Consider the following 51,339-nt stretch of genomic DNA (forward strand, 5'->3'; position numbering starts at 1 on the left):
CAGCCGTCAGCGACGTCTTGCCGTGGTCAACGTGACCAATCGTGCCGATGTTCACATGCGGCTTCGTGCGCTCAAACTTACCCTTCGCCATATACCTTTTCCTGTCTGTTTGGGTGGCCGAACATGGGACCCCATGTTTGGCCGGGGGACATAAGGCTTTAAACCATCATTCGCAAGGCAAAATTGCCACCGCGCCGTTGCCCGTCCGATGCGCCGAACATGCGGTGGAGCGGGTGAAGGGAATCGAACCCTCGTCGTAAGCTTGGGAAGCTTCTGCTCTGCCATTGAGCTACACCCGCCTGTGCCGCGTTGATATCCGTCCCGCCGCCATGTTGACAACAACAATTTTCGGCCGCGCCATGTCCGCCGCTCAAATTCAAGCATTGAAATATGTAAATTCTTCGGGAAGGATACCTCCCTGCGCAGCCGGTCGGGCTTTCAGCGCCCGATTCCGGCTCGCATCTGGGAGGAGTGGCGATGATTGAACAATGGCGGGAGGTCGTGGTCGAATCCGCGGCGTTCTATGTTGGCTGGGGCGGACTGCTGATCGGCGTCCTGTTCGGCTACCTGGTCTACAAAACCAATTTCTGCACCATGGGGTCCATCTCGGACATCATGTCTTTTGGCAGCTACAACCGGTTCCGGGCATGGCTGCTCGCTTGCGCCGTCGCGATACTCGGCGTGGCGGGCATCGAGGCGCTCGGCGTCGCCGACATGGCGGATTCGATGTATCTGACGCCGAACCTGACTTGGCTCGCCAACATCGTCGGCGGGCTCATTTTCGGTTTCGGCATGGTATTCGCGGGCGGATGCATCAGCCGCAATCTCGTGCGCGCCGGCGGCGGCGACCTGCGGTCCGTAGTGGTGCTGCTGATTACCGGCATTTTCGCCTTCATGACGATCGGTGGCCTGATCGGCCCGTTGCGTGTCGCCCTTTTCGATCCCGCTTCGGTGGATCTGAGCGCAAGCGGCATGGAAACGCAGCGCATCGGCGACCTGGTTTCGACGCTCACCGGAATGTCCGGCGATATTGCGAAGCTCCTGACCGTGTTCGTCATTGCCGGCGCGCTTTTGATCTATTGCTTCAAGGACCGCGGCTTCCGCGCCTCGCGGCGCGATATGGTCGCCGGCTTCGGGATCGGCCTGTGCATCGTGGCCGGATGGTTCCTGACCGGGCTTGCAGCCGATGATTTCGCCGATGTGCCGGTGCAGCTGATCTCGCTGTCCTATGTCCGCCCGACGGGTGACACGCTCGACTACCTGATGCGCTACACCGCGCTCGGCCCGCCGGGCTTCGCCGTGACGACGACGGCGGGAGCGCTGCTCGGCGGCTTCCTCGGCGCGACGGTCTCGGGCCGGCTTGCACTGACAAGCTTCGCCGATGCAAAGGATTCGGTGCGCAACATGTTCGGCGCCGCCCTGATGGGCATCGGCGGCGTGCTTGCGCTCGGATGCACCGTCGGCCAGGCGCTGACCGGTTTTTCGACGCTGGCGATCGGGTCGGCCATCACCTTCGTGTCGATCGTCATCGGCGGAATGGTCGGCGTGAAGACGATCGAGCGATTCGCCTGACAAACGGAAATTCGGGACCGGCCGCGGATCCGGTCCCGCCGCAAGGTGCATTCCAGCCGTAAAATAGTTCGCGGCATCAAAGAAAGTGGGCGCTGAAATCTGGAGCGGGTAGCGGGAATCGAACCCGCATATTCAGCTTGGAAGGCTGCTGCTCTACCATTGAGCTATACCCGCCCGCGGATTCGTCTTCCGGCCCAGTGGTGGAGGAGGTTGGATTCGAACCAACGTAGCCATAGGCAACGGATTTACAGTCCGTCCGTTTTAACCACTCACGCACTCCTCCAGAACTGGCGCCGGAGCACAACGGCCTTGTGACCGCGGTGCGCCTTATGGAGGGACGGGTATTACCTGTCAACACGCATATCCGGTTTTTCGCGTCATGCCCGCCAACATCGACATAAGATGATCGCTAAAGCGGTTCAAATCCGCTAAGGGGCGCTGATGAGCGACAACAATCCCAAAAGCAGCGGCAAGGACAGCCACTATGCGCGCCTTCGCCGAGCGCACCGCGCAGCCAACCCGCCTTCGCCCGCCGACGACCATGTCGTCATCTACGGCCTGCACTCGGTCAAGGCGGCTGTGGAAAATCCGGACCGCCGGCCGATACGCCTGCTGGCGACACGCAATGCGTTCGCCCGGCTCGATCTTGCCGATGAAATCGCGGCGCGTTGCCCGGTCGAGATCGTCGAACCGAAGGCCATCGACCGCCTGACCGGCGATGGCGCCGTGCACCAGGGCGCGGCGCTGGAGACCAGACCGCTGAAACCGAAGCGGATCGAAGCGCTCGGCGACACCAGCCTCGTCCTTGTGCTCGATCAGGTTACCGATCCGCACAATGTCGGCGCGATTCTGCGTTCCGCCGTTGCCTTCAATGCCGGTGCGCTCGTCACCACGGCGCGCCACAGCCCCGTCGAATCGGGCGTGCTCGCCAAGGCCGCCTCGGGCGCGCTGGAACACATCGACCATATCGAGGTTCGCAATCTCGCGGATGCCATCGAGACGCTTTCAAAAATCGGTTTCCAGACTATCGGGCTCGATTCCGAGGGGCCCGGAATTCTCGAAAAGACGGTCTCCGGCTCGAAAGTCGCCCTCGTTCTGGGCGCCGAGGGCAAGGGCTTGCGCCAGAAGACGCGCGAAACAGTGGACAATCTGGCCCGTCTCGACATGCCCGGAGCGATCAAGTCGCTCAACGTGTCGAACGCCGCCGCGCTGTCGCTATACGTGGCCTGCAATGCGATGGCGAAATCGGGGGATTCCTGACCCAATTTGGCCTGAATTGTGACTTTAGGGTCGCGCGAATGGCTCACTGGGCCAATATTGATTTATCTGTTCCGAGGGAAAGGACCTTTTCATGAAGAAGACAACAATCGCGGCAATGGCGGGGCTTCTCGTCTTCACGGCGGCATGCACGACCACCAATCCGTATACCGGCCAGCAGCAGATTTCCAAAACGGCGGGCGGAGCGGCGATCGGCGCCGGTGTCGGCGCACTTGCCGGCCTCGCAGCTGGCGGCGACGACCGCCGCAACGCCTTGATCGGGGCAGGCATCGGCGCTCTTGCCGGCGGCGCGATCGGCAACTTCATGGACCGCCAGGAAGCGGATCTGCGCGCCCAGCTCGCCTCCACCGGCGTCAGCGTCACCCGTGTCGGCAACAATATCATTCTCAACATGCCGTCGAACATCACCTTCGCGACCGACCAGGACCAGGTGATCCCGGCTTTCTACTCGACGCTCGATTCGGTTGCTATTGTGCTGCGTAAATACAACCAGACGCTGATCGACATCTACGGCCACACCGATTCGACGGGGTCGGACAGCTACAACCAAGCGCTCTCACAGCGCCGCGCCAATGCCGTTCTGAGCTATCTCACGACGCAGGGCGTCAACCAACAGCGCATGGTTGCGACCGGTTTCGGCGAAAGCCGCCCGATCGCCGACAATTCGACGGAGGCCGGCCGCGCCCAGAACCGTCGCGTGGAAATCCAGATCGTTCCGCTGAGCTGATCGGGGCGGGACGGGAAGACTGAAAGGGCGGCCACAAGGCCGCCCTTCTTATTTGGCGTCTTCGTCGTCCAGTTCGCCCGCTTCGCGCGCCCGCATTTCCTCGATGTCGTCCGCGATCAGGGCCAGATGCTGTTCGATCAGCGAAAGATTGGCGATCAACCCGCAGACCAGCGCCGCCACGATCAGCCCGGCGACCACGCCGAGGCCGGCGCCAAACGTCAGGTTCTCGTTTATGCCGTCGGCCCAGCGATAGCCGAGATAACCGCCGGCGGCGACGATGACCGCGGCCAGCCCCGGATTGACGGCTTCAAGAAGCTCGGCGAGGAAACGGGAAAACCACATCGGGAAACCTCTCGTGTCGGATCAGTTTTGCGTCGGCAGGAAAAGCAGTTTTACGTAGGAGCGGAACAACAGGATCTGCCGCGATAGCACCTTGGGATCGTTCACCGCCTTCGACATCACGATTCCGCCTTCCACCGTATTGGATACCATGTCCGCCAGATCCTCCATATCCACCTCTTCGCGCGGCGGATAGATCGCGACGATTTCCTCGAAAATTTGCAGGAACCTCTGACGCCATTGCAGCACCGCCTGCCGGTTGATCTCCCGGACATCCCGGTCGAACAGCCTCTCATTGTAGCAATAGGTGGCGACAAGGCATCCGGGATGCCCGCTCGGCAAATCCGCCATCATCTCCGAGAACAGCTTCAGTCCGATCAGAAAAGCATGCAATGGATCGTCATGCAGTTCGCGCGTGCGGCCGAACAGGCCGTCGAGGATTTGCTCCTCGCTCGCGAGATAGCGCAGCAAAAGCGCGCGCGCCAACTCGTTCTTGTCCTTGAAGTGATAGAAAAAGCCGCTCTTGGTGATCTCGGCTTCCGCGATGATCTCCTCGATCGAGGTCGCGCCGAATCCCTTCGACAGGATCGCCGCTTCCGCGATGTCCATCAGCTTTTCACGTGTGGCACGTCCCTTGCGCATCCTCACCTCCGCAGACTGTACCCACGGTACAGTTTTTTCGGGCCTTCTCCGTTCCGACCGAACTGCTTTTCGTTAGAGCACTGAAAAGACAGAGACAATCCGATCCGCTTTTCCGCACCACGTTCTTTCTATCCCTGCGCGACAGGAAAATCCAAGTTCCAGGCCACCGGGGACAGGCCTTTTTGACCGGCAAATCGCGTTGTGCGAGGGCAGACACTCGTCGCGCCGTCCGGTTACCGCGCGCCCCGTCCAATCTGGATTTACGAGGAAACAGGCAAATGACGAATGCATCATACCGAACCGCGCTACCGCAAATGAACGGCCGGACATTGCTCACCGATGGCGGCCTCGAGACCACGCTGGTCTTCCACGAGGGTATCGACCTGCCGTTTTTCGCCGCCTATGTACTGCTGGACAGCGACGAGGGGCGCAATAACCTGCGTGAATACTATGCACGCTATATCGACATCGCCAGGGACACCGGCTCGGGCTTCATGCTCGAAAGCCCGACCTGGCGCTGCTCGCGCGGCTGGGGCGAACAACTTGGCCACGACGCCAACGCCATCGCCCGCTACAACCGCGACGCCATCGCGCTGATGGACGAATTGCGGCAAGGCGCCGGCATCGACGAACCGATCGTCATTTCGGGCTGCATTGGTCCGCGCGGAGACGGCTATTCGCCGGAATCGCAGATGAGCGGCGACGAGGCCGAGGCCTATCACCGCCATCAGGTCGAAACCTTCGCCGGCACGAAAGCCGACATGATCACCGCGGTCACGATGACCCATGCCGGAGAAGCGATCGGCATCGCCCGCGCCGCAAGGTCTGCCGGCATGCCGGTCGCGATCTCGTTCACCGTCGAGACTGACGGCCGCCTGCCCTCCGGCCAGTCGCTCGGCGAGGCGATCCGCGAGACGGATTCCACGACCGGCAATGCGCCCGCCTACTACATGATCAATTGCGCCCATCCCGACCATTTCGCCGATGCGCTGGTCGATGACGGAACCGGCTGGACGTCGCGAATCCAGGGCCTGCGCGGCAATGCCTCGCGCAAGAGCCACGCGGAACTCGACGCGTCTGAAACGCTCGATGATGGCAATCCCGACGAACTTGGCCGGGACTACGCCAACCTCTCGTCGGCGCTTCCGAACCTGCGCGTCTATGGCGGCTGCTGCGGTACCGACCATCGCCACGTCCGCGCCATCGCCTCCTGGTGCTGCAACTGACGATCCGCGCCTGGGCCGCCGAGAGCCGGGGCGCCCTCGCCCGAAAGCTCTTCCGATGACACCCGAATCCGAGTCCACCCGCGAGGTCCTGAACCGCTATGGCGGCATCGCAACGGCCTATGACCGGCTCCACGCCCGCTGGTTGCGCCATGCGGGCGGCGAAGCACAAAGCGCCTTCGAGGGCGCGGTGATCGCTTTGGTTCGTCCCAGCGTGCGTATCCTAGACGCCGATCGGGTCCGCCGGCTGCCTTGTCGTGGCCCGGCCGCCGTGATGATGATCGACAAGCCGGGCGACGTGCCCTCGGAAATCGTCCTCAGGTAAAGACCACGCCGTCCATCAGCTTGCGGGCCGTGCGCAGCACCCCCGCGGAAACCACTTCGCCAGTATCGTCCAGCGTGGCGACCACGGAAAATTCGCCGGTCGGGTGTTCGACCGACAGCGTCTTCGGATTGCCGTCCGGAATCATGGCGATACGGGCAGCCGGACCCGCCTTGAGCAGACACGCCGTGCCGACGCTGACCGCGCCAAGCACGCCGATCGCCTTGTGGCAGCGATGCGGAATGAAGGTCCGCGTCGAGATGCAACCGCCTTGCATGGCCGGGCTGACCATCGTCATCTTCGGCACGGACTTCTCGGACACGTCGCCGAGGTTCATCATCGGACCCGCCTTCAGCCGGATGCTTTCGAGCTTGGCGCGCAAATCCGAATTGGCTTCCAGCTCTTCCGGTTTTTCCCGGCCGGTAATACCCATGTCCTCCGCCAACAGGACGACGCAGGGCATGCCGTTGTCGATCAGCGTCACCTCGACGCCGTCGATCGTGTCGGTCTCGTTGCCCGTTGGCAAAAGCGCACCGCAAGACGATCCGGCGGTATCCTCGAAAATAATGGGCTGCGCCGCCGAGGTGCCCGGCACTCCGTCGATGCGCGCGTCGCCCGCGTAATCCACCTTGCAGTCAGGCGTATTGACAGTCGCAATGGCGAGTTGGCCCGTATTCTCCATGAAGATGCGCACATCGGTCGTGCCATCCTGCGCCGGCACAAGACCGCGCTCGATGGCGAACGGGCCGACGCCCGCAAGGATGTTGCCGCAGTTCTGCGAATCCGTGACGATCGGCTGGTCGACGAACACCTGCAGGAACAGGTAGTCGACATCGGCGCCCTCGCGCTCCGACTTCTTCACGACGGCAATCTTGGACGTCAGCGGATCGGAACCGCCCATGCCGTCGATCTGGCGCGGATCGGGCGACCCCATGACCCGCAGCAGGAAGACGTCGCGTTCTGCGGTGTCGGCGGGCAGGTCGGAAGCGAGGAAGTAGCCGCCCTTCGACGTCCCTCCCCGCATCCACATGCAGCGCACGCCCTCAGACATATTTGAGGCCTTTTTCGGCGAGCCGTTCGCGCATCTTGTATATGTCTAGACCCAGCTCTCCCGCCTCGAAACGGGCCCGCTTCTCGGCCTCGTTTGCCTCGCGCGCCCGCGCCCTTTCCAGCACCGAGGCCGCCTCTTCGCGGCGCACCACGCAGACGCCGTCATCGTCGGCGACGATCACGTCGCCCGGATTGACCAGTTCGCCGGCGCAGACAACCGGCACGTTGACAGAGCCCAGCGTCTCCTTGACTGTGCCCTGCGCGAAGACCGCCTTGGACCAGACGGGAAATTCCATCTCGGTCAGGTCGCGCGTGTCGCGCACGCCGGCATCGATCACCAGGCCCTTGCAGCCGCGCACCTTGGCCGATGTCGCCAGCAGGTCGCCGAAATATCCCGCGTCGGACGGCGAGGTCGGCGCGAGGACGAGGATATCGCCCGCCTTGATCTGCTCGATAGCCACATGGATCATCCAGTTGTCGCAGGGCGGCGCGGAGATGGTCACCGCGGAAGCCGCAAGGCGCGCGCCGGAATAGATCGGCCGCATATAGGCCGCGAGCAGGCCCTTGCGGCCCTGCGCCTCGTGGACGGTCGCCACGCCGCATTCGCCGAGACCGTCGATCACCGCCTGGTCGGCGCGCTCGATGTTCTGGACGACGACGCCCGCTTCTGTCGTCGATCCCGCCATCACAGTTCATCCACGGTGCGCGGGAAGACCGACTGGAAGCCTTCCGCATATTTGCAGTCTCGGCCGCCCGCCTGGCCGCCAGAGTTGCGCTTGAAGTGGTTGGCGCGGTTCTCGGCGACGTTTTCGTAAAAGTGCCAGAGATGCTCCTGGCCCTGCATGCACTGGATCGCCGCCCATTTCTTGTCCCAGACCTCGGTGATGTCGAGGAAGACGTCAGGCTTCCATTCCATCTGCTCGGTCTGGTGCGGCTCGAACAGGTAGAGCTGCGGCGCGCCGAGCACCTTCTGGCCGGGATTGTGCCCCCAGGCCTGGGCAATCATCCGGCAGGTCAGCGCGAAGTCGGTCGTATACATGTGATCCGTGTTGTACGGATCCCATTTCGAATGGCTCATCATGAAGGCCGGCTGCACGGCGCGAATCACATCGACCATGCGGTCCTGCGTCTCGCGGCCGAGATTGAGCGGATAGTCGCCGACATCGAAGAACTGGATGTCGTGGACGTCAAGCGCCTTGGCCGCGTTCTCGGCTTCCTTGCGGCGCTCGGTCTTCACCGTTTCGAGCGTCATGCCTTCCTTCTTCCAGAGCTTGGCGCTTTCACCGCGCTCGCCATAGGACAGGCAGACGACCGTGACGTCGTAGCCGCGTTTCTGATGCAGTGCGATCGCGCCGCCGCAGCGCCAGACGAAGTCGGCTGAGTGCGCGCTGATTACCAATGCGGTCTTGTTTGCCATTCTTTTTGGCTCCTATGAGTTCGGTTTGCCGGGAACCGGCGGGGTACCGTGGGTATGGAAACTTTCGATCGTCTTGAGGCCCCAGGCCTGGCCCTTTTTACGTTCCGCCTCGGTCCAGACGACCGTCTCCCAGTCCGGCGCCAGGATCAGCCGTGCGCCGGCATTGGCCAGTTCGACGCGGTTGCCGGCTGGCTCCCACACGTAGAGAAAGAACGTGCCCTGGATCGCGTGCTTGTGCGGTCCGGTCTCGATATGCACACCGTTCTCCAGGAAGATGTCGGCGGCGCGCAGGATGTCCTCGCGCTGGTCGGTGGCATAGGTGACATGGTGAAACCGGCCCTGCCCGCCGCCATGTTCTTCCGTGCAGGCGAGATCGTAGGTCTTGTTGTTGACAGTGAACCAGCAACCGCCGATCCGGCCGTTATCCAATTGGATCATCTCGGTCACGCGGCTGCCGAGGCAGGTCACCATGAACTCGCGGAAGACGGACACGTCCTCGGCGAGAAGGTTGAGGTGATCGAGCCGCCGCGGGCAGGCGCCCTGCGCATGGAATTTGCTCGCCAGGTTCTTCAGCGCCGGCGTGTCCTCCGGACCGGGTTCGTAACGTCTGGTGTCCCAGTAGATCTCGAAGACATGCTCGAACGGATCCTCGAAGCGATAGGCCTTGCCGTGACCAAGATCGCCGTCCACCCATCCGATGGATTTGAACCGACTTGCCTCGATCGCGTCGACCCGGCGCATCAGAGCCGCTTCCGACGAGGCGCGATAGGCGATATGGCCAACGCCCGTCGTCTCCGAGCGCGTCAGCTTCAGTGTGTGGAACTCGTAATCATCCCAAGCGCGCAGATAAACGGAATCGTCGTCGCGACCGCTTTCCTTCAGGCCGTAGACCCGGGTGAAGAAATCGAGGCTTTCCTCGAACTTGTTCGTCAGCACTTCCACATGCCCGAGATGGGCGATGTCAAAACAGGGTTCGGTCATATCCCGCCGTTCATGTTGGTTTCACAGCTGCAATTTTCCGTGCGGCCCGAATGCGCCCGCGCGACCTCCTCCGTTGCTTTCGCGAACAGAATACAATGTTTAGCGCAGCGACATTGCGCCAGCCAATTCGAGCGTGGCTCCTTCTATAAGATTTCTCTATAGGCCGCCGCCGCGACAGAGATTTCACTGCCTTCAGTCAGCACGTATCGACCTCGAAAGTCGTTGTGGCTCAGCGGCTTGCCTTGCGCGCAGCCAAGACGGTGTCGGCGATGGCTCCGAGATCGTCATTCTCGCTGACCGCGCATCCGAGGTTTCCGACCTCGTCGTGCAAGCTCGCGATCGCGTCGGCCAATTCGCCACCATTGGCAAAACCCAGTTCACGCATGGAGTTGGCGGATTCGCGCATCTCGGCCGCGCGGCGCACGCCGTGCCGCATCATGCGCTCGAACTGGTATTCGGCAAAATCCGGCCAGCCAAGCACCTTGTAGGAACCCGAGAGCGATGTGTAGACCTCGTCGAAACAGCCGGCCTGCCGCGCCGCCGCGATTGCCTGCACGGTGATTGCTTCAAGTCCCTTCACAAACAGGCTGCGGATCATCTTGATCGACGTCGCCGCGCCGACCTCGTCACCCACGACCGTGAAATCGAACTCCAGACGCTGAAGCGCCTCGGCGATCTCGCCGCCATGATCGCCGGCGATCAACACCGGCGTCCTGTGCCCGCGCGGATGCACCGGCGCCATTACCGCCATGTCGACGTAACGGGCGCCCCTGCCGCGCACCAGCGCCGCCGTCTCCTGTTTGCGTTTCGCGGAGACTGAGTTGATGTCGACATAGACCTGACCCTCCGTGAGCCCGTTTTCGATGGATCGCGCCGCCTCGAGACTGCTTGCTGCTGTCACGGCCGAGATGATCCAGTTCGCACCCTCGATAGCCGCGACCGGGCCGTCTCCCAACGCAACGCCGAGATCGGCGGACGCCTTCTCGATCTCGCTCGAACGGTCCGTGCCCTGCAGGATGTCGAAGGCGGTGAAGCGTCCGGTGCCGAGGGGTTTCAGGCTACTGACAAAAGCCCGCGCGGCTTCGCCAAATCCGATGAATCCGATGTGCATGATGGTCTGTCCCTAGAGATCGATCGTGACGATACCGCCGTCTTCGGCCGCCCGCGACTGGCAGAGGATGATCGCATTCTCGCGCTGTTTTTTCGACAGTACGAAATCGCGATGCTCCACCGAGCCGGAAACCAGACCGCATTTGCAGACACCGCATATACCGTCGGAGCATTTGACGTCGATATGGATCCCGTTTTCCGCGAGCACGTCGGTTGCGGTCTTGTCGGCCGGTATCAGGAATTCCTTGCCAGACTTCGCCAGCCGCAAAGTGAACGGATGGTTCTCCCATTCCGGCAAGTCCGGCACCGAGAAATATTCCAGATGCCGCGCCTCCTCCGGAAAGCCCTGCCGCTCTGCCGCCTCGATCACGCCCTGCATGTAGCGGTCCGGTCCGCAGGTATAGACGTGCCAGCCTTGCTCGTAACCCGACAGCACCTTGTCGAGATCGGCCCGCGTCCCCTCCGCAGTTACGTGAACATAGACATGATCATGCCACGGCACATCGGCGAGATCGTCCAGATAGCCTGCCATGTCACGGGACCTGACCGAATAGTGCATCGCGAAATCCGCGCCGATGGCATGCAGCCGGTGCGCCATCGCGATCATCGGCGTGATCCCGATCCCTCCACCCATCAAAAAGATTTTCGTCGCCGTCTCGTCGAGCGGAAAATGGTTGATCGGCTTTGATATGAAAACCCTGCGGCCTTCGGCGAAGATGCGGTGCATCAGTTTCGAGCCGCCCCTGCCCTCGTCCTCGCGCAGCACGCCGATCTGGTATTTCGACCGATCGGCAGGATCGCCCGACATCGAGTATTGCCTGAGATATTCCGGTGCGACGACGATATCGAGATGCGCGCCGGCCTCCCATTCCGGCAGGTCCGAGCCGTCGAGCGCGCGGAACTCGTACTTGGTGACGTCGTCCGTCATCTTCTCGGCCTTGGAAACGACGGCGCGCAGCACCGGGCTTTCCCCGGCAGCGGTGTAACGGTGGACGTGGCTTTCGTCGCCCTCGTCCAGTCGCGCCCTGTATTCGTCCGCCGTGATCAGCGCCTGATAGGCCTCGATGCCCTTCTCCCGGTCCATCGGGAACGGATAGGGCCACGGATGGGGCGCGAGATCGGCCGGATAGACGGCTAGCGTCTGGTCCTCGTATTTGAGGTCGAGATCGATCTGCAGGTCGCGCCGGTTGACCGGATGCCTGGTCGGCCGGTAACCGCCGTCCTCCTCGATCTCGAGATCCCACCACCATTTCTTGATGTCGTTCAGGCCGCCATTGCCGACCGCGTCGTCCAGCTTCGCGAGCCAGGGCGCCGCGGACGGAATGTTGGACGCCATCCAGCGGAACGGCGCCTCCGCGAACAGGCCTTCCAGGTTCCACGGGCAGGTCTTCATGCAACGCCCGCACATCGCCCCGCCTTCCGTGGTGATACGGTAGGTCGCGCATTTCTGGCTGTCGGATTTCCAGATCTCGTAACCGTTGAACATCAGCTTCGGTCCGGCCGTGATCGCCCCCGACGGGCATTCGCGCGCGCATTTATTGCAATTCTCGCAAAAGTTCTGCAGTCCGAAATCGATCGGCTTGTCATGCGCCAACGGCATGTCCGTCGTCACGACGCCGGATTTCAGCCGCGGGCCGAGATAGGGATTGAGGATCACCTCGCCGATGCGGCTGACCTCGCCGAGGCCCGACAACAAAAGCAGCGGCGGCTGCAGCACCTCGCCGTCCAGAACGGTATGCGCCTTGGCCTTGTAGCCGAGATTGCGGATCTGCCTGGCGATGACGCCGCCGAGCAGCGAAAAGCGCAGATAGGCGCGCATCGACTGGGCGACCGAGATCCAGTCATCGCCCGACGCGCCTTCCATGGTCTCGTAGCCCTGGTCGACGATCATCGAAATTGCCTGGTCGTGCGGCGGATCGATCGGCTCACCGGTCGCGTCGTGCGAATACCAGGCCCAGTCCGGGCAACGCGACAGGCCCACCGCATCGACTCCGAGAAAGTAACTGGCCGCCTTGATGTTTTCGGCGTTGCGTCGTGCGTCCTTCGCCGTGGCCGGAATGTCCGCCGCCGGCTCGCCGTCCTGCAGCAGAACAAAGGCGCCGAGCACGCGGCGCTGTCCCATCGACGGCGCGGCCTTGCGCGCGTAATGCCCGCCCTTCGCGCCGTCCTGGCAGGCCCTGCCCATGTCGCCGAATTGCGCGCGGGCGAACATATCGGTGCGTTTCGGCACCCGGGCTACCCGCTCTTCATCGATGAAGGTCGTCGGCTCGTCGATCCGCTTCAGCTTTTCGAACGGATGCGCCCCGTCGACGAAACGCCGGTTGGCGTATGGCTCGCGGTTGAAGGCGTTCTTCGCAATGCCTGCGCCGACCCACCAGGCCGGGCCCCTGGTCCGCCAGAACGGTTGCTCGGACAGTGCCGCCAGCGGGAGATCCGTTTCCATGGCGAAGGTCGTCGTCACCGCTGCGACGCCGAACCGGTCGCCGGCATAGGGATTGACCAGCCTGCCGCCCTCGGCGCGCGCCAGCCCCGCCGCGACCGTCAGCCGGTTGAGATCGACATCCGAAGACGTGCCGGTGTGCGCCTTAGCATCGAAGCCGAGGAGCCGGATATAGTTGGCGATGACGACGGCGGTCTCGGAAGCCCGCAAACAGGCGCGTTCGGCCTGCGCGTCGATTATCCATTCCGCGCCCGGCTCGTCCGGCCTCGGATCGCGCGGATATTCGTAGAGAAACACGATCGCGTGGCTGTGCCCGTCGATGGTCGACGGCGGTGCCTCCATCGATTCCTTGAGATCGGCCATGATCATGTCGATGCCCGACGCCAGCGTCTTGGTCTGACGGGTCTTGAGATCATGCGCCAGCCGGTCGATGGCCGGATTGCGGATCGGTTCATCGAGCAACGCGGTTCCCGGCAGTGCGCAAATCCCGATCATGCTGGCGTCGGAAAAATAGCCGAAACCCTTGATGTGGTTGGCGCGCTCGACCGGGTCATCCGGGCAGCCGGCTTTCGCCTTGTTGACGAGGCCGTCGCGGATCGCGTCCAGCATCGCCTGGTATTCGCCCATGGCGTTGACCAGGCTTTCAGGCTTATCCGGCCGCTCGAATGTGAGCCCCGCCATCGCCGGCACATCGGCGAAATCGGGCATGGCCGCCGCCCGGTCCAGCCGCTCCAGAGGATACGGTCCCATATGCACCGGCCGGTGCCGATCGGAAAAGAAACGAATGCCCATGCCTCCACCCGTGAACATCCGCGCCGAAAACGGCGCATGATCGTTCACGTGTTAAGCTAATCGGGCGCAATGCGCTACCGGCGGACGCATATCCGATTGGCGCGGGATGACTGTTGGAGAATACGCGCGCGGCCAGCCCGCCCATGGCAGGCGGCGCTCCACGGGTTACAGATATGGTTGGTGTTTGAGGCGATGCCCTGCCGCGCGCCGTATTTTCGTGTCGGGGAGCGACAGGGCGTATCGCGCCAGGGAATGACATTCCCGCAGCACTTCGTCGACCTCGTAGCGAAACCGTTTCCGGCGTCCCGGCGGATAACCGGGCCGCAGGACCGACAGACGGCGTGGGCGGTCGTCGGTTCTGGCCTCGGACCGAGCGCGCCAGCGAGCGAGGCGACGGGCCTGTCCGGGGAGATCGTCCAGCGCGCGCTTCAGCGCGTGCAGGCGGCAGCAGAGACGTTCCGCATTGACGGGATCGTCGGGCGACGGGAACCAGTCTTCCGGGATCGGGGCTGGTTCGGAAAGCCCAATGAAAGTGATGCGCGGAAACGACTTGGGACGACGTCGGGGCGGGACGAACGAAAAACGCTTGAGCGGATCGAGCAGCGGGAGGGCCGGTGTCGCGCCGACGGTATCGACCTTCGCGGATCGAGGCTTGGGGCCGGGCCCGGGAGTAACTCCGGGAATATTCCGCACCTCGACGACCACCCCGCGGGCCGCGATGACGATCAGACGACGGACAGCAGATTCAGCGGGGCGCAGGATGCGCAGCACGAGCGAACGCAGATGGCGCGGCAGCGTGGCTACGCTCCCGCCCTCACCCAGACCGACCAGGGCGAACAGCGCCATGACGATGCGCTCGAGTGCCTCGCGGTTGCGTTCTATCGCCAAGTCCCAGTTCATTCGGTTTCATCACTCTCCGTTTCGCGCCCCGGCACCCGCCCTCCTTGTCGGACAGAATGCATCCGGGGAGAGGGCATCAAGAGAATAGGAGAAGCTGGAGAGCGGTGGACAAGTTTTGTCCGGCGACCTCGTGTCGAGCCTTCCGTCTCACCTGTCGCGCACGAACCGCCCCGCTTCCGCCTTCACGATCTCGTTGAGAAACCCGGTCGCCGCCCTGATGCGCGCAAGCCCGCGCAGGCTCTCGTGATGAACGATCCAGTAGGCGCGTTGCGCCGAAAGTTCCGGCAGGACCGGCACCAGCTCCGGATGGCCGGCGGCGAGATAATCGTGCAGAACGCCGATACCCGCGCCTGCACGCACGGCCTCAAGCTGACCGGTCGCGCTCGAAATCTCGATCCGCGACCGCCACCCGGACCAGAAGGATGCCGCATAATTGAGCGACGCCGCATAGATCAGGTCTTCCACATAGCCGACGAGCCGGTGATCACGCAGGCCGTCGGTCGATAGCGGCAGGCCATGCGTTCCGGCGTATGCGCGCGAGGCGTAAAGGCCGAGCGTGTAATCCGTCAGCTTCTGTGCGATCAGGCGGCCCTGCTCCGGCCGGCCGACCATCACCGCGATATCAGCCTCGCGCTTCGACAGCGAGAAGGCTTGCGGCACGGGCACGAGCTGAACGGTAAGCTTTGGGTGACGGTTGGAGAATTCCGCCAGCCGCGGCGCCAAAAAGGAAACACCGAACCCGTCCGGCGCACCGATGCGCACCGTGCCGGACACCTGCAGTTCCGCTTCGCTCAGGACCGACTGCGCCTGCATGAATTCCGCCTCGATGCGCTCCAGCGATGCGGCAAGCGCCTCGCCGTCTTCCGTCAGTTCGCAGCCATTGGCACGCCGGATCAAGAGATTCGCTCCGACCGATTTCTCCAGCGCTGCCATCCGCCGGCTGAGCGTCGCCTGGTTGATTCCGAGCGCCTTTGCGGCGCCTAGCATCTGCCCGGCCCGCGCAACCGCGAGAAACAGCCGTCCGTCTTCCCAGTTCATTCACGAAACCTATGCAAATTTGCATAACGAATTTGAGAACTATCGCATTGTTATGACAGAATTGCCATGGGATACGCCATCCACACCCAGGAGGATTTCCCATGACCAAGCTTGCCCACTATATCGCCGGCGCCCGCACCGAAGGTTCGTCGGACCGCAGCCAACCCGTCTTCAATCCCGCCACCGGCGAGAGCGAGAAGACTGTCGTCCTCGCCTCCGTGCAGGACGTCAACGAAGCCGTCGCGGCCGCCAAGGCCGCATGGCCGGAATGGTCGAGGACTCCGGCGCTGCGCCGCGCCCGAATCCTCGACAAGTTCAAGACCATCCTGTGGGAGCGCGCCGACCAACTCGCCGAAGCGATCTCCGCCGAACACGGCAAGACCCATGACGACGCGCTCGGCGAAGTGACGCGCGGGCTGGAAGTGGTCGAATTCGCGACCGCCGCGCCGACCCTGCTCAAGGGCGAGTTCTCCGAAAGCGTCGGCACCGGCGTCGATACGCACTCGATCCGCCAGTCGCTCGGCGTTGTCGCCGGCATCACGCCGTTCAACTTCCCGGCCATGGTCCCGATGTGGATGTTCCCGGTGGCACTCGCCTGCGGCAACACCTTCATCCTGAAGCCGTCCGAGCGCGACCCGTCACCGTCTCTGCTGATCGCCGAATGGCTGACCGAGGCCGGCCTGCCCGAGGGCGTCTTCAACGTCGTCCAGGGCGACAAGGTCGCCGTCGACACGCTGCTGCACCATCCGGACGTCAAGGCGATTTCCTTCGTCGGCTCGACCCCGATCGCCAAATACATCCACGTTACCGGAGTTACCAACGGCAAGCGCGTCCAGGCGCTGGGCGGCGCCAAGAACCACATGATCGTCATGCCCGACGCCGATCTCGACATGGCCGCCAACGCACTGATGGGCGCGGCCTTCGGTTCGGCTGGCGAGCGCTGCATGGCGATCTCGGTCGCGGTTCCTGTCACCGATGCCGTTGCCGACGCGCTGATCGAGAAACTTGTGCCGAAGATCGAGGCGCTGAAGATCGGCCCGGCCGCCGACCGCGCCTCCGAGATGGGTCCGGTCGTCACCAAGCAGGCGCAGGAGAAGATCCTCGGCTATATCGACGCAGGCGAGAAGGAAGGCGCGAAGCTCGTCGTCGACGGCCGCAGCTTCAAGCAGCAGATGCAAGGCTACGAGAACGGCTATTATGTCGGCGGCACGCTGTTCGACCATGTCACACCGGACATGTCGATCTATCGCGACGAGATCTTCGGGCCGGTACTTTCGGTGGTGCGCCGTGACTCGTACCAGGACGCCGTCGACCTGATCCACGGTCACGAATACGCCAACGGCACTGCCGTCTTCACCCGCGACGGCGACACGGCGCGTGCCTTCTCGCAGGATATCGAGGTCGGCATGGTCGGCATCAACGTGCCGATCCCGGTACCGATGGCGTTCCACTCCTTCGGCGGCTGGAAGGCTTCGATCTTCGGCGACCACGCCATGCACGGTATGGAGGGCGTGCGGTTCTACACGCGCATCAAGACGACCACCACGCGGTGGCCGACGGGCCAGCGCAGCGATCCGCAGTTCACCATGCCGACGCTCGGCTGACCTTGAGCTTCAATAAAATACGGCCGCGCCGGGATGACCGGCGCGGCCGTTTTTGCGTTCAAGTCGGTGCAAGGCTTATTTCGGCGCCATGCGGATCGCACCATCGAGGCGGACGACCTCGCCGTTGAGATACGTGTTCTCGACCATGAAGCGGGCCATTTCGGCGAATTCGGCCGGCTTGCCGAGGCGAGACGGGTACGGAATGGCCGCCGCGAGGCTCGACTGCACCTCTTCGGGCATTCCCTGCAGCAGCGGCGTCAGGAAGATGCCCGGCGCGATCGTGTTGACGCGAATGCCGAAGCGGGCCAGTTCGCGCGCCGCCGGCAACGCCATCGACACGATCCCGCCCTTCGACGCCGAATAGGCCGCCTGGCCGATCTGGCCGTCGAAGGCCGCCACCGAGGCGGTGTTGATGATGACACCGCGCTCGTTGTCGTCCAGCGCATCCTGCGTGGACATCCGCGCCGCCGCGACGCGCAGCATGTTGAACGAGCCGATCAGATTGACCCGGATCACTTTCTCGAAATCGCCAAGCGGCATCGGCCCTTCCCGGCCAACGATACGCGACGCCGGGCCGATGCCGGCGCAATTGACGAGAATGCGCAGGTTTCCGAAGCTTTCCACCGCCGCGTCGACCGCGCGGTCGGCGTCGTCTTCCTTGGAGACGTCGCCGGCAACGGCGACGCCGCCGATTTCCTGCGCCGCCTTGGCGGCCGCTTCGGCGTTGAGGTCGAAGACCACCACATTCGCGCCCGCCTTGGCGAAGAGATCCGCCACCGCCCGTCCGAGACCGGACGCGCCGCCCGTGACGATTGTGCCTGCACCTTCAAGTTTCATGCTTTTCCCCTTGGTTTTCGCGCGAGAAATACGCGCCGGTCATGATTGTTGTAGAGCGATTCCGCGAGATCGTCGCGATTGCGCAGAACGGCGCGCTGATTGATCGATCCCTTGTCGGTAAGCTCGCCGGCGTCGAACGACAACTCGTCGCCCAGAAATATCGCCCGAACGACCCGGGTGGCCGATCCCGTCGACTGCCCCACATGCGCCTCCAGCAGTTCCGTTATCTTTTCGCGAACGGCGTCGTGCGCCAGCACGGACGCATCACTCAGGCCGTCCGCATCGCCGATCAGTTCGCGCAGTTTGGGATAGAACGGGATCAGGATCGCGCCGAGTTCGTCGCGGTTCTCTCCGACCAGAACGATATCGCGCACATACCCCTTGAACTGGTCGACAAGCCTGGCTCGCAACGCCCCGACCGCGACCCAGGTTCCGGTGCGCAGCTTGAAGTTTTCGGTGATGCGTCCGTCGAAAAAGAAGCCGCGCGCGGCGTCACCCGGCACCGCGAAGCGCAGCGCGTCGCCAAGCCTGTAAAAGCCTTCCTCGTCGAAGGCTTCGGCCGTCAGCCTCGGATTGCGCCAGTATCCCGGTGTAACCGATGGCCCCTTGATCCGCACTTCGAGCTTTTCGTCATGCGGAACCAGTTTCAGCGTCAGGCCCTGGGAGGGGACGCCGACATTGCCGGCAACGTCCTGTTCCTCCATGCACATCAGCGCGAACGGCGCGGTCTCCGTCGCGCCGAGCCCGGTGCCGAGGAAGATACGGTAACCGGTCGTCTGTACCGCCAGTTCGTTCAGCCGGTCCCAGGTATGCTGGCCCATCGACGCGGCCGCATACATCATCATCCGGAGCCGCCCGAAGAAGCTTTTCCTCAGGACATCGTCCTTCTCCATCGCGTCCACGAGCACCTCATAGCCGGCCGGCACGTTGAAATACCAGGTCGGCGATACCTCGCGCAGATTGCGAATGGTGATCTTCATGCCTTCCGGCGACGGCTTGCCGTGATCGATGTAGAACGTGCCACCGTTGAAGATGACCATGTTGAACACCTTGTTGCCGCTGGCCACATGGCTCCACGGCGCCCAGTCGACAACGACCGGCGGGTCCTCGCGCATGAAGGCGTAGCAGTCAGTCACCATTTCGATGTTCGAACACAGCATGCGGTGCGTCGTGATGACCGCCTTGGGCGAACCCGTCGTGCCGGAGGTGAACAGGAACTTGGCGACCGTGTCCGGTCCGACCTTTCGGTGCGCCGCATCGACCTCCGGTCCGGATTCGGTATCCAGAACATCCGCGAAGAGATGGCAATCGCGCCCGTCATGGATCGGCTCCCGCACCACGACCGCCGGAATGTCCGGGCCGAACACCATATCAATCGCCCGCTGGTAAGCCGAACCGTCTTGCGCAAACACCATGCCGGGCGTCAGTTGGCCCGCAATGTCGCGCAGCTTGGCGCAATCTTCGGAGATCAGCGAATAGGCGGTCGATACCGCGGCCGACGGAATGCCGACATGCTGTGCGCCAAGCGCCAGCAGCGCGTGTTCGATGGAATTGTGCGAAAGGATGAGGAGCGGGCGTTCCGGCGACAGGCGCTTTTCAAGCAGGAAGGCGGATATCGCGCGGACTTTGCCAAGCGCATCTCCGTAGGTGATCTCCCGCCACGCGCCCGAATCGTCGCGTTCGGCCATCCAAACCCGGTCCGGCGCGTTTTCTGCCCAATAGACCAGGCGGTCGGTGACCCTGTCCGGATAGGCACCGAGCGGGTCCTTCCTGGAGACGATCCAGGTTCCGTCCGGCCGTTTTTCGGTGACGATTTCGGGAGACCAGGTCTCGATCTCCCTTAATGGTGCGATGGACATCACTTCCTCCCGGATCCGTCCGTCTAGATGTTTGTGCCTTCCAACGTCTGTTGACGCAATGGCGCGAATTCGTATAATTCAGAAAAGTATCCTAGTAAACTATTTCGCCGGAATATATCTGGGCCGTAGCAGCGACAATCGAGCAGGGTGGAAACATGGACATGGCGGTGAACGAGAACTTCATCACCTACGAGCTGGACGGCGACGTCGCGCTCATCGGACTGAACAGGCCTGCCAAGCGCAACGCCATCAGCGACGCCTTCGTCGAAGCCATCGCCGCAGCCGTGCAACGCGCCGAAAGCGAAGCGAAAGCCGGCGTCATTTACGGCCATGGCGACCATTTCTGCGCCGGCCTTGACCTAGCGGAACATGTAAAGAAGTCGCCGGTCGAAGGAATTCGCGGATCGCGGCGCTGGCATGCGGTCTTCGCGATGATCGAGCATGGCACCATTCCGTGGATTGCGGCGCTGCACGGTGCCGTCGTCGGCGGCGGGCTGGAACTGGCCTCCTCGACGCATATCCGCGTCGCCGAAAGGAATGCCTTCTTCGCCCTTCCGGAAGGCCAGCGCGGAATATTCGTCGGTGGCGGCGGCTCTGTGCGCGCCGCCCGGCTGATGGGTGTCGCCCGGATGACCGACATGATGCTGACGGGACGCGTCGCCTCCGCCGAGGAAGCAGAGGCGTGGAACCTCGCGCAATATGTGGTCGAGCCGGGCGAAGCCAGGGCCAAGGCGATCGAGCTTGCGAAGAACGCGGCAAGCAACGCCGAACTCTCCAACTTCGCCGTCATCCACGCCTTGCCGCGTATCCAGGACATGGCGAAGGAAGACGGCCTCTTCGTCGAATCGATGATGGCATCGTTCACCGCGACCAGCCCCGAGGCCGAGGCGAGGCTGCAAGCCTTTCTGGACAAAAAGGCAAAGCGCCTGAACATACCGAAGAAGGACTGAGATGCAGGATCTCGACGTCAAGGACACCGTCGCCGACGAAGTCGACATGCGCGACCTCGTCGATTCGCTTGGCTTCCTCACCCGGCTTGCCCAGGTACACACTTACGAATTGTTCTTCGAGGATCTCGGCGATGACGGCCCGCGTCCGGGCGAGTTCTCGACCCTGATTCTGCTCGAACGCAACCCGGGCATCCGGCAGGGCGTGCTGGCGCAGAAACTGCGCATCAAGCCGGCCCACATGACCAAGCTCGTCCGCGCCTTCGAGGATCGCGGCTTTGTCGAGCGCATCATCCCCGATCACGACCGCCGCTCGGTGGAACTCGCCCTGACCGCGCTCGGCAGGAAGTACGTCGCCGAACACAGGCCGGCTTTCCTGGAACACGAAACCCGGAAACCGCCGACGCTCACAGCGTCCGAAATCAGGACGCTGAAACATCTTTTACGCAAATATGTCGGCATGGCCGCGGAGGACCGATCATGAATTTCGACGCACTGACAGCGTTCGACATCCACACCCATGCCGAGGAGCCCTGCTGCGGCCCGCGAGACGACGGCTATGACGAGTTTCAGGCCGGCATGGCGGCCTATTTCAAGAATCCGGCCGGCGCGAAGGGCATGCTGCCCACGGTCCAGGACACGGCCACCTATTACCGCGAACGCAATATCGGCTGCGTGATCTTCCCGGTCGACGCGGAGCGCGAGACGGGGTTTCGCCGCTATTCCAACGAGGAGGTCGCGCGTATCGCGGCCGAGAACTCCGACGTCATGATTCCCTTCGCCTCGATCGATCCGGCCAAGGGCAAGGCGGGCGCCCGCGAGGCGCGCCGCCTGGTGCGCGAGTTCGGCATACGCGGCTTCAAGTTCCATCCGACGATGCAGGGCTTTTATCCGAACGACCGTAACGCCTATGTCCTCTATGAGGCCATCGAGGAGGAAGGCGCGGTCACGCTGTTCCATACCGGCCAGACCGGCGTCGGTGCGGGCATGCATGGCGGCATGAGCATGCGGCTGAAATATTCCAATCCGATGTATCTCGATGATGTCGCCGTCGATTTTCCGGATCTGAAGATCATCCTCGCGCATCCGTCCTTCCCCTGGCAGGAGGAGGCGCTGTCGGTGGCGACCCACAAGCCCAATGTCTACATCGACATGTCCGGCTGGTCGCCGAAATATTTTCCGAAGATTCTGATCCAGTACGCCAACACGATCCTGAAGAAGAAGATGCTCTTCGGCTCGGACTGGCCGGCGATCACGCCGGACCGCTGGCTCAGCGACTTCGAAAAGATCGAGATCAGGGATGAGGTGCGCCCACTCATCCTGAAAGACAACGCACGAAGGCTGTTAGGTTTTTAACCGGGCGATTATCGGGAGGAATATCGATGAAATTCAAGTTGAAACTCGCGGGAGCGGCGCTGGCCGCGTCCCTTATGGCTCTCGCCAGCCATGCCGGTGCGCAAGACTTGCGCGCCGCCCCCGCCGCGCCGCCGGTCCACCCGGCGCACTACATGTACGAAAAATTCGCCAAATATCTCGCCGAGGAATCGGGAGGCAAGATGACGGCCACCATCTACGGCCCGGAAGTCATAGCGCTGCCGCAGATGAAGGACGCGCTGCAGACCGGGCTCGCCGATGTCGGCAACGCCTTGCCGCTCTATTTCGCCGCGGACTTCCCGCAGACGGGTGTCGCCGGCGACCTCGCCCTGATGGGCCGCAGCCCCTACGCCATGGGCCTTGCAATGACGGAATTCGGCGTCAACTGCGCTGTTTGCCAGGAGGAGTTCAAGAAATTCGGCGGCGTGTTCCTCGGCTCCGGCTCCTCCGACGTCTATGTTCTGCTGACCACCAAGCCGGTTCGCTCGATTGACGACCTGAAGGGCCTTCGCCTGCGCTCGGGCGGTGCGCCCTATTCGCGCTGGGCCGAGCATTTCGGCGCCACTCCGGTAAACCTGCCGGTCGGCCAGACTTTCGAAGCTATGAGCCAGGGTACGATCGACGGCACCATGGCCTCGATTGTCGACATGCTGTCCTATCGTCTTGTCGACGTGGCGAAATACGTGACCATGGTGCCATTGGGCACCTATCACGTGACCTCGAACTTCACCGTCGCGACCAGCACCTGGGCCAAGTTCGATATGGATCAGCGCAAGGCAGTCGTCGCCGCGGCCAACCGCGCCGATCCGCAGATGACCTCGCGCTGGGGCTTCCAGCTTCCGGCCGACGCCATGGCAGCCGTGAAGGCCAACGATTCGATCGAGATCATCGAACCCGATGCGGCTTTCCTCAAGACCTCCAACGACTTCTCCATGTCCGACGTGGCAGAGCGCTCGGCGTCGAGCGAACTGTCCGCGCAGTTCGCCGAACTGGTGAAGAAATGGACGGCCATCGTCGATGAGGTTGGCGAGGATCCGGACGCGCTCGCGGCACGGGCGCAGGACGAGATCTGGTCGAAGGTCGATCTTTCCACCTACGGCCAGTAGTCACCCAACAACCCGGCCCGCATGGCGCGGGCCGGGCATCTTACCGGGAACCGGACCATGCAGAGCCTCGTGAAACTGGCGACGGGCATTGCGCGTGTCATGGGTTATATCGGCGCTTTCGCCGTCGTGGCGATGATGCTGCATATCTCCCTTGACGTCTTTCTGCGCAATGTCTTCCGCTATTCGATGAATACGGTGCCGGAAGTCGTCGCCCGGTACTACATGACCGCCCTCGCCTTCCTGCCTCTGGGCTGGCTCGAATTCAGGCGGCAGATGATCTCGGTCGAGCTGCTGGATTTCGCCCTTTCGCCGCTCATGCGCCGGATCTCCGATACGCTTGTGATGGTTGTGGCGGCCACGGCCTATGGGTTGCTCGCCTGGACCAACTGGGACAAGGCGCTATCCGAGACGCGCTCGGGCACGCTGGTGGAAATCGCCACCTACAAGATGGCAGTCTGGCATTCCTTTTACTTTGCGCCCGTGGGCTTTACCCTGGCCTGTCTGTGCTGCGTGATCCTCGCAGTCGGCCAGATCAGCCCAAGCCTCGGCGCCCGGATCGACGAGGCCGTTCAATGAGCGTTGAAATCGGCATTTACGGCGTCATCGTCCTGGCGCTGCTTCTGGTCCTGCGCCTGCCGGTGGCGCTGGCGCTGATCCTGGTCTCGTTCACCGGCATCTGGACGATGATTGGTCTGCGTCCGGCACTCGGCATTCTTGAAAACACGCCCTATTCCTTTGTTGCGTCCTGGACCATGAGCGCCGTGCCCATGTTCCTTCTCATGGGCTTTGTCGCGTTTCATACCGGCATGACAGCCGGACTGTTCGATGCCGCGAAGGTGGTGCTGGCGCGATTGCCCGGAGGACTTGCCATATCGTCGATCTTCGCATGTTCGGCCTTCGCCGCGATGTCGGGATCGTCCGTCGCCACGGCCGCCGCGATGGGGCGTATCGCGATCCCGGAAATGGTGAAGGCGGGCTATCGGCCGTCGATCGCCTCGGGCGCGATCGCCGCCGGGGGCACGATCGGCGCACTCATACCGCCGTCGATCCTCATGATCATTTATGGGATCATCGCCGAAACCTCTGTGACCCAGGTCTTTATCGGCGGGTTCTCGATCGGTATTACCACCGCGATTTCCTATTCGCTCGTGATCCTCATCATCTCGTGGCTTCGTCCTGACATGATCCCGCCCCGCGTGTCGGTGGAGAAGGGCGAGGCAGGCCGTATCTTGTTCCAGCTCCTGCCGGTCTCGGTGCTGGTTTTTGTCGTTTTCGGCGGGCTCTTTTCCGGCTTGTTCACCGCCACCGAGGCAGGCGCTGTCGGCGCGCTTGGCACGATCATCATCGCCGCCTTTACCGGCAGGCTCACCCGGGATGCCGTGTCACGCTCGCTTCTCGAGACGGTGACGACCACCGGCTCGCTGCTGATCATCGGCATCGGCGCAACTATGTTCACGCGATTTCTCGGGCTATCGGGATTGCAGAATTTCATCACCCAGTTCGTGAGCGGCGCCGACATCGGCTACGTGCAGCTGATGTTGGTCATCGTTGCCGTCTACCTGGTCCTCGGCACCTTCATGGAGCCTTTCGGCGCCATGCTGATCACGCTGCCGGTGCTGCTGAGCGTGCTTCAGGCGCAGCATATCTCGCTGGTATGGTTCGGCGTGCTGGTGGTGAAGCTCCTGGAGATCGGCATGATCACGCCGCCGGTGGGACTGAACGTTTTCGTCATCCGCAACGTGGCGGCAGAACACGTGACCACGGTGCAGGTCTTCAAGGGTGTGATCCCGTTCCTGCTGGCCGATCTGGTCGTGGTGGCCATCGCCATCGCTTTTCCGGGTTTCGTCCTCTTCCTGCCGTCGCTGCTGAAATAGCGGCGTGAAAGCGACAAAAAGGCCCGGACGCCTGCAGGTGTCCGGGCCATTTCATCTTCGGCGCATGGGCCCCGCCTAGAACGGCAACCCGACATAGTTCTCCGCTAGCGAACCGAGCGCCTTCTCCGACGAGAAGAGATATTCGAGATCGGTTTCCTGTAGTTTCTGATCGTAGGGGATGCGGTCCGGGAATGTGTGCAGCAGCGTCGTCATCCACCAGGAGAAGCGCTGCGCTTTCCAGACCCGCGCCAGCGCCTTTGCCGAATAGGCCTCCAGACCACTGTCATCACCGTCCTTATAGTGGTCCACCAGCGCATGGTAGAGGTAGTAGATATCAGACGCCGCGCTGTTGAGCCCGCGCGCGCCAGTCGGCGGCACGATATGGGCGGCATCGCCGGCCAGGAACAGATTGCCGTAGCGCATCGGTTCGGCGACGAAGGATCGCAGCGGCGCGATCGACTTCTCGATCGACGGTCCAGTTTCCATGCGCGCTGCAACGTCGTCCGGCAACCGGCGCTTCAGTTCGGCCCAGAAATCGTCGTCCGACCAGTCCTCGACCGTGTCGGTCAACGGTACCTGGATGTAGTAGCGGCTCAGCACCTGCGAACGCAGCGAGCACAGCGCGAAACCGCGCTCATGCTTGGCATAGATCAGTTCCGGTGACACCGGCTTGGTGCGCGACAGGACACCGAGCCAGCCGAACGGATAGACCTTCTCGTATTCCGTCAAAACGTCTCGCGGGATCGATTTGCGGCTGACGCCATGGAAACCGTCCGCGCCGATGATGTAGTCGCAATCGATGCGGATCACCTCATCGCCGTCGCGATACGTCACATAGGGAGCGTCCGATTTCATGTCGTGCGGCTTCACGTCCTCCGCATTGTGGATGACGGTGCCGTTCATCTTGTCACGCGCCTCATAGAGGTCGCGTGTCAGTTCCGTCTGACCGTAGACCACGACCGAGGAACCGCCGCTGTATTTGTGCAGGTCGACGCGGTCGAGGATCCCGTCATGGGCGATGAAGAAACCATCGTGGATTTCGCCTTCGCGATCCATGCGCTCGCCGCATTGGGCCTCGCGCATCAGTTCCGCGAAACCGTGCTCCAGCACGCCGGCTCGAATGCGGCTCAGCACGTATTCGCGGCTGTGCTTCTCTAGAAGGACATTGTCGATGCCTTTCAGATGCAGAAGTTGCGACAGCATCAGCCCCGACGGGCCACCGCCGATGATACAGACTTGGGTTTTCATGATGTTTCCTCCAAATGTTGGACGAAAATACCACGCAATTCACCGCCATAAATGGACGCCCCGGGATTTCTCTTGTACAAATCGAACATGCAAGCCGCTCTCCCCGTCCTCAATTACAACCTCTTCGGCGAAGCCGGAGACCTGCCCGACGTCGTTCATTGCGAGACGATCGAAATCCGTTCGCGGCTGCATGACTGGGAATTGGCACCGCATCGCCATGCCAGGTTGCATCAGATCCTGCTCATCGACCGCGGCGGCGGCCGGGCGGTTCTCGAAGACGAGACGACCGCGTTGCACCCGCGCACCATGGTGAATGTGCCGCTCGGATGCGTCCACGCCTTCTCGTTCACGCCGGGAACGCAAGGCTGGGTCGTCACCATCGCGTCGGAAATGATGGAGGAAGCGCTGGAACCGTCGCAGGGGCTGCGCCAGGTGCTCTCCCGTCCCGCCGTGCTCCCCGCATGCGAACCGACTCGCGCCATCATGGAGCAGATCTTCGAGGAACATGCCGGGCGCGGTTTTGCTCGCGCACAGATCCTGCGCGCCTTGACCGGTGTCCTGTTCGGCCATGTCGCGCGCGGACTGGCGCAAAGCGGCATTGCGGCCGGCAATCCCGGCGACAGCGAGATTTTCCGGAAGTTCGAGGCGCTGATCGAGGACAATTTCCTCGATCGATGGCCAGTCGCCGACTATGCCAGCGCGCTGGGCGTCACGCCGACGCATCTGAGCCGTATCGCGCGCGCCGCGGTCGGACGGCCGGCGACGCGCGTGATCGAGGACCGCATGATCCGCGAGGCGCGCCGCAATCTCGTTTACACGAACCTGCCGATATCGCGCATCGCCTATACGCTCGGCTACAACGACCCCGCCTATTTCAGCCGGGTGTTTAGCAACGCCACGGGCATGTCGCCGAGCGAGTTCCGGGAACGCATCAACGGCCACGGCGACTCTGCCTGAAACGCATTCCGAATATGGCATTCCGCCCTCAGGGCCGATAAAACGAAAGTATTCCACATCTCAATTGAGGCGTGACGGCTTTGCGACGGAGTATGGAAACAGCCAATCCATCCGCACTTGAAAAGCAATGCGCCACACTGGCGGCGCGATTGAGGGTCATTGACCCTGTGCCGCCGCGCGCCCCGTTCACGGGCTACACGGCATCAGCGCAACGCACAGGCTGGATATTGGCGCCGTGACCACGCAGATCGATCAAACCGGGAAACGCGCTGGCCGCGCCGGCGGGACCTTGCGGCGGCCGCTTGCGCCTTACCTGGCACCGCTGTTCGCGATCCTCTTCGTCGCTGTCGCGCTCGCCGTCGTTCACGAAATCACGGCCCATGTGCATCTGCGCGATATTCTCGCCGCCGCGCGCGGCACGCCGCCGCACCTGATCGCTCTGGCTGTTTCCTACACCGTGCTCAGTTACGTCGCCATGGCCGCCTACGACATCGTCTCCACGCGCGCCTTGCACATGACGCAGGTGCCGGTCCGTGTCGCCGCATTTGCCGGCGCCGTCAGCTATGCCGTCGCCAATGTCGTTGGCTTCAACTTCATTTCCAGCGGAAGCGTCCGGTTCCGAGTTTATTCCCGTATCGGCCTGGAGGCCTCGGACTCGGCGCGCATCGTCGCCGTCTCCGCGTTCGGAATCTGGGTCGGCATGGCGGTGATGTTCGGCCTCGCGCTTGCGGCCGAACCGGTAAACATTCCGGGTGTTTTCGAACTGCCGCCTTCCGTGTCGCGGTTTATCGGCCTGGCCATCCTTGCCGCCGGTGCGGCCCTGCTCGTTTGGCTGGCGGCCGGCAGGCGCCGCTTTCCGCTTTTCGGCTGGCACCTCGAACTGCCGCCGATGCGTTACGCGCTGGTCCAGATCGCAATCGCCCTGGTGGACTTCTCCACCGCCGCGGCGGTCCTCTACGTGCTTCTTCCGTCGGATATCGGCGTCAGTTTTCTCGCTTTCCTGCCGCTTTTCCTGATCGCTATCGTCGTCGGCACCGCCAGTCATGCACCCGGCGGTCTCGGCGTGCTGGAGGCGACGATCCTTTTCGGCCTCGGCGCGGGAAACCGCCCCGAGGTGATCGCTGCACTGCTGACCTTCCGCGTCGTCTATTACCTGCTGCCCTTCGCGGCCGCGTTGCTGGCGTTGCTTCCGTTCGAACTCCACCACATGGAGGTGAAGGCGTCGGTGACGGCCGGACGGCTGTTCCGCTTTTCGCGCCCGGTCGTCGCGCGCGTGCTCGCCGCGATCGTGTTCGCGGGCGGCTTGGTGCTGCTGCTGTCCGGCAGCAATCCCGACTACGACAGGCGCCTTCAGACGCTGAGCGAATTCACGCCCCTGCCCTTCGCCGAAGCCTCGCATATGCTCGCCAGCATCTCCGGGCTGTTCCTGATCGTTCTGGCGCGCGGCCTTTACATGCGCATGGCGCTGGCGCAGCGCGTGGCGATCGGATTCCTGCTCGCAGGTGCGGTATTCACCCTGGTCAAGGGATTGAACTACGAGGAAGCGGCTTTCCTGATCGCCATCGCCGCCCTGCTTTTCGTCTACCGCAGCGCCTTTTACCGCCGCGGCGACTGGCGGCAATTCCGCCTCGGCCCGCAATGGCTGGCCCTCGTCATCATCACCATTGCCTGCATCACCCTTGTCGGCTTTCTCGCCTACCGCCATGTCGAATACAGCGCCGATCTCTGGTGGCAATTCGCATGGAAAGGCGATGCGCCGCGCTTCCTGCGCACCACGCTGGCGCTAGCGATCGTCACCGGCGCCCTCACCCTCGACGCGCTCATCAACCGGCCTGCCGTGAAGGCGGCCGGCCAACGCAGCGTACCCGGCGCCGTCCGGCGCATTCTGGCGGACTGCCCGGAGACGCAGCCGCAAGTCGCCTTGTTGGGCGACAAGAACTTCCTCCTCTCCGAAGAGGAGGACGCGTTCTTGATGTATGGCGTTTCAGGCCGCAGCTGGGTGACGATGGGCGGCCCGGTCGGCAATCCCGACAAGGCGCAAACGCTCATATGGCACTATGCCGAAATGATCGACCGCGCCGGCGGGCGCGCCGTCTTCTACGGCCTGAAGCCGGACGCCATCGCCATGTATCTCGATTTCGGTTTTTCCATCCTGAAATTCGGCGAGGTCGCCCGTGTCGATCTCGACGTCTTCACGATGGAGGGACGGCAGCGAAAGGACCTGCGATACGCGCTCAGCCGGTCGAAACGCGACGGACTGGAGTTTTCCGTCATCCCGCGCGACCAGCTCGATACCGTGATGCCCCGACTGAGAAAAATCTCGAACGAATGGCTTGAGGGCAAACACGGATCGGAGAAGCGCTTCTCGCTCGGCCGGTTCGACGAGGCGTATCTGAGCGAGTTCGACATTGCCGTCATGCGCAAGGACGGCGAGATCGTCGCCTTTGCCAATATCTGGCGCGGCGCAGGCCGGCACGAAATCTCAGTCGACCTGATGCGCTATTCGCGTGACAGACCGAGCCTGTTGATGGAAGCCTTTTTCGTCCATTTGATCCTGTACGGCAAAGCGGACGGCTACAAATGGTTCAATCTCGGGGCCGCGCCGCTGGCCGGCCTGATCGACCATCCGCTTGCGTCGGCATGGAACCGGATCGGCGTGCTGATCTACCGGCACGGCGAGGAGTTCTTCAACTTCGAGGGCCTGCGCGCATTCAAGGAGAAATTCGATCCCGTCTGGACGCCGCAATATATCGCTTGTCCGGGCGGGTTCGCCCTGCCGCAGATCCTGTTCGAGATATCGACGCTGATCTCCGGCAGCCCGGCCAAGATGGGGCGGTTTTTCGCATTTCTGCGCTAGGAACGACCGCGCTCGGACACGGCGTGACCTTACGGTAACATTATGTTTTGCATACAAATCTGTATGTCTGCGGACAAATCTCCGCCCAAGCGTTTCTGTCTATTCCACTGCATTCGGAAGCATCCATTGTCTTTCGGAAATGTTGAAGGAGAGAAATAAAATGAAACGTCTCAACGCACTCGCAGCCGCAACCGCACTGTCCCTTCTGGCCATCTCCAGCGTCGCACAGGCGCGGGAATGGTCCGGCGAAAACGAGAGTGAGGTCAGTCGCGCGGTGGAAATGATCAAGAGCAAGAATTTCGAGGTCGTGCGCCTGGATTCGCTCGCTCCCGGCAACTACTACCACGACGAATATGTCGGCCACGCGGCCGCACATACCGCTGATATCCAGAAGCTCCAGACGACCATCGCGGAAAACAAGAACCTGATGGACGAGCTGAAAGCCCAGAACGTCGAGATCGCCAATATTGTCGCGGTCGACGAAGCCGCCAATGGCAGCTTCACCTTCTATCTCCGCTGACCACGCATCAGCAGACAATCCGGCAGTCGTCCCTGCCCCCGGAAGCCGCGAGGCTTTTCGGGGGCCTTTTTTGTATTCAGATTACTCTTCCGTATGCGCGACGACAGCGTCGGCGCCCCGGGAAAACAGCAAGGTCGCCCTCAATCCCGGCCGGTTGTCTTCCAGCACTAGCCCGCCGCCATGCAGTTCGGCGATGGCGTTCACGAGGCTGAGGCCGAGACCGGAACCGGGCGTCGTCCTGCTCTTCTCCAGCCTGTAGAACCGTTCGCGCACCTTCTCGCGTTCGTCGGCGGGAATGCCGGGACCGTCATCGGCGACGATAACCGCGACACCGCCTTCGCGCGTATCGATGGAACAGTTGATATGCGAGCCCGGCGGACAATGACGGATCGCATTCTCGATCAGGTTTGCCAGGGCCTGCGTCACCAGTTCGCGGTCGCCCTGCACCTCGACCGGCGCGTCGTCAGACGTGGCGTAGTCGAGAACATCGCCCGCATCTTCGGCAACATTCGTGTAAACTTCCGCAATATCGGACAGAATCGCCCTGAGATCGATCACGCCGAAACGCGCCTTGCGCGCGCCCGCCTCGATCTGCGCGATCGCGAGCAGAGCCGCGAAAGTCTCGTTGATATGATCCGATTCCGAAGCAGCCCTTTCGAGAAGTTCGGTGACGGGTTGGCCCTTCTCGTTGTGCAGGAGAGCGGTCTCGATCGTAATCCTCAGCCGGTTCAGCGGCGTCTTGAGATCATGCGCGATATCGTTGGAAACCTGACGCATGCCCTCGACAAGATGCGATAGGCGGTCGAGCGCGGCATTGACGTTCCGCCAAAGCACATCGACATCGTCCTTCTGGTTCCTGATCGGCAGCCTCGCGCCGAGATGACCGAGCGAAATCTCGTCGAAAGTCCGTTGCATCTGGTCGAGCCGGCGTTGCGTTTTCGCCGCCAGATAGGCGCCGCCCGCCAGGCTGAGCAGGATCATGCCGGCCGCAGCCCAACCGAAACTTTTGAAGATCGTCTCGCGCACGATTTCGATATCGGCGTTGCTGGAGCCGACGGCCAGTTCGAAATCGCCGACACGGCTGTTGAGAATCCGGTAGGAGACATCGCGGTCGATGCCGAGACGGCGCGCCGGAACGTCCGAGAATCCCGGCGGAATGTCGAAACCGTTCACATTGGTGGCAAGTACCCGGCCGTCGGGCGCGAGGAGCCGGAAGACGTTTTCCTTTCGGGCCGCCGCAAGAATATTGGCCTGGACCGAGTCCGCAAGAGAATCCTCGCCGCCCTCGACATAGGATTGCGCGATGGCATAATGCAGTTCGGATACGCCGCGTGTGTGCGCCGCATCAAGGTCTGTGCGCAAGATCGTATAGGCCAGCGCAGCGCTCGCCAGAAATGCGCCGATCGCCATCAACGTGATGATGACGGCGATCCGGAAGGGCGTGCTGTAGATAAGCCTAGCGAGGCGCATGCAGCGAATAGCCAAGATTGCGCACGGTATGCAGAAGCGGCGCGTCGAACGGCTTGTCGATCTTGGAGCGCAACCGGCTGATATGCGTTTCGACGACGCTGGTCTTGGGATCGAAGTGGAAGTTCCAGACCCGCTCGAGCAGCATCGTCTTGGTCAGGACCCGCCCCTCGTGTTCCATGAGGGTTTCCAGCAGCGTGAATTCCTTCGGTTGCAGATCGATGTCCTGTCCCGCCCGCGTCACCCGGCGGCGGATCAGGTCCATTTCGAGATCATGCACGCGCAGCCGGGATTTCTCGGCGATCGCGGCGGGACGGCGCAGCAGTGCGTTGACGCGCGCCAGCAGTTCCGAAAACGCGAACGGCTTGACGAGATAGTCGTCTCCGCCGGCTTCCAGCCCCTCGACCCGATCGTCTACCCCGCCGATAGAGGTCAGGAACAGCACCGGCGTCGATACGCCTGCGGCACGCAGGCTTTTTACGAGGGACAGGCCATCAAGCCCCGGCAACATCCGGTCGACGACGGCGACGTCGAAATCCTCGTCCGCGGCGCGCAGCATGGCCTCGCGTCCGTCATCGACGACATCGCACGCAAGCCCGCTTTGCGAAAATCCGTTGCGGATATAGTCGGCGGTCTGATGGTCGTCTTCGACAAGAAGGATGCGCATTGCAAACTCGCGCTCACGGCTCGAAGCCGGGCGCCAATCGCCCGACCTGTCCTGAGAATAGGATTTTATAGCGCGAATTTTTAGGCGCGCCGCCATACAAATCCGTAAGGCGCCGGCGCCGGGTCGAAACGTCAGTCCGCCTTGGCGGTCGCGCCGTCTTCCACCAGATGATCGGCGATGATCTCGACAATGCTTTCGAGACCGCCCTTCCAGCCGAGCGCAGCCTTGCTCTCGTCCATCGTCAGCCGGCAATTGGCGCACGAGGAAACCAGGGCCGCCGCGCCTGTCTTTTCGACCTGGTCGATCTTGATCTTGAACACCTGGTGGCGCAATTCGGCCGCGCGGCCGATCGCCTGGACGCCACCGCCCCCGCCGCAGCACCAGTTCTGGTTGCCGGTCGGCGTCATTTCGCGGAAGTCGGTGGCAAATCCGTCCAGCAGATAGCGCGCGTCCTCGGTTGCCCCGCCGCGCCGCGAGATCTGGCAGGGATCGTGATAGGTGATCGAACCGTTATGCGGCTTGAGTTTCAGCCGACCCTCGCGCTTCAGCTTCGCCATGTATTCCGTAATGTGAAGAACCTCAAATGGCATTCGCTTGCCGAGGATGTTGGCGCCGCCCCAGCGCAGCACGCCATAGGCATGGCCGCATTCGGGAATGACGACGGTCTTCGCGCCGACCGCTTCCGCGGCTTCGGCGATCCGCGTGACCATGATCTTGGCGACATCCGCCTTGCCGGCCAGATAGCCGAAATTGGTCGCCTCGTATCCCTTGGTAGAGAACGTGTAATCGACGCCGGCATGGTTCATGATTTTCGCCATCGCGGAGATCGAAACCGGGTATTTCATCATCTCGATCGAGGAGACCGTCAGCAGGACCTCGGCCTTGTCCTTGTCGAGCGGGATATCGATCTCGTTTTCGTCGGCGAGCCACTCGATGCGGTCTTCCAGCTTGCCCGGATCGAGCCCGAGCGGGCTGCCGTGATCGCGCGAGAAATCGGCGGCGGCGAGCAGGTCCTCCGGACCGAGCCCTGCGGCGACGAACGCCTGGCGCGCCTTGCCGACTATGGAGGCGATGTCGATACCCATCGGGCAGACCGTCGTGCAACGCCCGCACATCGTGCAGGTGTCGAACAGCAGTTCCTCCCACTCGGAGAGATCCTTTTCGGTGATCCGCGGGGCGAGGCCGAGCCAGCTCAGCGGCGATTTCTGCGACCGGTAGGCCTTGGCGATCGGAAACAGCTTGTAGGCCGGCGTGTGGCGCGGATCGCCGGAGGCCTCGTGGAAATGGCAGGCATCTGCGCACTGGCCGCAATGCAGGCACGCTTCCAGATAGGCGACAAGCGGTTCCTCGACCTGTTTGAAGAAAACGTTTCTGGCCGCATCGACATTGACGGGAGCGTTCATGGTCATTCCTCCGACGCGTTCGGGCTTATCGAACCTGTATCTTCATCAGTTCCTCGCCATCCGGATCGACGACATGCACGGCGCAGGCGATGCAGGGATCGAAGGAGTGGATGGTGCGCTGGATCTCCAGCGGCTGCTTCGGGTCGTACAATGTGTGGCGGTCCATCAGCGCCGCCTCGTAGGGACCGGGCTGGCCCTGCGCGTCGCGCGGACCGGCATTCCAGGTCGAGGGCACGACCGCCTGGTAGTTGTCGATCTTGCCGTCCTTGATGACGACCCAGTGAGCGAGAGCGCCACGCGGCGCTTCCATGAAGCCGACGCCGCGCGCCTCTTTCGGCCAGGACGACGGCTCCCATTTGTCCTCATTGTGCACGGCCAGATCGCCACCGCGGATATTGGCGATCAGATTGTCGTACCAGGTCGACATCTGGTCGACGATGATCTTGCTTTCGAGCGTGCGCGCCGCCGTGCGGCCCATCGTCGAGAACATCGCCTCGAGCGGCAGATCCAGCTTCGACAGGGCCATGCCGGCGAGTTCCTTCGTCGGCTCGTGGCCCTTGGCGTAGAGCATCAGCACCCGCGCCAGCGGTCCGACCTCCATCACGTTGCCTTTCCAGCGCGGCGATTTCAGCCAGGAATAGCTTTGCTCGACATCGAGCTGCTCATAGGGCGGCTTCGGACCGGTATAATCCAGATTAGTTTCACCCTCATAGGGATGCAGTCCCCGATCCTTGCCGGCGGAATAGTCGTACCAGGAATGCGACACGAATTCCTGAATCTGTTCGGGGTCATTCAGGTCGACGGGATGGATGGTGTTCAGGTCGCGGCCAAGAATCGCGCCCGACGGAATGAGCCAGCTCGACGGGTCGTCCATCCCCTTTTCCGGGAAATCGCCGAAGGTCAGAAAGTTACCGACGCCTTCGCCGCGCGCGAACCAGTCCTTATAGAACGAGGCGATCGCCAGCGTGTCGGGCAGATAGACCTGCTCGACGAACGTCTTCATCGAATCGATCACCGTCTTAACCTGGCCAAGACCGGTCATGTTGACGGCCGTAGCCGAGACTCCGCTCGACGCCGTCGAGTCGACGCTGATCGGCGAAGGCGCGCCACCGACAAGAAAGTTCGGATGCGGATTCTTGCCGCCGAAGATCGTGTGCAGCTTGACCACTTCACGCTGCCAAGCCAGCGCCTCGAGATAGTGCGCGACGGCCATAAGATTGGCCTCGGGTGGCAGCTTGAAACCCGGATTGCCCCAGAAGCCGTTGGCGAAAATGCCGAGTTGCCCCGACTCGACGAAATTCTTCAGCTTCTTCTGCGTGTCGGCGAAATAGCCGGGACTGGATTTCGGCCAGGACGAGATCGACTGCGCCAGCTGCGACGTGGCCGCGGGATCGGCCTTGAGCGCCGAGACGACGTCGACCCAGTCAAGCGCGTGCAGGTGATAGAAATGCATGACGTGGTCATGCACATATTGCGCCGCGATCATCAGGTTGCGGATCAGCTGCGCGTTCGGCGGGATCTTGTAGTCGAGCGCGTTTTCAACGGCCCGCACCGACGCGATACCATGCACCAGGGTGCAAACACCGCAGATGCGCTGCGCGAAGGCCCATGCCTCGCGCGGGTCGCGCCCCTTGAGAATGAGTTCGATACCGCGAACCATCGTGCCCGAACTGTAGGCGCCGGTAATCGACCCGTCGCTGCCCGTTTCGGCCTCGATGCGCAGATGGCCCTCGATCCGGGTGATGGGATCGACAACGATGCGTTCGTTCATGGCGTCTACCTTCCCTGTGTAATTCCTTGATCAGATTTGGACGCCGCGCCGCCCGTAGAAGGCGCCGGTCTGGCTTCTCGTCACGAAGACGAGGAAGGCATGGAAGAGCTTGCCGAACGGGAACCAGATCAGGAACACCGCGATGCTCAGGATATGGACCGCGAGCAGTGTCTCGTACTTCGCGCCGAGATGGCTGACCGCGAGCAGGCCGGTGAGAACCGGCGCGGTCGTGACAAGCCAGCTCATGTAGTCGTTGAAGCCCGACAGCAACCGCAATACCGGGCTCGTCAGCCGTCGCACCAGCGCCGCCGCAAGCGCCGCGAGCGTGACCACCGAGACGACGGAAATCACCCCGGACGGCAGGTTCGGCCAGGAAAGGCCGGTGAGGCCGTTGATGAACAGGATATGCGGACCGAAGCCAAAGACGATGATCGCAAGCCCGACGTGAAAGATGTAGCCGTTGACCAGGGCGAATACCGTCGACTGGCCGTAAGGCGGGCGCAGCCACATGTGGCGCACGAACCCCCGCGCGGCCGACACGGCCGCCGCCGGCGCGCCGGGCCGCGGGACCGAACGGTCCTTCGCGCGCGGCAGGAGGAACAGCGACGCAATCCGCCACAAAATGCCGAACAGGAAGATGGCGAATGCGTATTCGAGCGCGGGCCCGCGCGCAAAATCCAGAAGGCTCATGATCCCTTCTCCCCTGAAGCTGAAGCCTTGCGCCTGCGGGCAAGCAAGGCGCTGGCCGCGCCTACGACCGCCCCGGCGGCCGCCGCACCGCCGATGATCGCAGCATTTCCGCCCGTCCACGAAGACAGGGGCTTGTAAAATCCGCCGCGGTCCCAGAAATCCGGTTCCGAACAGCCGAGACAACCATGACCGGACTGGATCGGGAAGGACACGCCGCCGTTCCATTTCAGCGTCGCGCAGGCATTGTAGGTGACCGGTCCCTTGCAGCCGACCTCGTAGAGACACCAGCCGTTGCGCGCGCCCTCGTCGTCGAAACTCTTCGCGAACAAGCCCTTGTCGTAGAACGGCCGCCGGTAGCAGCGGTCATGGATCGTATCGCCGAAAAACGCCTTCGGCCGGCCGAGATGATCGAGTTCCGGGATCTTTCCGAAGGTGACCAGATAGGCGACGGTGCCGGCAATCGCCTCTGCGATCGGCGGGCAGCCGGGGATATTGATGATCGGTTTGTCGGTAATGATGTCGGAAACCGGAACCGCGCCTGTCGGATTGGGCTTGGCGTGCGGGATACCGCCGAACGCGGCGCAGGTGCCGACCGAGATCAGCGCCAGCGCATCCTTCGCCGTTTCCTGCAACGTCTCCAGATTGGTCTTGCCGGCATTGGCGGAATAGACGCCGCCATCCTTGGTCGAGACCGAACCGTCGACGACGACGACATATTTGCCCTTGTTCTCCTTCATCGCCTGCATCCGAGCTTCCTCGGCCGCATAGCCCGAAACCGCCTGCAACGTCTCGTGATAGTCGAGCGAAATGAGGTCGAAGATCATGTCCTCGATCGTCGGACTGAAGGACCGCGTCAGCGATTCCGTGCAACCCGTGCATTCCTGGAAGGAAAGCCAGATGACGGACTGGCGCCGCGCATTGGCGAGCGCCTGTGCCATCGCGGTCGATGAGGTCGGCGGCAGCGCCATAACGCTTGCCAGATAACCCGCATATTTCAGCAGCGCCCGCCTCGAAATCCCGCGCTTGACGAGAAGCTCCCCGATGGTTTCCTGCTCAGACATGTGCGCTTTCCTCCTGCGGGATCGGTTCGTTTGCTTGCGCCAGTTCATCCGACAGACGCCGCGCCGCTGCCGCCATGTCGAGGCGATGGGCGCTCAGGATCTCCGGCACCGGGACGATTTCGATGCGTTCGGACGCGACCCGTTCGCCCTCGCCGAAATGACGGATCCACCAGACGCCGGAATATTGCGTCTCCCAGAGCCGGCTCGCGCCCGCGACATCGAGCGTCACCTCGACTTCACCGCGTCCGAGCATGGCTTCAAGCTCGTCCCGGTCGCGTTTCGACATCGGGATACCAAGGAGATCGATGGCATGCGGCTCGCCTCCTTCCGCCAGGATGCCCAGCCGTTCCGCGATTTCCTGCATCAGGCTCATCGCCATGCCGGTCGAGATGTCGTACAGGGTGGGCGTCGCGCCGTCAGCGGTCATTCCGTTCCTCCAGCCCATTCGTCCAGCAATGTGCGGATCGCCGCGCAGGCCTGCGGAATCGCGGCGCCGACCTCGGGCCCCGGCGCCATGCCCCACGACGTTGAACCGGGTTGAACGGCGACCAGCGCGCGCCGGCCGGGTTCGCAGCCCGACAGGCGCGCCGCCGACATCAGGTCCGCGAGAGCGACCTCGTGGGCCGTCTTCTTCTTGCCGCCAAGCTGGGAATCCATCTCGGGACCAACGAACAGGCGCAAAGCCCCCGGCCCTTCGCCCAGTTCCATCGCGTCGACCACGATCAGCGAACCGGAGTCTTCAATTTCCGTGAGAAGCGATAGGCCGATCGTCCCGCCGTCGCGGATCGAGACGTCACCACCCAGATCATCCGCCTCCTGCAGCGTCTGGATAACGTGCACACCGAACCCGTCATCCGTAAGCAGGACGTTGCCGAGCCCAAGAACAAGAGTTGAAGCGGAGGAACCGCTCATCGTCATGCCAGCCTCCCTTTCGCCTCGCGGGGCAATCCGGCAATTTACGCAATCATGCGCGCATCTTTTCGCGTCGGCAACATCCCCGCAGTGACATATGTCAATTTGGGCGGATAAGTTATGAGTTATAGAACGATGATCGTCATTGGAGGCAGACATGTGTCTCGGAGTGCCCATGCGGGTCGTCGAATGCGACGGCTTCGCCGCCCGTTGCGAAGCGAAAGGCATCGAGCGCGAGGTCAGCCTTTTCCTGCTTCAGCACGAAACGATCGCCCCCGGCGACCACCTCATGGTTCACATCGGCCAGGCTATCCGCAAGATGACCGAGGCCGAGGCGAGAAGCACGTGGGAACTGTTTGACGAGGTATTTGCACGAGAAAGCCGACAAGGTGGGCTGCTACCTTCCGAATAACCAATAAGCATTAACTGACGCTAGCAGGTAGTTGATGTTATTGAGTTTAACTGAAAGACACACGAGGAAGACTGCCATTATCCTACCGATGAATTCAGATTAAACGAAAAGAATATTGGCCTGTTTTTAATAGGTTTTCCGGCCTCAGAGCGGCATCCGCTATACCTGACCGACATCCCGCACGGTTAAGAACCGGTTGCATCGACAATTAAAAAATTCGCGCCCCCCTTAACTGCCCATCGAATGAGTGACCTTACGGTATCTTTCTGCAAATTCCCGCAAGCAAGAAAGACTCCGCCATGACGAAATCATATCGCATGACCACGATCGCTCTACTCTCCTGCTCCGCGTTCATGCTGACTGCGGTTGGAGATTTTTCGCAGTTTTCCGATCATGGCCCGAATTTCGTCTCATCCGCCTATGCGAAAAACGGAAACGACGGCGGCAGCAGCAATGGCGGCGGGAATGGCAATGCCGGCGGCAACGGGAATGGCGGCGGCAAAGGCAGCGCGGGCGGAAATGGCAAGAGCGCCTCGGCAGGCAGCGACGGCAAGAGCAAGGGATTTGGATTCGCGTCCGCATCGACGCGCTCCGGCTCGAAAACCGGCAACTCGAACAAGGGTATCAGGGGTTTCTTCAACGATGTTTTCGGCAAGGGTTCTAAAAAGACAGGGAGCGCGTCAGCCAGGTCCAAGGCGTCCTCGAAGCATATCCAATCCGCCAAGCTGAAGGACCTCGCTTCCCTGCCCGTTCCCTCGGCGCGCGCCAAGGCACTCGGCAAAAAGGAGGACAAGAATTTTCACGCGAAACTGGCCGGTCTGAATTCGCTTAACCGAAACTTCCACGCCTATCTCAACGCGCAAGATCCGCGCATGGCAGCCATCCGCGATTATGTCATGGCGAATGTTGCGTACGAGAACCTGGCAGAAGATCTGTCTGCGGCCCAAGCAGTCCTGGATGATGCGATCGCTGCATTTGCCACGGACCCAGAGGTGGCGGGCCTGCTTGGGACGATCGATCCCGTCGAACTCGGTGGGGTGGCATTCGATTACACGGGCATCAGCTATGCCGACCTGGCAGATCGCAGGGCCGCCCTGCAGGAGGCTTATGATGCAGCCGTCTCCGCGGGCGATGACGCGACCGCGGCCGCCATCGGTAGCGAACTCGGCGTTATCGACGCGGCGCTCGGCACGCAGGCGGGAACGGACGTCACGACCGCCGAGGCTACGGTTGACCCGCTTCAGGGGCAACTCGACACGCTTGCCGGCCAGATCACCGACGAAGCGTTGACCGAAGCCCTTCTCGCCGCCGCGAACGACAATCGCGTCGCGGAATACGGTACGGAAGATTACGTTGACCAAGACATGCTCGACTGGGCGAAAAACCTTCTCGGCGTCGACGAGGCTTATGGCAAGATCGACGAGATCAGCGCCTATATGGACACGCAGACCGAGGCCGACACGACAACGACGCCTACGACCACCAATACGGACCCGAGCTGACTGTAGTAGGGCGACGGCCCGCGCCTCGCGCGGCCTAGAAGCCTTCCGGAGCCGCTTTAAGCGGCTTCAGCTGGCCGCCGTCGATGAAGTTCATCGCGAAAAGCCGTTCGGTTCTTCCGTCGGGCCGAAACCGGAACGAACCCGATGTCCCCCGGAATCCCGCATCGGTCACGAGTGTCTGCCGGTTCAGGGCTTCCGCTCCGCGCGATCGCACGATCCCTGCGGCAACAGCAACGAAATCATAGGCATAGAGCGCACTGGCGGGCGGTTCGGCGCCATATTTCTTGCTGTAGCGTCCGGCGATTACGCCGTGATTTCCCGTATCGGCGGACGGCACGAGCGCACCCTGCAATTCCGCGCTCGCAAACAGCGCGCCGGTCCAGTCGATGTTTCCGACAATGGCCGGCCCGTTGGCGGCCGGAAGATTGAGCGCCTTCACGATCTGGGCGATCTTCGCTTCGTTACCCGCAAACGCCACCACGCTGGTTTTCGCCAGATGGGGCCTCGCACGATCGGCGATTTGGGCGGAGGTCTGCGACGGCCGATAGGAAATGGGGGTGACTGTTCCAAAGGCGCCAATGCGCCGCTGCAGCGCCTTGACTGCCGGCGCGGGCATATCCGCCGGGATGAAAAGCAGGACCGAGCCCGGTTTCGCCGTAAGCGCGAAACGGACGCCATAGACGAGGCTGTCGGATGCGGAAGGCAGGAAGGCGAAACTGCCTTGCGGACGGCGGACGTCGTCCGGAACCATGGCGATCGTGATGGCGCTCGCGGGCGCAAAGGCTGTCAGCGCCTGCGGTCCGGCCGCAACCGCGGCAATGGGAATGCCGGCGCTGTCGATCGCTTCCGAAGCGCCTTTCAGCCGCCCGGCCGAGCCGGCGCTGTCGTAGAAGGCAAGAGCAAGCTTGCCCGCGCCGAGGTCTTCGAGCGCCATTTCCGCACCCTGGCGTATGGCCTTGCCCGTTCCCGCCCCGCTGCCGCTGAGTGGCGCGGCGATCGCGATCTTTACCGCGCCCTCGCCGACGATGTCGGCATCCACCGGCACCGCGGTCACGTTTTGCGCGCCGATATCGAGAACCTCACCCGTATTCGACGACTGGCAACCGCCAAGCGCCGCGAGAAGCGTCAGCGTAAGGCCGGACAAGGTGTATCGCAAAAGTCTAAAGGGCATCCGCACTTTCGATCTTTAACGCGCCTCGGCCCGGAACCACCCTTCCGCGGGCGGTTACCGAGCCGGTCGGCGCATGAGACTCCGGTGGCGCTTGCGCGCTCAGTACATGTATTGCTGCATGCGCTTGTAGAAGCACTCGCACTTGTTCAGATAGTCGTCGTCGCGGTGGTTGTAGCGCAGATAGCCATAGGCCTTTCCGCAGGCAACTTTCGCTTCGGACGCCCATGTGAAGGCGTGACGCTGCGAGTCGATCCAGGCCGAGCTGTCGGCGACGTTGACGGCTTCCGTCATCATCCGCACGACCTCGTCGGTCAGCTGATCATTACTCTCGATGGTCAGCAGATGTGCGGGCTGCACCAGCCGGCACATTTCCGGTGAACTGAACAGGTCGGCGGCGCTGGCGGACGCCATCACCCCCGTTGCCATCGCCAGAGCCAACGATAACGCCTTCACGATCTTCATGTGCAATCTCCTTCCATCGGGAATTCAGCCCGTTTCGCCGACAATGGCAAATGAAATTTTCCTAGTGGACATCTGTCGGCGTGTCCGAGTCGTCGAACAGGATCGAAATCGTCGTATGCACGCCGTGCAGGGTGGCGACGTCGACCATGGTCGTGCCGCTGCCCGTGCCGTCGGCATCGACCTGAACCGTGGTGTCGGTGCCGTTGTTGACGAGATTCACCACGGCCTCGGCCTCGCCTGCATCGGTCGGCGCATCCGTACCGAGCGACTGGAGAAGTTCGCTGAGATCGATCGTGTCCTCGCCATCGGCATAGTCGGTGATGATGTCCTTGACATCCACATCCGTCAGGCTGTCGACGCCGATCACGAACGTGTCCGCGCCCTCCCCACCGGTCATCGTGTCCGACCCGAGCCCGCCGGCCAGGATGTCGTCGCCGTCGCCGCCGATCAGGATATCGTTGCCGTCGGTGCCGATCAGGACATCGTCACCGTCTGTCCCCTGGATCGCCAGGCCGGTCTGGACGTCCGCGACGGCCGAGCTGACACCGGTTCCGTCACTCGCGAGGACATAGCTGCCGTCGAGGTTTCCGCCGTCGCTGAAGGTGACCGTGTAGCTCGCGTCTTGCGGATCGACGATGCTGCCGTCGTCCGTCGCCAGCCCGATCGTCAGCGAACCGCCTTCGGCGACCGCTCCGTCGGGCAACGCGATCGTCAGGACCGTACCGTCATCGGACACACTCACCGCAGCGCCCGCGACTTCCTCGCCCGAGGAGTCGGTGATCACCACCTGGCCGGGTTCGATGGTCGCGGCCTGGGCCGAGATATCGATCTGGATCGAGGAGACGAACTCCGCCGCCAGAGCCGCCGCCACGAGGGTGAAGACGAACTGGTTGTTGCCGCTGGTCGTTTCGACCTGCCGCGTCTCCATGAGCGGGGCGTGGCGGACGACATTGGCCATCAGCATGTCCAGCACTTCCTTTGACGGGTCTACAGCGTCGATGTCCCACTTGTTGTTCCCGAAGAAATTGTCCTCTTCGAGAATGATCGTGGCCGTCGTGCCGTCCCAGTGAACGAGATCGCCGTCCTCGAAGCTGACGCCACCGATCGACCCGTTGCCGGATGTCGAGAAGATGATCTCGTTGTTGCCGAGAACGTGGACCGCATCGATGTTTTCGTTACCGGAAAAGCCCGGGCTGGCACCCGCAAATCCGTCGTTTTCGTCGAAGAATTTCGTGAAGTTAGATCCGTCGAATTCGATGAGATCGCCATCATCGAACGAACCAACCCCGGACGACATCGAGAACACGAGATTGCCGGTGTCGGGATTGACGCTGACGGCATCGATATTGGACGCACCAACATCGGATCCGTCGAAGAGCAGCACAGCACCGCCGGCACCGCTATTGGCGCTGACATCCCACAATACAATGTCCTCATTCTGGAAGTTAATCCAACCACTTCCAGCACTTGGTAGCCAGACACTACCGCTACTCGTGCTCAGAAGAATGTCGCCCGCGCTGTACGAAAGGGTGTTTGTACCGTTATTCCAGCCTTTGATGGACCCACTATCAGTGAAAACATGGATTCCGTCGACATCTCCATTGCTGTTCCAGAAATTGGTTTCGCTGAAGAGCTTGGAAACACTGGAACCGTTGTACTGAACAATGTCGCCATCTTTGTAGAGCGTTCCATTTACGGTCTCATCATCGGTGAACGAGAACGTCAACGTCGGCTTAATCACTGCCGTATCGATGGCAACGTTGTCCGAACCGCCGGAACCCGTATTGCCTGCCAGATCGGTATAGCTGCCGCCTCCCACGGTCACCGAACCGGTCCCATCGTAGTCGTCATCCGCAGTGAAGGTCGCCGTATAACTGTTGCCATCCACCTGGGTGAAGTTGGACAGAGTGCCATGGTCCGCGGTCACGTCGCCAGCCGTGAAGCCGGACACGTTCTCGCTGAACTCGAACGTGACCTGCGAGGTCTTGTCGGCGCCATTCAGGTTCGCGTCGACGATGTTCACCGCGACGGTCGGATTGAGCGTGTCGATATCGACCGTATCGGAGCCCGACAAACCCGGATTGCCCGACGTGTCGGTGTAGCTGCCGTCACCAACCGACACCGAACCCGAGCCATCGAACCCGTCATTGGCCGTAAAGGTCGCGGTGTAGGTGTCACCGTCCACTTGCGTGAAATCGGACAGCGCGCCACCAGCAACGGACACGTCAGTTTCATCGAAGCCGTTAACGTCCTCGTTGAACTGGAAGGTAACCTGCGAAGCGTTGTCGCCATCGCTGAGGTTGGTGTCGACAATGTCCACGGTCACCGACGGCGGCACATCGACATGGATCGTCAGATCGCCCTGGAAATTGTCTCCGTCGCCGTCGACCAGCACGTAGTTGAACGCGAGGTCGACGTCGGCCCCAAGGCTGTCGGGGGCGAAATAGTCCCAGTCGCCTGCATCATTGAGGCCGTTGTCGGCGAAGTTGAAGACCATCTTGCCGACGAAGCCAGGCACGTCACCGCTCTCGATGATCACCTGCGGACCGTCGGCAGCCGCCGTGAAGGTCTCGCCCATGATCGTGATCGACGCGATCGAACCGCCATCTGCGCCGTAGCCGCCGCCATTGTCGAAGATGTTGCCGCTCGGATTGCCCGGCAGGGTACCGGTCAGCAGGACTTCGAGTTCGGAGGCGTTGTTGATGATGACAGGCGCGTAATCGGCGTCACCCTCTGCCCAGGAAATCGGGGCGAGATTGCCGGTGCTGACGCCGCTGCCCACGCCGATCGCGTAGGAAACATCGACCCCGTTGTCGTGAAGGAAGGCCTCCCATTCCTGGCGGCTGATATCGCTGTCGGAAGGATTGATACCTTCCTCGCCAATACCATCGCTCGCCCCATAGGGCGATGCTGTCGGCTCGCCGTCGGAAATGAAGTAGGTCAGGGTCTGGTCGGCGCCTGCAGGCGTCGTACCCCAGTTATCCATGACTTCCTTCAGTGCGTCGTCGTAATCCGTGCTGCCGCCGCCATCGAGACCGTTGATGAACGAGATCGCGTCGGCCGTATCGGTCCACGCGGAACCTGCCTGCGTATTGTGGCTGGCGTCCGAATTGAACTCGACCACCATCACCTTGTTGAAGTCGACATCCGAGTTCTGCAACAGGTTGATGGCCGCCTGCTTCGCCAGATACATGCTGGTTCCCGACGTGAAGCCGTCGCCCATGCTGCCTGACGTGTCGATGACGAGCACGACATTGACGCTCGGCTGGGTGCCTGCTGTCGCGTCTGCTTCGGTTGCCGGAACCGACGGCGTGTCGTCGTCGATCGTTACTGTCAACGTCCCTTGCGCCGTCTCGCCATCGCTGTCCTTGACCTGGTAGGTCAGGTCGATCGTGATGTCGTCCTCGGTTCCCGTGACCGGATGGTCGAGCGGCATCAGCTGGGTGTAGGTATACTCGCCGGTCGCGGTGTTGAGCTCCACCTTGAACGCCGCTGTCGCCTGAGCGTCGCCAAGCGACGAAGCGTCCTTCGACGCGTAGAGGACATCGCCCGCGCCATCCCAGTAGTAGGTGAGCGCGGTGCCGCCGGATTCGACCGCGGCAGAACCCGTGTCGACAACGGCCGTTCCGTCGAGCGGAGCGAAGTTGATCGGATCGGATGCCGCCGGTCCGTCGGTGTTGAAATCGTGAATCAGCGTGCCGGACTGGCTGAATGCCTCGCCGGCGACGTCGCCGGTCCCGACACCGTCACCGGCAAGGCCGAGCGGCGCGAGCCCGTCTTCGTCCACCGCGATCGACTGTTCGCCGGCACTGGGCACCGTGTTGGTCTGCACATTCGAAAGCGTGACCGTCGCGGTCGACGTATCGCCGTCGGCGTCCTCGATCGTGTAGGTGAAATCGGCCTCGCCGTTGAAGCCGTCGCCAGGGGTGAAGGTGAAGGTGCCGTCACCGTTATACACGACCGTTCCGCCCGTCCCGTTCGTGACCGTGACTTTATTCACCGTGTCCACACCATCTGCGCCGAACACGTCATTGCCAAGCAGACCGTTCAGAACCGTCTCCCCCGTGATGAGGTCGGGGATGGTGTCGTTATTGGCGGTCGGCACATCGTCGACGATGTTGACCGTCAGCGTGTCGTTGGCGCTCTGGCTGTCCTGGTCGGTCAGCACCACCGCGAAGTCCTCGTAAAGGCTGTTTTCGCCCGAACCGGCCGCATGCGTCTCGTTGTCGACAAGCGTGTAGCTGTAGCTCACCTCGCCCGTCGCCGCATTGAAGCCGGTCACCGTCAGCGTGTTGCCCAGCGCCGTCGTGAACGCCCCGCCCGCAAACACCCCGTTCGTGATGAAGCTATGGCCGTCGATCGTCAGCGAGGCGATGCCGTCCGGGGAACTGATCGTGAAGCTGCCCGACTGCGTCGTGCTTTCCTTGCTCGTGTCCGAACCGTCAGCCTCCAAGGCGCCGCGCGCCGCCAGCAGGTCGTCCTCGTCCACCGTCACGTCGCCGCCATCGGCCTTCGGCGTCAGGTCGCTGATATGCGGCGTGGCGTTGCCGATGTCGATCGTCAGCGTCGCCGTGTCGGTATCGCCGTCGCCGTCACTCAGCGTATAGGTGAACACGTCCGACACACCGCCCGGCGTGCCCGCATCACGTGCATAGCTGTAGGAGCCGTCAGCGTTCAGCGTCAGCTTGCCGTAGTCGCCCTGCACCATGATGCCGACGCCCGCATCGTCCGTCACCGGCGTGCCCGTGTCGCCCGCCGCGACACCCGTCACCGCCGCGCCGTCGGCGCCGGGCGTGTCCGCCCCGCCATCGCCTTCCGCGTCCGTGATCACGTTGCCCGTCGCCGGACCGGACGTCCCCGACGCAATCGAATCCGTGTCGTTGTAGGCGGCCGGTACGTCGTCTGTCACCGAAACGGTGAAGCTGGACGAGGCGGAATCGCCGTCGGCGTCGGTCGCGACGAAGTCGAGGACCAGGTCGAGACTGTTCTCGCCGTCGCCCGACGGATGATCGACATTGTCGAACAGCGCAAAGGTGTAGCCACCATTGCCGTCACTGGACAGCCGGACGTCGAACACCTTGGTGCCAGACGTCGCGTTGCCGTCGGCGTCCGCGCCGACGCCGCTGCCATTGTCCGCGATGGCGACAATGAACGTGTCGGAGACGCGCACAAAATACACCGGATTGCCGTCCGAGGTCAGGGCCGTGGGAGTACCGCCACCGCTGGGCACGAACATCACCGGATCGCCGGTTGCGATCGTGTCGCCAAAGGCCACCGAGCGGTCGATCGGACCCGAACCGTCACCGTCGTAATTGTCCTGGCCCCAGACGACATAGAGACTGCCGTGCTGGACCACAGAGTCGTCGGTATCCGGATTATTGGCATCATAATCCGTATTCGGCAGATCGTCCTCGTCGACATACTCGTGCTCCGGCGCACCGATAACGGGCACGTCGTCCTTCACCGAGACGATGAAACTGGACGATGCGGAATCGCCGTCGGCATCGGTCGCGACGAAATCGAGGACCAGATCGAGACTGTTCTCGCCGCCGCCCGACGGATGATCGACATTGTCGAACAGCGCAAAGGTGTAGCCGCCATTGCCGTCGCTGGACAGCCGGACGTCGAACACCTTGGTACCGGACGTCGCGTTGCCGTCGGCGTCCGCGCCGACACCGCTGCCATTGTCCGCGACGCCGACAACGAACGTGTCGGAAACGCGCACGAAATAAACCGGATTGCCGTTCGAGGTCAGCGCCGTGGGAGTACCACCGCCGCTGGGCACGAACATCACCGGGTCGCCGGTTGCGATCGTGTCGCCGAACGCCACCGAGCGGTCGATCGGACCCGAGCCGTCACCGTCGTAGTTGTCCTGGCCCCAGACGACATAGAGACTGCCGTGCTGGACCACAGAGTCGTCGGCATCCGGATGATAAACATCATAATCCGTATGCGGCAGATCGTCTTCGTCGACATATTCATGCTCCGGTGCACCGATGAGCGGTGCATCGTCGTCGACGCTGACGACAAAGGTGCCACGCGCGCCAGCGTCGCCATCGGCGTCAATGGAGCGGAAACCGACGGTAAGATCGATATTGTCCTCGGTATCGGCGGTCGGATGATCGAGATTGCCGAGAAGATCGAACGAATAGCTGCCATTCGCCGTCGTCGGGTCGATCGTCACCTTGAAGACCTGGTCGGCGGTGTCGGCGTAATCGCCGCCACTCTTGTAGGCGATCAATTCGTAACCGCCGTTCCACGAGCCGCCGGTGCCGGCCGTTTGTACGATCTGGTAGGCCAGCGCCACGCCATCGGACGTGAGCACGGCGAGGCCGAGCTGGGCGGCCGTGACTGCGCCTGCACCAAGCGGCGTAGCGGATCCGCCCGGGCCGGTCGCGTTCACGAAGGCGACGGAGCGGCCCACAGTGTCGCCGGCGCTTTCGCCGAGCAGGTTATCATCCGCACCCCAGGAAATGCCGAGATTGCCGGAAGACGCCGTTGCGGAGCTGACAATGTCACCGTCATAACCGGTGTCGCCATTGCCATCAGGCAGGTTGCCCTCGTCGACGCTGGAATTGTCGGCGCTGCCCTGAACCGGCGTGTCGTCATCGACATTGATCGTCAGCGCGCCGTCCTTGTGGTCACCATCGCCGTCTGTGACCCGATAGGTCAGGGTGAAGAGCTGGTTGTTCTCGTCGTTGCCGGGAGCATGCAGGAACGGCGCATTCTGCGTCACCTGATAGGCGCCCGTCGCCGTGTCGAGCGTCACCGTAAGAACCGTCACCGGAACGCCGTCCTGAATCTGGGTGATCACCAGGTCGGATCCATCGGGATGAGACTCGATGCCCGTCGCTCCGCCGCTCGTCTGGATACCGGCGAGCCATTCCACGGAACCGCCGTCGGCGCCGAAATCGAGGTTCAGCATGCCATTGGCATGAACCGGCGCATTGTCATCGCCCGGGCCGTATTCGATGCCGCCCGGAAGATCGTCGTCCTCGAGCACGACAGTCGAATTCGGGCCTACGCTCGGACCGTCGTCGTCGAAGCTGATCCGGTTGCCGATCTGGACCGACTGTTCGACGATGTCGTGGTCGTAATCCTCGACATGCAATACCGCCGACACCTTGCCGGCGAGATCGATGCGGTCGTCCGGATTGTTGTCATTCGGATGGTAGAGCGACAGGTACTGGGCCACGCTCACATGGCCATCGGGCGCGATGTGGATGGCAAAGGCCGCCTCGCCGTTCTGGTCGCCAACGCGGCCCACCACGAAGCCGTCCTCCAGATAGAGGAAGATCGGGTCGCCATCTGTCGTCGACAGGCCGGAATCCGGGTCGTCGATGGCAAGCGTCAGCGTCACCTGCGCATCGTCGTCCGTTCCGCCGCCAATCGACATGTCGATCACGTCATCCGTGGCGTAGATCACGTTCATGTCAGTGTCGGAGCCCGGATTGTCGACGCCGCCGAACAGCTGTCCGAAAGCGAATTTGCCGATGAACGATGTCACATTGTCGTTCGCGCCGCCGCCGCTCTCGTCGATCCTGACGGCATTATCCGTCCAGATCGAGATCTCGGGCACATCGTCGGTGACAGTAACGGAGAGTTGGCCGGACAGGCCGATCGTGTCGCCATCGCCATCGGTCGCTTCGATTACCGCGCCGAAGTCGATCGCCGCGATCGATCCGCCGCCGGCGGTTGCGAGATCGGTGTTCTGGTCATTGCCGTCGACATGGTCCAACTGGTCGAACTGCCGGTAGGTGAACGCACCTGTCTCACTGTTAAGCGTCAGAGAGAAGACCGGGCGGTCGGCAAGCGAATCGAAGTCCGCGGTGCCGCCGCCATCGACATAAGCGTAAATCGTGTTCCCGGAGACGGCGTAGGACAGCGTGCCGCCCTTCGAGGTCAGGCCGAGCGCCGCCATTGTCGCGACCGCGTCGGACGAGAAGCCGAATCCGCCGCCTGCGGCCTGGCCGTCCGCGCCAAAATCCACCGCCGAGGCAAGCGAACCCGAAACGGTTGCGGCGTCGCCCAACCCGAAGACCGAGAAATCGGACGTCGAACCGTCGGTCGAACCGTCATTGGGGTGATTGCCCTGCGACAGCAGGTTGTGGATGTCGTCCTCGTCCGCCGTCACCGAAACCGGCGCGCCCGTCGTGACCGGCGAGTCGTCGACCACCCGCGCCGACAGGGTCACGTCGACATGATCGCCGTCACCATCGGTGGCACGAACCGTGAAATTGATCGACTGGGCCGCGCCGCGACCCGTGTCGCTGCCGTATTGGTGATCGATATTGCCGAGAAGATCGACGGTCCACCCTGTGTCAGCCGTGTCGAGCGTCGCGCGCAGCACAACCTCGCCGCTGCCGGCCGTATAGCCCTCGATCTGCTGGCCATCCGCCGACAGGCGGAAGAACACCGCATCGCCATCCGACGTCAGGCCGGAGTCGAGACCGGTCGCATCGCCGGCCGTCAGAACGCCGCCATTGGCATTCGGAACATTGAACGCACCCGAAAACGCGGTCGAGCCGAAACCGTCGGCGCCGAAGTCGACCTTGGTGATATCGCCGGTGATCGTGTGCGACTGCGCGCCGTCCGTACCGGCCGGCTGTACCGCATTTGCCGCGATATCGTCTTCGTCGACTACGACGTTGTGATTGCCGTCGCCAATCACCACGGGTGCATCGTCGACGATACGCACCGACAGCGTCAGGTCAACGGAATCGCCGTCGCCGTCGGTCGCCGCAACCGTGAAGTTGATCGACTGGCCGGCGCCGCGACCCGTGTCGCTGCCGTATTCGTGGTCGATA

Annotated in this window: 42 protein-coding genes and 3 tRNA genes; 17 read left to right on the forward strand and 28 right to left on the reverse strand. The window is 62.5% G+C overall.

Annotated elements, in window-relative coordinates; translation table 11 throughout:
- Positions 1-91, reverse strand: a 91-nt coding sequence (locus IG169_RS23460) for a GTP-binding protein (RefSeq protein WP_246717558.1), incomplete at its 3' end; no start/stop codon positions are given.
- A gap of 134 nt (positions 92-225) precedes the next feature.
- Positions 226-299 (reverse strand) — tRNA-Gly (locus IG169_RS23465).
- A gap of 178 nt (positions 300-477) precedes the next feature.
- Here IG169_RS23465 and IG169_RS23470 point away from each other — a divergent pair.
- Entirely contained in the window at positions 478-1,572 is a 1,095-nt protein-coding gene (locus IG169_RS23470) for a YeeE/YedE family protein (protein ID WP_193178710.1), read from the forward strand.
- Positions 1,573-1,672: 100 nt separating this feature from the next.
- Here the strand turns inward: IG169_RS23470 and IG169_RS23475 are convergent.
- A tRNA-Gly gene (locus IG169_RS23475) sits at positions 1,673-1,746 on the reverse strand.
- 24 nt (positions 1,747-1,770) lie between these two features.
- A tRNA-Tyr gene (locus tag IG169_RS23480) sits at positions 1,771-1,855 on the reverse strand.
- 158 nt (positions 1,856-2,013) lie between these two features.
- Here IG169_RS23480 and IG169_RS23485 point away from each other — a divergent pair.
- Both IG169_RS23485 and IG169_RS23490 read left to right on the forward strand, forming a co-directional pair.
- Entirely contained in the window at positions 2,014-2,832 is an 819-nt protein-coding gene (locus tag IG169_RS23485; protein WP_193178711.1) for a TrmH family RNA methyltransferase, read from the forward strand.
- A gap of 91 nt (positions 2,833-2,923) precedes the next feature.
- Entirely contained in the window at positions 2,924-3,577 is a 654-nt protein-coding gene (locus IG169_RS23490) for a YiaD family glycine zipper/OmpA-like lipoprotein (protein ID WP_193178712.1), read from the forward strand.
- Positions 3,578-3,625: 48 nt separating this feature from the next.
- Here the strand turns inward: IG169_RS23490 and IG169_RS23495 are convergent, their stop codons facing one another.
- Positions 3,626-3,919 carry a hypothetical protein gene (locus IG169_RS23495; RefSeq protein WP_193178713.1) on the reverse strand — a complete coding sequence of 98 codons (294 nt, stop codon included), beginning with the start codon at positions 3,917-3,919 and terminating at the stop codon, positions 3,626-3,628.
- A 21-nt stretch (positions 3,920-3,940) separates the two neighbouring features.
- Positions 3,941-4,558, reverse strand: a complete 618-nt coding sequence (locus tag IG169_RS23500) for a TetR/AcrR family transcriptional regulator (RefSeq protein WP_193178714.1) — start codon at positions 4,556-4,558, stop codon at positions 3,941-3,943.
- A 278-nt stretch (positions 4,559-4,836) separates the two neighbouring features.
- Here IG169_RS23500 and IG169_RS23505 point away from each other — a divergent pair, with 278 nt between their 5' ends.
- Together IG169_RS23505 and IG169_RS23510 are read left to right on the forward strand one after the other, a co-directional pair.
- Positions 4,837-5,784 carry a homocysteine S-methyltransferase family protein gene (locus IG169_RS23505; RefSeq protein WP_193178715.1) on the forward strand — a complete coding sequence of 316 codons (948 nt, stop codon included), beginning with the start codon at positions 4,837-4,839 and terminating at the stop codon, positions 5,782-5,784.
- A gap of 55 nt (positions 5,785-5,839) precedes the next feature.
- Positions 5,840-6,106 (forward strand): hypothetical protein, encoded by a 267-nt coding sequence (locus IG169_RS23510; protein ID WP_193178716.1) that lies wholly within the window; start codon positions 5,840-5,842, stop codon positions 6,104-6,106.
- Here IG169_RS23510 and IG169_RS23515 read toward each other — a convergent pair.
- The 8 genes from IG169_RS23515 to IG169_RS23550 all read right to left on the reverse strand — a co-directional run bounded on the left by IG169_RS23515 (position 6,099) and on the right by IG169_RS23550 (position 15,831).
- Positions 6,099-7,154: a 4-oxalomesaconate tautomerase gene (locus IG169_RS23515; RefSeq protein WP_193178717.1), complete on the reverse strand. Its 1,056-nt coding sequence runs from the start codon at positions 7,152-7,154 to the stop codon at positions 6,099-6,101. The two genes, IG169_RS23510 and IG169_RS23515, sit on opposite strands and share 8 nt — an antisense overlap.
- Entirely contained in the window at positions 7,147-7,839 is a 693-nt protein-coding gene (locus IG169_RS23520; RefSeq protein ID WP_193178718.1) for a 4-carboxy-4-hydroxy-2-oxoadipate aldolase/oxaloacetate decarboxylase, read from the reverse strand. The genes IG169_RS23515 and IG169_RS23520 overlap by 8 nt, the downstream gene beginning before the upstream one ends.
- Positions 7,839-8,570: a PIG-L deacetylase family protein gene (locus IG169_RS23525; RefSeq protein WP_193178719.1), complete on the reverse strand. Its 732-nt coding sequence runs from the start codon at positions 8,568-8,570 to the stop codon at positions 7,839-7,841. Before IG169_RS23525 ends, IG169_RS23520 begins: the two co-directional genes overlap by 1 nt.
- A gap of 12 nt (positions 8,571-8,582) precedes the next feature.
- Complete coding sequence (locus IG169_RS23530; protein WP_193178720.1) at positions 8,583-9,551, reverse strand: VOC family protein; 969 nt, start codon at positions 9,549-9,551, stop codon at positions 8,583-8,585.
- A 229-nt stretch (positions 9,552-9,780) separates the two neighbouring features.
- Positions 9,781-10,662, reverse strand: a complete 882-nt coding sequence (locus IG169_RS23535) for an NAD(P)-dependent oxidoreductase (RefSeq protein WP_193178721.1) — start codon at positions 10,660-10,662, stop codon at positions 9,781-9,783.
- Positions 10,663-10,674: 12 nt separating this feature from the next.
- Entirely contained in the window at positions 10,675-13,893 is a 3,219-nt protein-coding gene (locus IG169_RS23540) for a reductive dehalogenase (RefSeq protein WP_193178722.1), read from the reverse strand.
- A 165-nt stretch (positions 13,894-14,058) separates the two neighbouring features.
- A complete protein-coding gene (locus IG169_RS23545; RefSeq protein WP_193178723.1) occupies positions 14,059-14,793 on the reverse strand; it encodes a hypothetical protein in 735 nt (244 codons plus the stop codon).
- A 147-nt stretch (positions 14,794-14,940) separates the two neighbouring features.
- On the reverse strand, positions 14,941-15,831 hold the full coding sequence (locus tag IG169_RS23550) for a LysR family transcriptional regulator (RefSeq protein ID WP_193178724.1): 891 nt from the start codon (positions 15,829-15,831) through the stop codon (positions 14,941-14,943).
- A gap of 101 nt (positions 15,832-15,932) precedes the next feature.
- On the opposite strand from IG169_RS23550, the gene IG169_RS23555 reads away from it, so the two are divergent.
- Positions 15,933-17,435 carry a CoA-acylating methylmalonate-semialdehyde dehydrogenase gene (locus IG169_RS23555; protein ID WP_193178725.1) on the forward strand — a complete coding sequence of 501 codons (1,503 nt, stop codon included), beginning with the start codon at positions 15,933-15,935 and terminating at the stop codon, positions 17,433-17,435.
- 75 nt (positions 17,436-17,510) lie between these two features.
- Here the strand turns inward: IG169_RS23555 and IG169_RS23560 are convergent, their stop codons facing one another.
- Together IG169_RS23560 and IG169_RS23565 are read right to left on the reverse strand one after the other, a co-directional pair.
- A complete protein-coding gene (locus IG169_RS23560) occupies positions 17,511-18,272 on the reverse strand; it encodes an SDR family NAD(P)-dependent oxidoreductase (protein ID WP_193178726.1) in 762 nt (253 codons plus the stop codon).
- Positions 18,269-20,131: a feruloyl-CoA synthase gene (locus IG169_RS23565; RefSeq protein ID WP_193178727.1), complete on the reverse strand. Its 1,863-nt coding sequence runs from the start codon at positions 20,129-20,131 to the stop codon at positions 18,269-18,271. Before IG169_RS23565 ends, IG169_RS23560 begins: the two co-directional genes overlap by 4 nt.
- A 161-nt stretch (positions 20,132-20,292) precedes the next feature.
- Here IG169_RS23565 and IG169_RS23570 point away from each other — a divergent pair, with 161 nt between their 5' ends.
- Genes IG169_RS23570 through IG169_RS23595 form a run of 6 tightly spaced genes read left to right on the forward strand, consistent with a single transcriptional unit; the run spans position 20,293 to position 25,432 of the window.
- Positions 20,293-21,081: a crotonase/enoyl-CoA hydratase family protein gene (locus IG169_RS23570; protein ID WP_428982285.1), complete on the forward strand. Its 789-nt coding sequence runs from the start codon at positions 20,293-20,295 to the stop codon at positions 21,079-21,081.
- Between the two features lies 1 nt (position 21,082).
- Entirely contained in the window at positions 21,083-21,562 is a 480-nt protein-coding gene (locus tag IG169_RS23575) for a MarR family winged helix-turn-helix transcriptional regulator (protein ID WP_193178729.1), read from the forward strand.
- Complete coding sequence (locus tag IG169_RS23580) at positions 21,559-22,434, forward strand: amidohydrolase family protein (RefSeq protein ID WP_193178730.1); 876 nt, start codon at positions 21,559-21,561, stop codon at positions 22,432-22,434. Before IG169_RS23575 ends, IG169_RS23580 begins: the two co-directional genes overlap by 4 nt.
- A 26-nt stretch (positions 22,435-22,460) precedes the next feature.
- On the forward strand, positions 22,461-23,558 hold the full coding sequence (locus tag IG169_RS23585; RefSeq protein ID WP_193178731.1) for a C4-dicarboxylate TRAP transporter substrate-binding protein: 1,098 nt from the start codon (positions 22,461-22,463) through the stop codon (positions 23,556-23,558).
- A 57-nt stretch (positions 23,559-23,615) separates the two neighbouring features.
- The gene (locus IG169_RS23590; protein WP_193178732.1) at positions 23,616-24,134 is read left to right on the forward strand and encodes a TRAP transporter small permease; all 519 of its coding nucleotides are present in this window, start codon (positions 23,616-23,618) and stop codon (positions 24,132-24,134) included.
- Complete coding sequence (locus IG169_RS23595) at positions 24,131-25,432, forward strand: TRAP transporter large permease (protein WP_193178733.1); 1,302 nt, start codon at positions 24,131-24,133, stop codon at positions 25,430-25,432. The genes IG169_RS23590 and IG169_RS23595 overlap by 4 nt, the downstream gene beginning before the upstream one ends.
- Positions 25,433-25,507: 75 nt before the next feature.
- On the opposite strand, the gene pobA is transcribed toward IG169_RS23595, so the two are convergent.
- Positions 25,508-26,680: a 4-hydroxybenzoate 3-monooxygenase gene (gene pobA / locus IG169_RS23600; protein WP_193178734.1), complete on the reverse strand. Its 1,173-nt coding sequence runs from the start codon at positions 26,678-26,680 to the stop codon at positions 25,508-25,510.
- A gap of 87 nt (positions 26,681-26,767) precedes the next feature.
- Between pobA and IG169_RS23605 the strand changes: the two genes are divergently transcribed.
- The 3 genes from IG169_RS23605 (at position 26,768) to IG169_RS23615 (ending at position 31,014) form a co-directional block, all read left to right on the forward strand.
- Positions 26,768-27,637 carry a helix-turn-helix domain-containing protein gene (locus IG169_RS23605; protein WP_246717556.1) on the forward strand — a complete coding sequence of 290 codons (870 nt, stop codon included), beginning with the start codon at positions 26,768-26,770 and terminating at the stop codon, positions 27,635-27,637.
- Positions 27,638-27,872: 235 nt separating this feature from the next.
- Entirely contained in the window at positions 27,873-30,494 is a 2,622-nt protein-coding gene (gene mprF, locus IG169_RS23610; protein WP_193178736.1) for a bifunctional lysylphosphatidylglycerol flippase/synthetase MprF, read from the forward strand.
- A gap of 160 nt (positions 30,495-30,654) precedes the next feature.
- The gene (locus IG169_RS23615; protein ID WP_193178737.1) at positions 30,655-31,014 is read left to right on the forward strand and encodes a hypothetical protein; all 360 of its coding nucleotides are present in this window, start codon (positions 30,655-30,657) and stop codon (positions 31,012-31,014) included.
- Between the two features lie 81 nt (positions 31,015-31,095).
- Here the strand turns inward: IG169_RS23615 and IG169_RS23620 are convergent, their stop codons facing one another.
- The 8 genes from IG169_RS23620 to IG169_RS23655 all read right to left on the reverse strand — a co-directional run bounded on the left by IG169_RS23620 (position 31,096) and on the right by IG169_RS23655 (position 38,991).
- The gene (locus tag IG169_RS23620; RefSeq protein WP_193178738.1) at positions 31,096-32,484 is read right to left on the reverse strand and encodes a sensor histidine kinase; all 1,389 of its coding nucleotides are present in this window, start codon (positions 32,482-32,484) and stop codon (positions 31,096-31,098) included.
- Positions 32,471-33,148 carry a winged helix-turn-helix domain-containing protein gene (locus IG169_RS23625; RefSeq protein WP_193178739.1) on the reverse strand — a complete coding sequence of 226 codons (678 nt, stop codon included), beginning with the start codon at positions 33,146-33,148 and terminating at the stop codon, positions 32,471-32,473. The genes IG169_RS23620 and IG169_RS23625 overlap by 14 nt, the downstream gene beginning before the upstream one ends.
- Positions 33,149-33,279: 131 nt before the next feature.
- Positions 33,280-34,551 (reverse strand): (Fe-S)-binding protein, encoded by a 1,272-nt coding sequence (locus tag IG169_RS23630; RefSeq protein WP_193178740.1) that lies wholly within the window; start codon positions 34,549-34,551, stop codon positions 33,280-33,282.
- 25 nt (positions 34,552-34,576) lie between these two features.
- Positions 34,577-36,322 carry a nickel-dependent hydrogenase large subunit gene (locus IG169_RS23635; RefSeq protein ID WP_193178741.1) on the reverse strand — a complete coding sequence of 582 codons (1,746 nt, stop codon included), beginning with the start codon at positions 36,320-36,322 and terminating at the stop codon, positions 34,577-34,579.
- Positions 36,323-36,352: 30 nt separating this feature from the next.
- Positions 36,353-37,012 (reverse strand): nitrate reductase, encoded by a 660-nt coding sequence (locus IG169_RS23640; RefSeq protein ID WP_193178742.1) that lies wholly within the window; start codon positions 37,010-37,012, stop codon positions 36,353-36,355.
- On the reverse strand, positions 37,009-38,073 hold the full coding sequence (locus IG169_RS23645; RefSeq protein ID WP_193178743.1) for a hydrogenase small subunit: 1,065 nt from the start codon (positions 38,071-38,073) through the stop codon (positions 37,009-37,011). The genes IG169_RS23640 and IG169_RS23645 overlap by 4 nt, the downstream gene beginning before the upstream one ends.
- Positions 38,066-38,500 carry a hydrogenase expression/formation C-terminal domain-containing protein gene (locus tag IG169_RS23650; RefSeq protein WP_193178744.1) on the reverse strand — a complete coding sequence of 145 codons (435 nt, stop codon included), beginning with the start codon at positions 38,498-38,500 and terminating at the stop codon, positions 38,066-38,068. Before IG169_RS23650 ends, IG169_RS23645 begins: the two co-directional genes overlap by 8 nt.
- Positions 38,497-38,991 carry a hydrogenase maturation protease gene (locus IG169_RS23655; protein ID WP_210326177.1) on the reverse strand — a complete coding sequence of 165 codons (495 nt, stop codon included), beginning with the start codon at positions 38,989-38,991 and terminating at the stop codon, positions 38,497-38,499. The genes IG169_RS23650 and IG169_RS23655 overlap by 4 nt, the downstream gene beginning before the upstream one ends.
- Positions 38,992-39,142: 151 nt before the next feature.
- Between IG169_RS23655 and IG169_RS23660 the strand changes: the two genes are divergently transcribed.
- Positions 39,143-39,397, forward strand: a complete 255-nt coding sequence (locus IG169_RS23660; RefSeq protein WP_193178745.1) for a HypC/HybG/HupF family hydrogenase formation chaperone — start codon at positions 39,143-39,145, stop codon at positions 39,395-39,397.
- 299 nt (positions 39,398-39,696) lie between these two features.
- Positions 39,697-40,899: a hypothetical protein gene (locus tag IG169_RS23665; protein ID WP_193178746.1), complete on the forward strand. Its 1,203-nt coding sequence runs from the start codon at positions 39,697-39,699 to the stop codon at positions 40,897-40,899.
- Between the two features lie 34 nt (positions 40,900-40,933).
- Here the strand turns inward: IG169_RS23665 and IG169_RS23670 are convergent, their stop codons facing one another.
- From IG169_RS23670 to IG169_RS23680, 3 genes are all read right to left on the reverse strand, one after another.
- On the reverse strand, positions 40,934-42,043 hold the full coding sequence (locus IG169_RS23670) for a type 1 periplasmic-binding domain-containing protein (RefSeq protein WP_193178747.1): 1,110 nt from the start codon (positions 42,041-42,043) through the stop codon (positions 40,934-40,936).
- A 126-nt stretch (positions 42,044-42,169) separates the two neighbouring features.
- On the reverse strand, positions 42,170-42,532 hold the full coding sequence (locus tag IG169_RS23675; RefSeq protein ID WP_193178748.1) for a hypothetical protein: 363 nt from the start codon (positions 42,530-42,532) through the stop codon (positions 42,170-42,172).
- A 61-nt stretch (positions 42,533-42,593) separates the two neighbouring features.
- Positions 42,594-51,230: a T1SS-143 repeat domain-containing protein gene (locus tag IG169_RS23680; RefSeq protein ID WP_210326178.1), complete on the reverse strand. Its 8,637-nt coding sequence runs from the start codon at positions 51,228-51,230 to the stop codon at positions 42,594-42,596.
- Positions 51,231-51,339 lie beyond the last annotated feature (109 nt).

Source organism: Oricola nitratireducens (assembly GCF_014904745.1).
Lineage (GTDB): Bacteria > Pseudomonadota > Alphaproteobacteria > Rhizobiales > Rhizobiaceae > Oricola > Oricola nitratireducens.

Bases quoted from the DNA above. Each gene is read 5' to 3' on its own strand.
- IG169_RS23470 (WP_193178710.1), top strand. From the start codon at position 478: ATGATTGAACAATGGCGGGAGGTCGTGGTCGAATCCGCGGCGTTCTAT.
- IG169_RS23485 (WP_193178711.1), top strand. From the start codon at position 2,014: ATGAGCGACAACAATCCCAAAAGCAGCGGCAAGGACAGCCACTATGCG.
- IG169_RS23490 (WP_193178712.1), top strand. From the start codon at position 2,924: ATGAAGAAGACAACAATCGCGGCAATGGCGGGGCTTCTCGTCTTCACG.
- IG169_RS23495 (WP_193178713.1), bottom strand. From the start codon at position 3,919: ATGTGGTTTTCCCGTTTCCTCGCCGAGCTTCTTGAAGCCGTCAATCCG.
- IG169_RS23500 (WP_193178714.1), bottom strand. From the start codon at position 4,558: ATGCGCAAGGGACGTGCCACACGTGAAAAGCTGATGGACATCGCGGAA.
- IG169_RS23505 (WP_193178715.1), top strand. From the start codon at position 4,837: ATGACGAATGCATCATACCGAACCGCGCTACCGCAAATGAACGGCCGG.
- IG169_RS23510 (WP_193178716.1), top strand. From the start codon at position 5,840: ATGACACCCGAATCCGAGTCCACCCGCGAGGTCCTGAACCGCTATGGC.
- IG169_RS23515 (WP_193178717.1), bottom strand. From the start codon at position 7,154: ATGTCTGAGGGCGTGCGCTGCATGTGGATGCGGGGAGGGACGTCGAAG.
- IG169_RS23520 (WP_193178718.1), bottom strand. From the start codon at position 7,839: ATGGCGGGATCGACGACAGAAGCGGGCGTCGTCGTCCAGAACATCGAG.
- IG169_RS23525 (WP_193178719.1), bottom strand. From the start codon at position 8,570: ATGGCAAACAAGACCGCATTGGTAATCAGCGCGCACTCAGCCGACTTC.
- IG169_RS23530 (WP_193178720.1), bottom strand. From the start codon at position 9,551: ATGACCGAACCCTGTTTTGACATCGCCCATCTCGGGCATGTGGAAGTG.
- IG169_RS23535 (WP_193178721.1), bottom strand. From the start codon at position 10,662: ATGCACATCGGATTCATCGGATTTGGCGAAGCCGCGCGGGCTTTTGTC.
- IG169_RS23540 (WP_193178722.1), bottom strand. From the start codon at position 13,893: ATGGGCATTCGTTTCTTTTCCGATCGGCACCGGCCGGTGCATATGGGA.
- IG169_RS23545 (WP_193178723.1), bottom strand. From the start codon at position 14,793: ATGAACTGGGACTTGGCGATAGAACGCAACCGCGAGGCACTCGAGCGC.
- IG169_RS23550 (WP_193178724.1), bottom strand. From the start codon at position 15,831: ATGAACTGGGAAGACGGACGGCTGTTTCTCGCGGTTGCGCGGGCCGGG.
- IG169_RS23555 (WP_193178725.1), top strand. From the start codon at position 15,933: ATGACCAAGCTTGCCCACTATATCGCCGGCGCCCGCACCGAAGGTTCG.
- IG169_RS23560 (WP_193178726.1), bottom strand. From the start codon at position 18,272: ATGAAACTTGAAGGTGCAGGCACAATCGTCACGGGCGGCGCGTCCGGT.
- IG169_RS23565 (WP_193178727.1), bottom strand. From the start codon at position 20,131: ATGTCCATCGCACCATTAAGGGAGATCGAGACCTGGTCTCCCGAAATC.
- IG169_RS23570 (WP_428982285.1), top strand. From the start codon at position 20,293: ATGGCGGTGAACGAGAACTTCATCACCTACGAGCTGGACGGCGACGTC.
- IG169_RS23575 (WP_193178729.1), top strand. From the start codon at position 21,083: ATGCAGGATCTCGACGTCAAGGACACCGTCGCCGACGAAGTCGACATG.
- IG169_RS23580 (WP_193178730.1), top strand. From the start codon at position 21,559: ATGAATTTCGACGCACTGACAGCGTTCGACATCCACACCCATGCCGAG.
- IG169_RS23585 (WP_193178731.1), top strand. From the start codon at position 22,461: ATGAAATTCAAGTTGAAACTCGCGGGAGCGGCGCTGGCCGCGTCCCTT.
- IG169_RS23590 (WP_193178732.1), top strand. From the start codon at position 23,616: ATGCAGAGCCTCGTGAAACTGGCGACGGGCATTGCGCGTGTCATGGGT.
- IG169_RS23595 (WP_193178733.1), top strand. From the start codon at position 24,131: ATGAGCGTTGAAATCGGCATTTACGGCGTCATCGTCCTGGCGCTGCTT.
- pobA (WP_193178734.1), bottom strand. From the start codon at position 26,680: ATGAAAACCCAAGTCTGTATCATCGGCGGTGGCCCGTCGGGGCTGATG.
- IG169_RS23605 (WP_246717556.1), top strand. From the start codon at position 26,768: ATGCAAGCCGCTCTCCCCGTCCTCAATTACAACCTCTTCGGCGAAGCC.
- IG169_RS23615 (WP_193178737.1), top strand. From the start codon at position 30,655: ATGAAACGTCTCAACGCACTCGCAGCCGCAACCGCACTGTCCCTTCTG.
- IG169_RS23620 (WP_193178738.1), bottom strand. From the start codon at position 32,484: ATGCGCCTCGCTAGGCTTATCTACAGCACGCCCTTCCGGATCGCCGTC.
- IG169_RS23625 (WP_193178739.1), bottom strand. From the start codon at position 33,148: ATGCGCATCCTTCTTGTCGAAGACGACCATCAGACCGCCGACTATATC.
- IG169_RS23630 (WP_193178740.1), bottom strand. From the start codon at position 34,551: ATGAACGCTCCCGTCAATGTCGATGCGGCCAGAAACGTTTTCTTCAAA.
- IG169_RS23635 (WP_193178741.1), bottom strand. From the start codon at position 36,322: ATGAACGAACGCATCGTTGTCGATCCCATCACCCGGATCGAGGGCCAT.
- IG169_RS23640 (WP_193178742.1), bottom strand. From the start codon at position 37,012: ATGAGCCTTCTGGATTTTGCGCGCGGGCCCGCGCTCGAATACGCATTC.
- IG169_RS23645 (WP_193178743.1), bottom strand. From the start codon at position 38,073: ATGTCTGAGCAGGAAACCATCGGGGAGCTTCTCGTCAAGCGCGGGATT.
- IG169_RS23650 (WP_193178744.1), bottom strand. From the start codon at position 38,500: ATGACCGCTGACGGCGCGACGCCCACCCTGTACGACATCTCGACCGGC.
- IG169_RS23655 (WP_210326177.1), bottom strand. From the start codon at position 38,991: ATGACGATGAGCGGTTCCTCCGCTTCAACTCTTGTTCTTGGGCTCGGC.
- IG169_RS23660 (WP_193178745.1), top strand. From the start codon at position 39,143: ATGTGTCTCGGAGTGCCCATGCGGGTCGTCGAATGCGACGGCTTCGCC.
- IG169_RS23665 (WP_193178746.1), top strand. From the start codon at position 39,697: ATGACGAAATCATATCGCATGACCACGATCGCTCTACTCTCCTGCTCC.
- IG169_RS23675 (WP_193178748.1), bottom strand. From the start codon at position 42,532: ATGAAGATCGTGAAGGCGTTATCGTTGGCTCTGGCGATGGCAACGGGG.